Raw genomic sequence first — 57,356 nt, forward strand, 5'->3', positions numbered from 1 at the left:
ACCGCCGCCTCCGGCCGGTGCGCGCGCACCGCCTCCAGGAACGCCTCCGGCTCGGAGGCCTTCGCGGCGACCTCGAAGCCCGACGCCCGCAGCAGTAGGTCCAGCCCCTCCATCAGCACCGCGTTGTCCTCGACGATCACGACCCGCACGGCAGTACCGCCTCCACCCGCGTCGGCCCGCCCTCGGGGCTGGAGACCGCGATGGACCCGTCCAGGGCCGCCACCCGGCGCCGCATCCCGGCCACCCCGGTCCCGCGCCTCTCGTCCACGCCGCCGCGCCCGTCGTCGCGCACCCGCACCACCAGGGCCGCCCCGTCCCGGGCCAGCTCCACCTGCGCCCCGGCGGCGCCGGAGTGGCGCGCCACGTTGGTCAGCGCCTCGGCCACCACGAAGTAGGCCGTGGACTCCACCGCCGCCGGGAGGTCGCCCAGGGAGGAGGCCTCCACCCCCACGGGCACCGGCGCGCCCGCGGCCAGCGCCGACACCGCGCCGGAGAGCCCGCGGTCGGCCAGCACCGGCGGATAGATGGAGCGCACCACCGTCCTGAGCTCGGTCATCGCCTCCTCGGCGCCGCTCTGCGCCTCGGACAGCAGGCGGGCCGCCGCCTGCGGGTCGTCCCCGATGACCTTCTGCGCCAGACCCAGGCGCATCGCCAGGGCCACCAGGCGCGCCTGCGTCCCGTCGTGCAGGTCGCGCTCGATGCGCCTCAGCTCGGAGGCGTGCGCGTCCAGCGCGCCCTCCCGCGTCCGGCTCAGGGTCTCGACGCGTTCGGCCAGACGAGCTTCCCGCGAGGGCGCCAGCATCCGCGCCGACAGGCGGGCGTGCAGACGCGCCGCCGGGGACGCGGCCAAGAGCAGCAGCACGACCAGGGCGAGCTGTGCCGGACCCAGGGTCAGCGCGAGCGGCCAGGACGTCACCGCGGTCCCGAGCATGGTCAGCGACGCCGTTGGCAGTGCCCACCACAGCAGCGTCTCCACCGCGGTCGCCGGAAGCCCCACCAGGCCGATGAGGCCGAGCAGGCCGAAGGGCAGTCCGGGAAGGATCATCGTCGCGACCCAGCGCAGGTCCCGGATCGTCTGAGGGTCGGAGAGGACCGTCTTGAAGGCCGCGAGCCTTCCTCGGGGGAGCGCGCGGTAGCGGACCTCGATCTCCTCGCCGAGGAAGCGCCCGACCCGCCGCCTTTCCAGCTCGGCCCATCGGCGCAGCCCGAGGAGTAGCGCGGGGACCAGCAGCAGTCCCAGGCCGGCGATGGGAACGGTGACGAATCCTACGAGGAGTAGCGCGGGCACCAGGAGCGCCGCCATGGCCCACGGAAGGGCGACGACCAGGAAGAGCAGCGAGCGCATGCCGGTGGCCAGACGGCCGGCCGGTCGCTCTTCGTCGGGCCTCTCCGCGGAGGAGGCCTCGGTGGGAGGGGACAGAGGGGGAGTGGCGTTCATGGCGACGATTCTTTCGGACGCGAGGGGCCGTGTCGGTGTCGTGCGCTCCACTTCCGCCGCTCGCTTCAGGACCCCTGAGGCGGCCGCCCGCCGCCGCCCAGCAGCCCTCAGCCGCCGCCCACCGGTTCCGATGCAGGCCCGTGACGGCGGCGATGCGCACGCGGCCCCCGGAGGCAGGCGCCTTGGGGCCCACATCCTAATGTGGGTGACCATGAGCGTTTCCACGGGCAATGAGGCCTCTGAAAAGCTGACCGTCGGGCGCCGCTTCAACGGCCCGCCCGGCTCCGCCAACGGCGGCTACCTCGCCGGGCTGCTCGCCCGCCGCGTGGGCAGCCCCGCCGTGCAGGTCACCCTGCGCACACCCCCGCCGCTGGAGACGCCCATGGAGGTCGTCCCCGCAGGAGCCGGTACTCCGCTGCGGCTCATGGACGGCGAGACCCTGGTGGCCGAGGCCCGGCCCGCCGAGGCGCCCGCCACCGACCTGCTCCCGGTCGCCCCCGAGACCGCCGAGGAGGCGCGGCAGGCCTTCCGCGGCTTCGGCGGCCACCCGTTCTCCGCCTGCTTCGTCTGCGGCCCCGACCGTGCCGACGGCGACGGCCTGCGGGTGCTGGCCGGCCCGGTCCCCGGCTCCGACGGCTCGCTCGTCGCCGCCCCCTGGACGCCCGACGCCTCCCTGGCGGGGACCGACCCGCGCACCACGGGCCCCGAAGCGGCCTGGGCGGCCCTCGACTGCCCCGGCGGCTGGGCCAGTGACGTCGACCAGCGCCCCATGGTGCTGGGGCGGATGACCGCCGCCGTGGACCGCGTGCCCGAGGTCGGCAGCCCGCACGTCGTCGTGGGGCGCTTCCTGCGCTCCGAGGGGCGGAAGGTCTTCACCGCCACCGCGCTCTTCGACCACGAGGGCGCGCGCATCGCGAGCGCCGAGGCGACATGGATCGTCATCGACCCCAAGGACTTCGGCGCGGCCTGAGCACAGCGCGGCCTGAGCACAGCAGAGCACCGCGCCCGCGCGCTTTACACTCGTGCGGTGTGGCCCTACGACCCGCACAGCAGACCCGGCCCGCGCGCGGGCGCGACCCGGAGCGGCGGCGCGCGATCCTCGACGCCGCCGACCGGGTGATCCAGCGCGACGGCCCCGACGCGCCCATGTCCGCCATCGCCGCCGAGGCCGGCATCAGCAAGCCGATCCTGTACCGGCACTTCGGCGACAAGGGCGGGCTCTACCGGTCGCTGGCCGAGCGGCACGTCGACCCGCTTATCGAGCGCATCCGGGCCGAGCTGCACGGCGGGGAGACCCTGCGGCTCCGGGCGCGCGCCACGGTCGGGGCCTACCTGCAGATGATCCGCAGGAACCTGAACCTGTACCGCTTCCTGATGGACCGTGCCACCTCCGAGGACCCGAAGACCCGCGGCGACGTCGGGATGATGGTGCGGCGCCTGGGCGAGGAGCTGGCCGGAATGCTGGTCTCCGAGGGGCACGTCCTCGAACCGCTGAGGGCGCAGATCGTGGCCCACTCGGTGGTCGGAATGGTCCAGGCGGCAGGGGAGTGGCTGCTGGAGAACCCGGAGGTCGCCGACGAGGTGGTGATCGACGACCTCACCGACGCGGTGGTGGGGGCGCTGACCTCCTCCTCTCCATGAACGGGGAGGAGGCGACCTCCTCCGTCAGGGCGGTGGCGCCGGGCACTTCGCGGCGCGCGCCGGTTCCTGCCTCAGCGGCATGGCTTCTCTGAGAACCGGGCAGGTCGGCACACGGCTCTGGCCCGGAGGGCCCGTGGCTCGGGCCGCTTGAGCCGGCCGGTCCCTTCGCGCGGGGACTCACTCCGTGGCGGCCTCGAACCGCTTCTGGTAGCGCTCCCTGCGCTTGCGCGCCTCTTCCTCGCGTGAACGCGGCGGCGCGGAGGTGGTGAGCCCCTCCAAGAGCTCTGCGGTGGCTGCGGCGACCGCCTCCACCGCCGCCTCGAACACCTCCTCGTTCCGGGCCGAGGGCGCGGTCGAGCCGCTCACCTTGCGTACGTACTGCACAGCGGCGGCTCTGATCTCTTCGTCGGTGACCGGCGGCTCCATGTTGTGCAGCCGGCGAATGTTGCGGCACATACCGTGACGCTACGCCTCACCTGTGACGGAATTCCATGAGCGCCGAGCCGATGCCCTCTGAGTGCCGGAATCTGAGGGGCGCGAGAGGTGGTGGGGCCTTCTCCCGGCGCGTACCGGATCGATTTCCTGATCAGTGTCCGTCCGTCCCCCGGAGGCCTTAGCGTCGGTCCTCTGAGCGTGCCGAGTCGCCGACGACCCAGGAGGCGTTGATGCCCGAACCGGAGGACGTGCGCAATCACGCGGGAAATCACGTGGGCGCGAACGAGGGGCAGTCATTCCAGATCGGAAGCGTTTCCGGAGGGATGCACTTCTACGGCGGCGAGCGTTTCGGCACCTTGGGGCCGGACGGAGGGCTTCCGTACATCGACGTCTCGCCGCCTGTCTCCGAACGAGGCCTCGTCCATCGCGACGGGCTCATCGAGCGCGTCGTCCAGGCCCTCAGGGAGGAACCGGGGGCGCACCTGCTGCACGGGCCCGCGGGGGCGGGGGCCTCCGCCGCGGCCGCCTCCGTGGCCGGCAGGGTCCGCCGGGAACTCGGATGGCAGGTGTACTGGATCAGGCCCCGGCAGCGGCTGCACGGGTTGCTCGGAGTCGCGTGCCGCCTGCGTGGCCACACGGGCGAGAAGGCGGCGAAGCTCCTGCGGGGGGCGCCTGCCGACGGGATCGCCTGGGCCCGGGAGGTGATCGGGGACCACGGGGCCCCTGTGCTCATCGTCATCGACGACGCCGACGGCGGCCCGCAGGGCAACGGGGCGGAAGAGGCGGCGGCGAGAGGCTGGGAGCACCTGGGCGGCGCCTGCCGTGTGCTCCTGACGGGGCGCTCCGGGGCGGCCAGGGCCGTGGAGGGCGCCCGGCGGCACACCGTCGACCCCCTCGCCCCGGGGGCGGCCTATGCCTTCCTGCACGAGCGCGTACCGCCGCGCGACGCCGCCGAGGGCCGGGCCCTGGAGGCCGCCGTCCGCGCGTGCCGCGGGCTTCCCAAGCGCCTGCACGCGGTCGCCTCGGGGCTCGCGGAGGGGGAGCACCGGCCGGAGGGGCCGGCCCAATGGTGGAGGCGCCTGGACGGCCTCACCGGTGAGCCTGCGGCAGGCAGGCACCAGGAGGTCCTGCAGCTGCTGGCCGCGGTGGAGGCGGACCGGGTGAAGGGGGGAGTTCCCCGGCGCTGGTGCGCCGTGGTGCACAGGCCGGACCGCGATTCCCCGTCGGTGGCCGGGCGGCTCGATTTCTCGCCGGCCGAATTCCTGGAGGAGCGCGGCCTCGTCACCGTGCTCGGCACCGGTCCCGACGCCCGCGTGGCGATCAGCCCCGGGCTGGGGGCGGCGTTGCGGTGCGACATGCGCGACGGGCAGGCGTCCGCCCTCGCGCTGGAGGCGCTCGACTTCTGGTCCGGGCATGAGGTGGAGCAGGAATGGGAGGCGTTCACGAGGATCGCCGACCGCTACGCGGGGGTTCCCGGTGTCCTGCTGCGCGCGGACGTCGGCAGAGGGCTCGTGGCGCTGGAGACGCCGGGGCGGCGCAGGGCGCGGCAGGCGGAGGACACGGTCGACCGGGTCCTCCGGCGGATGAAGCGGACCGAGGCGATCGATCCCGCTCCACCTTCGGAGCGGTCCGTGAGCGACGACCACCTCCGCGTGTGGTACCGCGCGTGGACGGCCCTGGCGTGGGTGACCGTCCGCAGGGGCAGGTGGCCCGAGGCCGTCGGGACCATCAAGGCCGTGGCGGCCGACCAGGGGGAGGACCTCGGACCCGACCACCCGGACACCCTGCGCAGCGAGGCGCTGCTGGGCGGCATCCTGAAGGCGGCCTACCAGGACGAGGAAGCGGAGGACGTGTACCGCCGTATCCGGGAGCGGCAGGTGCGGGGCTTCGGAGAGGAGCACTACCTGGTCCTCGCTGCCCGGTTCGACCTGGCGCTCGCCCGCGCGATGAGGGGGGAATTCTCCGGCGCGAGGGCCGACCTGGGCCGGCTGGCCGAGCGGTGCGAGGGGTCCCTCGGGGCAGACCAGCCGTTCACGCGGCATGTGCGGGGCGCCGAGAAGTGGGTCGCCAAGATGGGAACGGCCCGCTACCCGGCGAAGGTCGCGATCACGTTCGCGGGGTGGACCATGAAGAAGGCCTCGCGCTACGTGAGGATCTAGCCGCCGGAGCCGCGATGGCCGCCGCTTTCGCCGGCCCGTACATCCCATCGTGGCCGCCCCCTCAGAGCTGGCGGCCGCCCCTGCCAGGTCCGGCCACCGAATGTCCGACGGGGCCCCTTGTCGCTCACCGGCCTCCGACAGAGGATCGACGCGAGGCTGCATTGCACTCGGGCCCGTGCGCCGTTTCAACCGGGCGTCGCTTGACCCTTCCGGTGCGAGAGGCGGAACACTCGCGACCCGGCCGGAGTCCGAGGCAGAGCCCGAGGCGGAAGGGAACGGCGGTATGCGGCGATGGGCGCGCGCGGCGGCGGCAGCGGCACCCGGCGCACTCCTCCTGACAGCGTGCACGACGGGCCAGGGCCCCGAACCGGACGTGCGCACCGGGCCGGAGGGGGCGCTGATCGATGCGCCGGCCGAATTCCTCGTCGAGGACCTGCCGCCCGGGGAAGAGGCCGTCCTCTGGCTCCACGCCACCGACCCTCAGGGGAGGGACTGGGCCTCATGGGCCTCTTTCACCAGCGACGAGGAAGGGCGTGTCGATCCGGCGTCCCAGGCCCCCGAGGCGGGGACCTACGACGACGCCGACGCTGAAGGCCTTCTGCGCTCGCTGCGCCTGCCCGACGGCGAGCCCGTCCGTTCTCCGGTCCCGGTGCCGGGGGAGGAACCCGAGCTCGCCTACACCTTCGGGGTGGACGTGGGCGGCCGGACGGTGGCCGAGGAAGAATTCGTGCGGCTGCTCCACGCCCCCGGAGTGCGCACCGAACGCACCGACGACCAAGGCGTCGTAGGAGACCTCTACCTCCCGCCGCGCCCCGGCCCGCACCCGGGCGTCCTCCTCCTCGGAGGCTCGGAGGGCGGACGGGCGAGTCCGCCCCTCGCCGCTCTCATGGCGAGCCACGGCCTTGCGGTCCTGAGCATCGCCTACTTCGGTGAGGAAGGCGTCCCCGAGACCCTCGAGTCCATCCCTCTGGAGTACACGTTCGACGCGGTCGACCTGCTGAGCGGACACCCCGACGTCTCCGGGGAGGGAATCGGTGTCATGGGGGCCTCCAAAGGGGGCGAGCTGGCCCTCCTCGTCGGGGCGCACGACCGGCGCGTGAATGCGGCGGTGTCCGTGGTCGGTTCCAGCTACGTCTTCCACGCGCCCCCGGGGCCGACCGGAGCGGGGGCGGCGAGCGGTTCCTGGTCGCTCGACGGGAACGACCTCCCCTACCTTGCGCCGACGCAGGCGATGTCGCTGCAGGACACCGCGCCCGGGTTCCTCGGTCGTCCGTGGAGGCTGGACTGGAGCGCGGAGAATGCGGTGGAGCAGGCCACGCCTCAGGAGCGGGAGGCGGCCACCATTCCCACCGAGCGCATCGACGGCCCGGTGCTGATCATCTCCGGCGCCCAGGACGCGTTGTGGCCGCACTGGCTGGCCGACGAAGGGGAGGAACGCCGGGACGCCGCCGGACTCCCCAGCGAGCGGGTCGTCCACCCCGAGGCCGGCCACCTCATCATGGGCGTCCCGAACCTGCCCTCCACCTACTCCACCGCCGCCCCCCTCATCCCCGACATCGCCCTGATGGACCTCGGCGGCGACCCGGCCGCCAATGCCGAGGCCGTGGAAGACACTTTCACCAGGTCGGTCGCCTTCTTCAAAGAGGCGCTGAAGGAGGGATCGGGGGAGGCGCCGGAGGGAGGACCGGAGCCGGAGCCAGATGAACAGGCGGAGGAGCCGACCGGAGACGGGACGCCCGGACAGGAAGGGGAGGGAACGTGACGGCGACGGACCCGCGCCCCGCGCGCACAGCCGTCGGCCCGCGTGCAGGGGCCGTCCTCGCCTCCGCGCTGTACGGATCCGCCTTCGTCGCGGCAGTCGGGGGAACCGCGCTCGTCCTCGGCTACCCGCCCCCGCGCGACGGTCTCGAAGCCGCGCTCGGGCTGGTTCCCGCAGCGATCGGTCTGGCGGCCGCCTGTGGCCTGGCGGCGCACGCGCTCCGCTCTCAGAGGCGACTGCCCGCTGCCCTCATCGGGGTGACCGGTGCGGCGGCGCTGGCCGCCGAACTGGTGTGGCCCCCGCGCCAGGTGGTGGTCGCAGGGGAGCGCTACACCGACGGCACGCCGTGGCTGGCCCTGCTCGTCGCGACATGGCCGGTCCTGCTGCTCGGCGTCGTGATCGTGTGGGCCGCCCAGGCCCGCCTGGGCCGGGAGGGCGATCGTCCGCGCTGGGGGCGCGCCCTGCTGCTCTCCCTCGGCCTTGGGGCCGGTGCCGCGGCGGCGGTGGCCACCGCCCTCCTCCCCGCCGAGCCTCCCGTCTGGCTGCTGGTCTGGGGGCTCCCCGGGTACGGGTTCGCGTACGCTCTGGCGGGCCTGTTGCTGGCGCGGCCCGGTCGTGTCCTGCCGGTCCTCGTCCTGCTGGCGGGGACCGCGGTGGCCGCCGTGGACACGCTCACCGTGATCCCCGGGACGCCCGCACAGATCGCGCTGCAGATGTGGCCCGCCTACCTCGCCGCCGCCCTGCTGGCCGGACTCCTGGAGTGGCCGGTGGTCGCCGTGGCCCGGCGCGCGCAGCGCGCGCGGGGAGCCGGTCCCTCCTCCGTCGGGGGAGCTGAGGAGACGGGGGAGGGACCGGCGGGCGGGAACAAAGGCCGGTGACTCAGGGGAGGCGGCTCGCAGTGAGGCTGCTCAGGCCTTCGCCGGGACCCGCCATTCGCGGATCTCGCCGTTGCGCATCCCCGGGTGCCCGAGGCGCCCGAAGAACTCCGCATGGCCCACGACCAGGACGGAGCGCACCGACCGCACGGACCGCTCGGTCCTGTGCGCCAGCCACTCCGTGAAGGCCGCGACGCGCTCCTGGAGGACCGCCTCGGGCTCGACGGCGACGCCGCGTTCATCGGTGCGGCCCGTGTACCACCACGTCTCGGGAAGGTGGCCGAAGTCCAGGGACGGGAATTCCTCGGCCAGGGTCCGGGGCGGGCGGCCGATGTCGCAGGTGTTGCCCAGGTGCTCGCGGTGCAGCGCCTCCACGACGATGGGCACGCCCAGACCGCCCGCCGCCCCGAGGGCCGTCTGGAGCGCCCGGGTGAGGGGGGAGGTGACCACCAGGTCGGGGGCGAGGCGCCGGACACCGGCCGCCGCCTCGGCCGCCTGGGAGACGCCCAAGGGGGTCAGCTCCGGATCGACGATGAGCGGGTCGCGGCCGGTCCGGTCGTAGATCGCGTTGAAGGCGCTCTGCCCGTGCCGGAGCAGGTGAACGGTGGTGCTGTCGGTCACGTGGTTCCCCGTCGGTTCGTTCCTGCCGCCGCTGTGCCCCTCCGCCCGGCCGGGGAGCGGCGCTGGACCACGCATGCTGCCCGACCGGGGTTACGCCCCGTCGACCGGCGCCGCACCCCGGGCCGAACGCCCGCGATCCGCCCGTCGACCGGCGCCCGCGCCCGCTCCGGCCGTCCGCATCCGGAGCCTCAGGCCCCGTCCAGCCCCGCGAGCATTGTCGGCAGGCCGGCCTCGTGGAGCACGGTCAGCCGCCGCGTGGCGCGCGTGATCGCCACGTACAGGTCGCGCCCGCCCTGCGGCGACTGGTCCAGGATCTCGTCCGGCGCGGCCACCACCACCGAGTCGAACTCCAGCCCCTTGGCCTGGGCACAGGTGAGCACCGCCACCGGGGCGTCCAGAACCTCGGGCGAGGCCTGGGACTCGGCTTCGGGCAGCAGTGCCGCGACGGCGCCGTGGCGGGCGTCGGGGACGATCACCGCCACGCGGCCGGCCACCCCTTCGGGGTCGCCGTGCTCGCCGCCCTCGGCGGTCTGCACGGTCCGCACCTCCTGGCGTGCGAGGGAGGGCAGCCGCTCCTCCCACTCCCCGGGGGCGACCCGCACCGCCCGCGGCGGCTCGTCGCCCTCGCGCACCGACTCCGGCGGCTCCTGGTCCGGCGCCACCTCCTTGAGGACCGCGGCGGCCACCTCCATGATCGCCGCGGGGGTCCGGTAGTTGACCAGCAGCCGCTCCTCGTGGAGGCCGCCGCCGACGTGCCGCTCCAGCATCGACGACCACGAGGACGCCCCGGCCGCGCTTCCGGTCTGGGCCACGTCGCCCACGACGGTGAGCGAGCGCGTGGGGATGCGCCGCATGACGGTCCGCCAGGCCATCTCCGACAGCTCCTGGGCCTCGTCCACGATCACGTGTCCATAAGCCCAGGTGCGATCCTCCGCAGCGCGCTCTGCGGTGGTGCGCTCGGGGCCGTCGTACCTGTTGCGCTCGAAGAGCGTGTTCGCGTCCACGACCAGGTCGCCGTCGGCCGTCCTCTGCTCGGACAGGCCGGTGACCTCCAGGACCCCCTGGGCGTAGCGCTCCGCCTCGGCCCGGCGCCGGGCCTCCTCCCGCTGCCGGGCGCGGCGGACCGAGCCGTCGTCGCCCAGAAGCTCGGCCGCCTCGTCCAGGAGTGGGACATCGCCCACGGTCCACGGGCTCCCCTCAGGGCGCAGTAACGCGTCGAGGTCCTCGCCGGACAGGGCGTCGGCGGGGGAGAGGCGTTCGGCCTCGCGGGCCGCCGCGGCCAGTCTGTCCCCGTCGCTCAAGAGCTCACCGATCAGCGCCTCAGGGGACAGGTCCGGCCACAGTGCGCCGAGCGCTCTGTGCACCTCGGGCTCCTCCCACAGGGTCTCCCTTGCCGACTGCAGGTCCTCGTCCGTCCACAGCGGGGCGTCGGGGTCCTCCATCTCGGGGACGCCGGCGAAGGCGCCGTCCCAGGCGGCCGCCTCCTCGGCCTCGCGGATCGAGTGCTCCAGCACGTCGTGCTGGTCCTGGGCGAGGGCCGTGAGCATCTCGCTGACGAAGAAGGTCCGCGCCGCGTTGTGCTTCACCCCCAGCTCGCGCGCCCGGTCCCGCACGGAACGGCAGGTGTCCTCGGAGACGAACAGATCCGTGCCCGAGGCGGTGATGTACAGGCCGCCCTCGGGCACGCGCTGGCGCTCGCGCACCGCGGCCTCGACGAGCGTCGCCATTCTCAGCGAACCTTTGACGGCGGCGGTGCGGTGCCCCTCGGCCCCTTCGGCCCGCACTCCCGGGTACAGCCCGCCGAGCGTCGTCATCACCACGTCGGTCTCGCCCAGCGAGGGGAGCACCTGGCCGATGTAGCGCAGGAAGACCGGGTTGGGGCCCACCACCAGCACGCCGCGCCGCTCCAGTAGGTCGCGATGGGTGTACAGCAGGAACGCGGCCCGGTGCAGGGCGGCCACGGTCTTACCGGTGCCCGGGCCGCCCTGGACCACCAGGGCGCCCTGCAGGGACGAGCGGATCACCCGGTCCTGCTCGCTCTGGATGGTGGCGACGATGTCGTGCATGCGGCCCGTCCGGCCGGCCCGCAGCGAGGCCATCAGCGCGGCCTCGCCCACCAGGCCCTGCCGGTCGTCCTCGCTCAGCCCCTCCAGATCGAAGACCTCGTCGTCGAGGCCGACCACCGTCCGGCGCCGGGTGTACAGGTGCCGCCTGCGGGCCAGGCCGTCGGGGGCGCTCGGGGTCGCGGAGTAGAAGGGGCGCGCCGCCGGGGCGCGCCAGTCCACCAGGGCGACCTCGCGGTCGCCGTCGCGCAGCCCGATGCGCCCGATGTACAGCCGCTCGCCGGGGGAGCGGCCGTCCCCGCGCAGGTCGACGCGGCCGAAGCACAGCCCTTCCTCGACCGCCTCGAGCCGGGTGAGCCGGCGCGCCTGCTCGTCGACGCTCGCCTCCCGGTCCATGAGCGCGCCGTGGCCGCCCGCGCCGTTGCGCTGGGCGCGCAGGAAGGCGTCCCGCACGTGTGCGCGCTCGGCGTCGAGGTGGCCGTAGAGCGCCGAGACGTACTCCTGCTCGCCGTGGATTGACACGGCGAGGGGGTTGTGGCCCGCGCTTTGACTCTGCTCCATTGCCTTGGTACTCTCCATATTGAGTGGACGAGTCTGGCCCATCTTCGTCATCACGAGTGGGTCACTGTACCATGCCGCACCGGCGTGCGCATCGCCCCGGTGCTTTTTTCTTCTCCTCCTGCGCCCGCGTCACTGTCGCGCGCCCCCGCACCCGCGCTACACTTCGGCACATGCAGAACCCGGAGACCACCCGCACACGCGGGCAGTGGTGGCGCCGCTCCTAGGCGGCGCTCCGAGTTCAGCCCTTCCCACAGGCCACGGCGACCGCCCCGGACGGCGGTCGCATCGCGTGCACGGCGCGGCCCCGGCCAGGCGGCGCGGCGGCCCGAAGCCCAGACCGCCCAGCGCGATGAAGGACCGCCCGTGGAACCCAGCAACGACGCCCGACCCGCCGCCTATACCACCGCGGGCGGGATCGCCGTCCGCCGCACCGCATCCCCCTGCGACCCCGCCGCTCTCACCGCCCTCGTCACGGCCGTGCAGGAGCGGCGCGGCGGCGTTCTCTCCTCCGGCATGGAATACCCGGGGCGCTACAGCCGGTGGCACCTGGGCTACGTCGACCCCTGCCTGGAAGTGGCCGCGCGCGGCAGGCGGGTGAGCGCCACCGCCCTCAACGCGCGGGGGCGCGTGCTGCTGCCGGCGGTGGCGGCGGCCCTGGCCGAGCACGGCCCCACGGCCGTCGAGGGGGCGGACGGCGCCACGGTCTCGGTCGCCGTGCCCGAGCCCGACCCCGGGGCCTTCTTCACCGAGGAGGAGCGCAGCCGCCGCCCCGGCGTCTTCACCGTGCTGCGCTCCCTGGTCGCGGTCTTCTCCTCCGGGGAGGACCCCAACCTGGGGCTGTACGGCGCGTTCGGCTACGACCTGGCCTTCCAGTTCGAGCCGGTGGAGCGGGTGCAGGAGCGCGACCCCGGCGACCGGGACCTGGTCCTTCAGCTCCCGGACGAGGTCATCGTCCACGACCGCAAGCGCGAGACGTGCAACCGCTACACCTACGAGTTCATCGTCCCGGGCTCCGACGGGGGCGAGCCGGTCTCCACCGACGGCCTCCCGCGCACCACCGACCCCACCCCCGAGGTCGTCCCCGCGCAGGTCCCCGAGCAGCCCGAGCCGGGGTCCTACGCCAAGGTCGTGGCCGAGGCCAAGGAGCGCTTCCGCAGGGGGGACCTGTTCGAGGTCGTCCCCGGCCACCGCACCTACGGTGCCTGCACGTCCCCCGCGCGCTTCTATGAGCGCCTGCGCGAGCGCAACCCGGCCCCCTACGAGTTCTTCTTCAACCTCGGCGAGGGCGAGTACCTGGTCGGCGCCTCACCCGAGATGTTCGTGCGCGTGGGCGCCGGGGCCGACGGCCGGCGCAGGGTGGAGACCTGCCCCATCTCCGGGACCATTCAGCGCGGGGCGGACCCCCTGGGCGACGCCGACAACATCCGCGCGCTCCTCTCCTCCCTCAAGGAGGAGTCGGAGCTGACCATGTGCACCGACGTGGACCGCAACGACAAGTCGCGGGTGTGCGAGCCCGGGAGCGTGCGGGTGATCGGGCGCCGGCAGATCGAGATGTACAGCAGGCTCATCCACACCGTCGACCACATCGAGGGCGTGCTGCGCCCGGAGTTCGACGCCCTGGACGCCTTCCTCACCCACATGTGGGCCGTCACCGTCACCGGCGCCCCCAAGACCTGGGCGATGCGGTTCATCGAGCGCCACGAGACCTCCCCGCGCCGCTGGTACGGCGGCGCCGTGGGCGTCATCGGCTTCGACGGCTCGATGAACACGGGGCTGACCCTGCGCACCGCACAGATCCGCGACGGTGTGGCGACGATCCGGGCCGGAGCGACGCTGCTGTACGACTCCGACCCCGAGGCCGAGGAGCGGGAGACCTTCCTCAAGGCGCGCGCGCTGCTGGAAACGCTCAAGGAGGTCGAGGAGGAGGTCCGGGAAGAGGGCCGGCAGAGCAGCGAGGAGGCGGCCCCCGATGCCGGTCCGGACGCCGCCGAGCCCGCGACCCTCGCCGGCGCGGGGATGAGGGTCCTGCTCGTCGACCACGAGGACTCCTTCGTCAACACCCTCGCCGACTACTTCCGCCGCCAGGGCGCCGAGGTCACCACGGTCCGGTACGGATTCGACCCGGTGCTGCTCGACGAGATGGCGCCCGACCTCGTGGTGTTGTCGCCCGGCCCGGGCCTGCCCTCCGACTTCGGCACCGACGCCCTCCTCGACGCGGTGGGCGAGCGCTCCCTGCCGGTCTTCGGGGTGTGCCTGGGGCTGCAGGCCATGGTCGAGCACGCGGGAGGGGAGCTTCTCACCCTCAAGGAGCCGGTGCACGGCAAGCCGGGGCAGGTGCGCGTCATGGGCGGCCGGCTCCTCAGCGATCTGGGGAAGGGGAACTTCTTCCAGGCGGCTCGGTACCACTCGGTCTACTCCACGCCCGAGCGGGTGAAGGGGTACAGGGTGACCGCGGTGACGGAGGACGGCCCCGAGCCGGTCGTCATGGCGATCGAGGACCCGGACCGGCGCAGGTGGGCGGTGCAGTTCCACCCTGAGTCCATTCTCACGGCCGAGGTCGGTGAGCAGATCGTGCAGCGCGCGCTGCGCATGGCCGCCGGGGCGGCCTGAGCCGGGCGCGCGGGGCCCTCCTGAGGCCGGGCCGGGCCGCCGCCCGCGCTCGTACGCTCGTGCAGGAGCCCTCCGGTCCCGTGGTGCGAAGGCGGAGAACCCGCCTTCGCACCACGGTCCGGGGCGCCTTGGGCCGCGTCCGCGATGCTGAAAGCGCGCGGCGCTCGTAGGCTTCTACATATGGATTCACAACTCGGACGAGTGGCCGTCACCGGAGCGGCGGGACGGATCGGCCGCACCGTGCGCGACGGACTCGGCGACGCGGAGCACCTGGTGCTCATCGACCGGTCCCCGCTGCCCGAGCCCGCCGACCCTGACCGGGAGACGGCCGTCGAGGCCGACATCACCGATGTCGAGGCGCTGGTGAAGGCGTTCGAGGGGGCCGAGGCGGTCGTGCACCTGGCCGCGCTCGCCGAGGAGGCGCCGCTGCCCGACCTCCTCACGGTCAACGTCGAGGGCGCCCTGGCGGTCCTGGAGGCGGCGCGCCGCGCCTCGGTGGCGCGCGTGGTGCTGGCCTCCAGCAACAGGGTGACCGGCAACTACCCCATCCACCACCACGTGTTCCCGGACGAGCCGCCCCGCCCGGACGGCTTCTACGGGGTCACCAAGGTGGCGGCCGAGGCGCTGGGGCAGCTCTACGCCGACACCTACGGCATGCAGGTGGTCGCGCTGAGGATCGGCTCCTTCGAGGAGAAGCCCACCGAGACGCGGCACCTGGCCACGTGGCTGAGCCCGCGCGACTGCGTCGGCTTCGTGAAGGCGGCGCTGACCACGGCCAACGTGAACTTCGTCGCCGCCTACGCGGTGTCGGCCAACGCGCGCCGCTTCTGGGACCTCACGGTGGGGGAGAGCGAGCTGGGGTACAAGCCGGTGGACGACGCGGCGGTGTACTCCGGGGAGTTCCCGGACGACGACCCGTTCTGGCACGGAGGTCCCCAGGGAGGCGACTTCGCCGGCCCCGAGGCCCTGGCGCCGTACCTGCCCGGCGGCTCCGGTGGTGCCGACGGCTCCTGACGGCCGTTCCCCGGGGCGCCCCCGCTCGGCGCCCTGGCACCGCTCCGCCTCCGCTCGGCACCGGGACCGTGTCGCGCCGCCCTGCGCCGTCCCGGGCCGTCCCCGTGGGCCGGTAAGGTCGACTCGGCCCGGGGGCAGGCGGTCCTCCGCGGCCGACAGCGTTTGTCGAGGGGGAGCACGATGAAGCAGGTCGAGCCAGAGGTCCACCTGGTCGCCAAGCCGCAGCTGGACTACGGCGAGGTGGCGCGGTACCTCGCCGACGTCGGCGGGGACACGTGGTTGGAGCGGTTCGACCGGGGCGACCTGGACGCCCACCTCAACGACCCGCAGAACCTCGCCGAGTTCGCCGGGCGCCTGTGCTACCGCTCCTGGGAGCCGGGCCTGAACCCGAACGTCACGCGGGTGCGGACCGACCAGGACGCCTACCTGACCAACATCCTGCGCAGCCTGCACGGGTCGGTCCTGGAGCACGTCAGTTTCAGCTTCGTCCTGCACAACGTCAGCCGCGTCCTCACGCACGAGCTGATCCGGCACCGGCCCGGCGTGGCGGTCTCCCAGGAGTCGCTGCGCTTCGTGCGCCTGACCGACCTGCCGTTCTGGTTCCCCGAGTGGGCCCAGGAGGACCCGGAGCTGATGGAGCGGGCCGCCGACATGCTGCAGCGCATGGAGGAGTTCCAGCTCTGGATGGCCGACCACTTCGAGCTCGACGAAGAGGGCAAGAAGTTCGCCGACAAGAAGCACAAGACCTCGTTCATGCGCCGCTTCGCCCCTGAGGGCGTGGCCACCGGCCTGGTGTGGACCGCCAACGTCCGCACCCTGCGCCACACCATCGAGGCCCGCACCGCCCCCGGCGCCGAAGAGGAGATCCGCCTGCTGTTCGGCAAGGTCGGCGAGCTCCTCAAGCAGGAGGCCCCGGCCCTCTTCGGCGACTACACCGTCGACGAAGACGGCTCCTGGGTCCCCGAATGGCGCAAGGTCTGACCTGACCCTCCCACGGACCCCGCGGGGCGAGAGGCACCGGCCTCTCGCCCCTTTCGCTATCGTCGACGACGCTCAGGCGGCCGTCACCTTCTCCACCGCCCACCTCGGCTTCACCCTGGGCATGAGCGCGGCGCCCGCCTTCGCCGAGGTCACCCGTGGGCGCCTGCGGCTGCTGCTGTCCGTCCCGGCCGGCTCGGGGGCCCGGGCCACGCCCGAGGACGCCGCCACCGGCGGCCGCAACCGTGTCCACCTCATCGTCGCCGACCCGGTCGGCAACCTCGTCGAACTCTTCGAACCGGTCCGGCCCCCGCCTCATCAGGCACGGGCTGACCGGCCCTGCGGGAGAGGCCCCGCGGCGAGACCGGTGCGCACCGCCCGCCCGATGCCCCGTTCCCGCCCCGGGACCTTCGGCGCCCAGGGGCCCGGGGCCGCCACGCCGCACTGCGGCGGCCCCGGGCGGGAGTGCGAATCGATGGCCTCTTTCTGTGGTGGTGAGCGCATCGATTCGCTGCTCTTTACCGCCGTCGGCGGTGTGCACCGCCGGGGACGCCAGTGGGGAAACCTTCGACCTGTCCTCGGGGTGAGGAGGAACGCGTGGCGGTCCTCCCGTGCTGCTCAGCAAACGTGTCCCGGCGGTCCTCGAAGGCGTCGGCGAGACGCCGGCGTGCGGCCCGTCCGGATCGGGCCGAAGTCGGCCTCGGCCCGATCCGGACGGGCCGGAATTCGCTCCGCAGGAAGCCGGGTTCGATTCAGTCGGACGTACTGGTCCGAGTTCCCTGAAAGGCGCTTATTCAAGCTGGAGCCGCCTGGCCGGAGCCGGTCGACCGATCGTCGGTCGGCCCATTGCCGGACATCGCAAGATAAACGAGCATTCGTTGCATGGCTCGTAGGCGTGTGAGCAGGCCTTGGAAGTACTGGGGGTACTTCGCCCTGGTGGGTATGGGCTTGTTCTGGTTCAATCCTGCGGCGAGTCCGATCGTGTGGTTGCTGCTGTCGTTGGCCGCCGTTTATTATTTCGCCCTTCAGGTTCCGATCGTCTGTGGCGCGGAAAATCGCAGTGGACAGGGGCGGTGCCGGAACAATGCCTATGGAATCCTGAAGGGGTGCCATCTTCAAGCGCATAAATGGCAGAAGGTGAAGACGCGCAAAGGCGTCAAGGGGGTGGGGCGGGCTCTGGTCCAGGTCACGGCCTTCTGGCAGGGGGCCGTCGCGGTTCTCGCGGAAGTGGCCGCTGTGGTGTCGGCCATTGCCGCGGTCCTGGTCTACTTCGTTCCGCAGGCCTCGTAGCGCCTGCCTCGGTTCGAAGGTGTGCGTTCGCAGGCAGGGTGCGGCCGGTGGCGGGGCTGCGGGTCGCCGGCCCCGGGGCTTCGGCGGGTCCTTGCGAGTGTCCCCGTGTGACCTGGGATCCGGTGGAGGACGGGCCCTATCTGTGACGTGGGGCACATGCTAACTTCGTGGGCGCACGCGTCCGGTGGCATCCCGTACTCCCGGAGGGCCGGCCATGCCCGCTGTCGTCGTTCTCGTCGCCTCTCTGGCCGTCTTCGCGCTCGGTTACCGCTACTACTCCGCCTACCTCGCCAAACGCGTCTACGCCCTGGACCCCGCGTTCACCACCCCGGCGCACGCCTACAGGGACGGGATCGACTTCGTCCCGACCAACCGGCACATCGTCTTCGCCCACCACTTCATCTCCGTGGCGGGCGCCGCGCCCATCGTCGGACCGGCGATCGCCGTGTTCTGGGGGTGGGGGCCCGCGCTCGTGTGGGTGGTGCTGGGGACGGTCTTCGCCTCCGGGGCCCACGACTTCGGGTCCATCGTGGTCTCGGTCCGCCACCAGGGGCGCAGCATCGGCAACGTCGCCAAGGACGTCATCGGCCCGCGCGCCCGCGTGCTCTTCCTGTTCATCATCTTCTTCCTGGTGACGATGGTGAACGCGGTCTTCGCCGTGGTGATCGGCAACCTGTTCATCGGCACCCCCGAGGCGGTGCTTCCGGTCCTGGTCACCATTCCGCTGGCGGTCGTCGTCGGGCAGGTCGTCTACCGCCGCCGCACCGCCGCCCTGGTGCCGTCGCTGATCGCGCTGGTGGTCGTCTACGCCTGCATCCCGCTCGGCTCCTTCGTCCCCATCACCGTCGACCCCCTCGCGAACCTCCTGGGCCTGGAACCGCTGCCGGTGTGGATCGTGCTGGTCTTCGCCTACACCTTCTTCGCCTCGCGCCTGCCGGTGTGGCTGCTGCTCCAGCCCCGCGACTACATCAACCAGCAGCAGATGGTCCTGGCCCTGGCGATCATCGTGCTCGGCATCGTCGTCGGCATGGACACCATCGCCGCCCCGGTCGTCAACGACGTTCCCGCCGGCTCCCCGCCCTGGTTCCCGCTGCTGTTCATCACCATCGCCTGCGGCGCGGTCTCGGGGTTCCACAGCCTCGTCGGTTCCGGGACCACCTCCAAGCAGCTGGACAGGGAGACCGACGCGCGCTTCGTCGGCTACATGAGTTCGCTGGGCGAAGGCACCCTGGCGGTGTGCTCGATCCTCGCCTGTACCGCCGGGGTGCTGGTGCTCTCCGGGAACGAGGGGCTGAGCTGGAACCAGATGTACGCCGACTGGGCCTCCGCGCAGGACAACCCGGCCGGGAGGTTCACCGAGGGCGTCGCGGGGTTCGCCGAGAACCTGCTGATCCCCCAGCAGATCGGCATCGTCTTCGCCGCCATCGTCGTCATCAGCTTCGCCGCGACCAGCCTGGACACCGCGGTGCGCCTGCAGCGCTACATCGTCCAGGAGATCGCCGACATCGCCGGGGTCCGCCCGCTCGCCCGGAACCTCACCCTGGCGACGCTGCTCGCCGTGGCCGTCCCGCTGGCGCTGGCCCTGGTCCCCGGCGACTTCGCGCTGGGCACCCTGTGGCTGCTGTTCGGCACCACCAACCAGCTCACGGCCGGGCTCGCGCTCTCGGTCATCGCGGTGTGGGTCACCCGGAGGGGGCGCAACCCCGTCATGGTGCTCATCCCGCTGGTGTTCCTGGTCGTGATGACCGCCTGGGCACTGGTCATCCAGGCGATGGGGTTCCTCGCCTCGCCCGAGCCGCTGCAGAGGTTCCTGCTGGCCCCCCTCGACCTGGCCATCCTGGCCCTGGCCGTGTGGATGGTGGTCGAGGCCGCCTTCGCCCTGCGCCGCGCGTTCGCCGGGCGGCGCGGGCGGCCGAGCCCGGGGGCGGAGAGCGGCGGCGACTCCGCGTCCTCGGTGGGCGGGGCAGACGAGGGGTGAACCGCGCCCCCCAGGGGGTCGGGCGCCGTTCCCGGCCCCCTGGGGGGCGACTCAGCGGCTGCGGTCGGTCTCCGAGACGCTGAAGGCGTGCTCGCCGTCGAGGTCCACCAGGGCGATATGACTGTAGGGCCGCTCCCTGTACCCGACGTAGCCGGACCAGTACTCCGTGGTGGCCGAGTCCTCGCCCTGGGCGACGACCGCCTCTCCGATGATCCGACCCCGATGGCCCTCGCGCAGCGTGACCGTGTCTCCAGGGGAGAGGTCCTCGCCGCCGGCGCGGACCTTGTACGGGTCGCACACCTCGATCCACAGCCGTGCCCCCGTGGAGTCGCGGGCGGAGGCGACCGTCTCGCAGTCGGCCTCCTGTGCCTGCGCGCCCTGCAACGGCGCCAGCGCCACCGCCGCGGCCCCCAGTACCGTCCCCGCCCGTATGAGCATCCGCATTCACGTACCCCCAGTGATCGCATGGCGACTGAACGCGGTAATACGTGCCCCCGGTGCAGTGCGAGGAAACGCGCAGGTCAGAGGAGAGATTCGGGGAGGGGCAGGGGGTCAGCCGCCCGCTGCCCGCCGCGCCTCCAGGGCGGCCACGCCCTCCTTGCAGGCCTTGACCACCTCGCGGTGGTTGCGCAGCCGGTCCAGCATGCCGAAGGGCGCCACCTCGGCCACCGGGTCGCCCTCGGAGCCCTCCACGGACAGGCGGTTCCCCGTCACCGTCCCCGAGCGGTCCCAGCGCTCCCACCGCTCGAAGTCGGGGCTGTGCCGGTGCCCGAAGACGAACGCCCGCTCCCCGCGCCCGTGCAGGGGAGCCCCGTCCAGGCGGCGGACCAGCGCCGGGTCCCCGCCCTCCCGCGGCCACGCGTCGGCGGTGACCACGTCGACCCGCGGGTCCTCCGCGGGCCCGGCCGGGCTCTCCCCGATCGCCGGGCGGACCAGCAGCGCGTCCCCGGGGCGCGAGCGCACCGGGAGCTCCCGCTCGGTCTCGGCGCGGGCGAGCACGACCACCACCCGCGGCAGCCACCACCAGTTCTCCCGGCGGGCCATCAGGCTGTCGGCGCGCAGCCGCGTGGGCGGGTGCTTGACCAGTTCCTGGGGGAGCAGGTGCTCGGTGAACAGCTCGCCCTCGGCGTCGGCGACCACCTCGATGGGCCCGGCGGCCACCCGGCCGGGCCCGCCGTCGGCGCGCTCGCCCGACAGGGCGAACGCCGCCCGGCCGCCGGTCAGCGTGTCGGCCGCGGCCAGGTGGGCGGCGGGCAGGGCGGCGCAGGGGCGGCCCTCCAGCAGCAGCGGCACCACCGGGATGCCGGTCGGCCCGGCGGGGCCGACCCAGCACAGCTCTCCGGTGACCGCCCGCCGCCAGGCCTCAGCGTGGTCGTCGTGGTCGTCGGGAGCCGTCATACAAGGTCACGCCTTTGTGGTGATCGGGATCTCATGTTAGCTTCTGGTGACTTTAGTCGATCTTGACACGGTTTGTGATCATTCGGCGCGTCCGCGCCCAGCCACCTCCCCTGCGACGGCCTCACCGGCGCCCCGGCGACCGCCGGGTCAAGGGGAACGAACCGCGGATAGTAAGGATCCCTCAATGCCGGCAGTCGTCGTGCTGGTCGCCGCACTGGCGATCTTCGCGCTGGGCTACAGGTACTACTCTGCCTACCTCTCCAAGCGCGTCTTCGCGCTTGACCCGGCCTTCACCACCCCCGCCCACGCCTACAAGGACGGCGTGGACTTCCTGCCCACCAACAAGCACATCGTCTTCAGCCACCACTTCATCTCCGTGGCCGGCGCGGCGCCCATCGTGGGCCCGGCCGTGGCGGTGTTCTGGGGCTGGGGGCCGGCGCTGGTCTGGGTGGTGCTGGGCACCGTCTTCGCGGCGGGGGTGCACGACTTCGGCGCCCTGGCCGTCTCGGTGCGCCACAAGGCCAAGAGCATCGGCACCCTGGCCAGCGAGGTCATCGGCAAGCGCGCCCGCGCGCTCTTCCTGGTGATCATCTTCTTCCTGCTGACCCTGGTGAACGCGGTCTTCTCGGTGGTCATCACCAACCTGTTCATCGGCACCCCCGAGGCGGTCCTGCCGGTCCTGGTCACCATCCCGCTGGCGGTCGTCGTCGGCCAGTTCGTCTACCGCCGCCGCACCGCCGCCCTGCTGCCGTCGGTGGTGGCCCTGGTGCTCATCTACGCCTGCATCCCGCTGGGGCAGAGCTTCCCGGTCACCGTCGACCCGCTGGCCGGCCTGCTCGGCGTGGAGCCGCGGATGGTGTGGATCGTGCTGATCTTCGCCTACGCCTTCCTGGCCTCGCGGCTGCCGGTGTGGCTGCTGCTGCAGCCGCGCGACTACGTCAACCAGCAGCAGATGCTGGTCGCGCTGCTGGTGATCCTGCTCGGCGTCGCGGTGGGCATGGACACCATCGCCGCCCCGGTGGTCAACGACGTCCCCGCCGGCTCCCCGTCCTGGTTCCCGCTGCTGTTCATCACCGTGGCCTGCGGCGCCATCTCCGGCTTCCACAGCCTGGTCGCCTCGGGGACCACCGCCAAGCAGCTCGACAAGGAGACCGACGCGCGCTACGTGGGCTACATGGGCGCTGTGGGCGAGGGCAGCCTGGCGCTGTGCTCCATCCTGGCCTGCACGGCCGGCGTGGTCATCGTCTCCGACCAGAGCTGGGACGCGATCTACGCCGACTTCGACACCGCCTCGGCCGGCGCCACCGGAAACTTCGTCAACGGCGTCGCCGGGTTCGCCTCCAACCTGGGCATCCCCGCCGCCACCGCCACGGTCTTCGCCGCCGTGGTCGTCATCAGCTTCGCCGCCACCACCATGGACACCGGCGTGCGGCTGCAGCGCTACATCGTCCAGGAGATCGGCGAGATCGCCCGCGTCCGGCCGCTGGCGCGCAACCTGACCCTGGCCACCGTGGTGGCGACCCTGGTGCCGCTGGCGCTGGCGATGATCCCGGGCGACTTCGCCTTCGGCACCCTGTGGCAGCTGTTCGGCACCACCAACCAGCTCACCGCCGGCCTGGCCCTGGCCGTCGTCGCGGTCTGGGTGACCAAGAAGTCCCGCAACCCGGTCGCGGTCCTCGTCCCACTGGTCTTCCTGATGGTCATGACCTCCTGGGCGCTGGTGACCAACCTGTGGAAGTTCGCCACCTCCGACGAGCTGGTCGACGTGGTGCTGCTGGCGCCGCTGGACGCGGTCATCTTCGTCGTCGCGCTGTGGCTGATGGTCGAGGCCGCCCTGGCCCTGCGCAAGGCGTGGGCCGAGCGCGGCGCCCTGCAGGAGGGTTCGCCGGCCGCACAGGACGGGCAGGACGACGCCGTCGAGACGACCGCGGACACGGAGGCCTGACGGCGATGGGTGCGCGCCTTGAGCGACTGCGCGAGGCCTGGCGCAAGGTGGAGGAGTTCCACACCGCCTGGTTCGAGACGCGGTGGCGCCACGTCATGCGCCGCGAGGCGCGCACCCAGCAGGACACCCTCCGGGCCCTGCTGCTCCTGGAGACCCTGGGGGTGGAGGGTCCGGTGGCCTATGAGACGCTCGACCTCATCCCCTACATGGTCGCCGACCTGCACGAATGGCACCAGCGCATGGGGCGGGAGGACTTCGGCGATCCAGGGGTGTGCTGTTGAGCAGGGGCAAGGGCCGGGGAAAAGGCCCGAGTAGGGACGCGGAAGGCGGGGGAGGCGCACCGCCCATCGTGTTCTTCGGTGGGAAGGGCGGCGTCGGCAAGACCACCATGGCCGCCGCTTGCGCCCTCAAGTGCGCCGACGAAGGGCTGCGCACGCTCGTCGTGTCCACCGACCCCGCCCACTCCCTGGGCGACGCGCTCGAAGCCCGCCTGGGGGACAAGCCCGTCAAGGTCGCGGAGTCGCTCTGGGCGCGCGAGCCGGACGCCGACGCTGCGGTCGAACGCCGGGTCCAGGAGGTGACCGACGACGCCTACCGCGCCCTTCCGCGCGACATCATGCCCGCCGTCTCCCGCCACCTCGAACACGCCGCCTCCAGCCCCGGAATGGCCGAGTCGGCCCTGGCCGACCTGCTCATGGACGCCATGGAGGAGGTCCCCGACACCTGGGACCGGCTGGTCGTCGACAGCGCGCCCACCGGGCACCTGCTGCGCCTGCTGGCCCTGCCCGAACTACTGACGCCGTGGGTACGCGGTCTCGCCCGCCAGCGGGAGCGCGTCCTCGACGCCGACCGCCTCGCCGCCGGGATCGTCGGCGGCCCCAGCGAGGCACCGGACGACCCCTTGCTGGAGAAGCTGCACGCCCGCAGGCGCAAGCTGGAGCGGGCCGCCGACCGGCTGCGCGGTGATGCATGGGTGCGGCTGGTGCTCATCCCCAGGCGGATGGTCCTCGCCGAGACCGAGCGCGCCGCAGAGCAGCTCACCGAGGCCGGCTTCCGCCTCGGCCCCGCGGTCATCAACCAGGTCCCTGAGGACGCCGACACCGGGCCCCTTGAGGCGGCCAGGCGGCGCTTCGCCGAGACCGGGGCGGTCGAGCTCGGCCTGACCCCGAGTGAGCCGACAGGGCAGCCGGCCCTGCGCGCGCTGGCCGCGCACCTGTAGCCGCGCCCCGCCCTGTCCGGCCTCCTGAACTCCGCCTCCCGGACGCCGCCGGGAAAGCGGGGGAAGGTGGGCCGGTCAGCCGGGGCCGCCGGGGGGAAGGACCACACGAAAGGGTTTCGGACGCCGAGATTCCGCCACAGGCAGGACCGGTAGGCTCGGAACGGGGAACTCTGGAGGTGGGGTGGCGAACCGTACGAACACGCCGGGCGACCGGGTGTGGACGATTCCGAACATGCTCAGCATGCTGAGGCTGCTCGGCGTGCCGCTGTTCCTGTGGCTGATCCTGGTCCCCGAGGCCGACTGGTGGGCGCTGGGCGTCCTGGCGTTCGCGGGCCTGTCGGACTGGCTCGACGGCAAGATCGCGCGCGCATGGAACCAGGCCAGCCGGCTCGGCGCCCTGCTGGACCCCATGGCCGACCGGCTCTACATCTTCGCGGCCGTGCTGGGCCTGGTCGTGCGCGGGGTCGTGCCCTGGTGGCTGATGGCCGTGCTCGTGCTGCGCGACGTGCTCATGATCGGGTCGCTCCCGGTGCTGCGGCACTTCGGCTACGGCCCGCTTCCGGTCAACTTCGCGGGCAAGGCGGCGACGCTGTGCCTTCTCTACTCCTTCCCGCTGCTGTTCGTGGCCGGATACGGCGGCGTGGTGGGCGATGTCGCACGGATTACGGGTTGGGCGTTCGCCCTGTGGGGAACTGCTATCTACTGGTGGGCCGGACTGCTGTACGCGGTCCAGGGCCAGAGTCTGATCCGACAGGCCCGGCGCGCCGACCGCGCGACCGCTCCGGGACGGGGTACCGGTGCGGATGCGGCGGGCGCGCCCGGCGGATCCGGGGCATGCGAGGGCGAGGAGCAGAAGGCCGTCGGGCCGGACGCCCCGTCCACCGGCGACCCCGGGCCGCCCCACAGTGACAGGAAGGGAGCGACTTCCTCGCCATGAGAGAACGCCCGAGGGCGTATCAGCGACCGACCGGGGGCAGGACCAGCGACGAGAGACTCAGACCGGCGGCGGGCAGGCGCACCGCCCCGGCGGACCGGAGGTGCCCCAGATGAAGGCCGTCGTCATGGCGGGCGGTGAGGGGACCCGCCTGCGCCCCATGACCGCCAACCAGCCCAAGCCGCTGCTGCCCGTGGTCAACAAGCCGATCATGGAGCACGTGCTGCGGCTGCTCAAGAAGCACGGCATCGACGAGACCGTGGTCACCGTGCAGTTCCTGGCCACGCTCATCCGCAACTACTTCGGCGACGGCGAAGAGCTGGGGATGAAGCTGCACTACGTGGCCGAAGAGGTGCCGCTGGGCACCGCCGGCAGCGTGAAGAACGCCGAGGAGCACCTGCACGGCGAGCCCTTCATCGTCATCTCCGGCGACGCGCTCACCGACATCGACCTCAGCGACATGCTGCGCTTCCACCGCGAGAACGGGGCCATGGTCACCATCGGCCTCAAGCGCGTGGCCAACCCCTTGGAATTCGGCATCATCATCGTCGACGACGAGGGGCGCGTGCAGCGCTTCCTGGAGAAGCCCACCTGGGGGCAGGTCTTCTCGGACACGGTGAACACCGGCATCTACATCATGGAGCCGGAGGTGCTGGAGCGCGTGGCCGCCGGAGAGGTGGTGGACTGGTCCGGCGACGTCTTCCCCGAGCTGCTCAAGGAGGGCGAACCCCTCTACGGCTATATCGCCGACGGCTACTGGGAGGACGTGGGGACCCACGAGTCCTACCTGAGCGCCCAGGCCGACGTGCTCAAGGGGCTCGTGGACGTCGAGATCGACGGCTTCGAGGTCTCCCCCGGGGTGTGGGTCGGTGAAGGCGCCGAGATCGACCCGGAGGCCGTGCTCAAGGGCCCCCTCTACATCGGGGACTACGCCAAGGTGGAGGCCGGCGCCGAGCTGCGCGAGTACAGCGTTCTGGGCAGCAATGCGGTGGTGCGCTCGGAGGCCTTCCTCCATCGCACGGTGGTGCACGACAACGTCTATATCGGCGCCTCGACCAACCTGCGCGGCTGTGTCGTCGGAAAGAACACCGATGTGATGTCCGGGGCCCGGATCGAAGAGGGCGCCATCATCGGCGAGGAATGCGTCATCGAGTCCGAGGCGTACCTCTCCAACGACATCAAGGTCTACCCCTTCAAGACCATCGAGGCCGGGGCGGTCGTCAACACCAACGTCATCTGGGAGTCGCGCGGCCAGCGCTCGCTGTTCGGCCCCAGAGGCGTCTCCGGGCTGATCAACGTCGAGATCACGCCCGAACTCGCCGTGCGCCTGGCGAGCGCCTATGCCACCACCCTGAAGAAGGGATCGGTCGTCACCACATCGCGGGACGCCTCACGCGGCGCGCGCACGCTCAAGCGCGCGGTCGTCAGCGCCCTGACGGCGGGCGCGATCGACGTGCGGGACCTGGAGGCGGTCCCCATGCCGGTGGCCCGCTACAACACCTCGCACAGCGGTGTCAGCGGGGGGATCGCCCTCCGCACGACGCCGGGCGATCCGCAGTCGGTGGACCTGGTCTTCCTCGACTCCAGCGGGGCCGACCTGTCGCCGGCCGCCCAGCGCAAGCTGGAGCGCGTCTACTCGCGCGCCGAGTTCCGCCGCGCCTTCCCCGGGGAGATCGCCGAGCTGTCCTTCCCCTCGCGGGGGGTCGAGGGCTACACCCAGGAGCTGCTCCGGCGCATCGACACCTCGGGCGTGGCCGAGGCGGAGATGAAGGTCGTCATCGACTGCGCGGGCGGGACCGGGTCGCTGGTGCTGCCCTCCCTGCTCGGCAGGGTCGGCGCCGACGTCCTCACCCTCAACAACCGGCTGGACGAGGCCTCGCCGACCGACACCCTCGCCAAGCAGATGCGCGACCTGCAGCACCTGGGCGAGCTGGTGTCCTCCTCCAGGGCCGACTTCGGGGTGCGTTTCGACCCGGTGGCCGAGCGGCTGTCGATCGTCGACGAGAACGGCGAGCTCATCGACAACGAGCGCGCGCTCCTGGTCGTCCTGGACCTGGTGGCCGCCGAGCGCGGCGGGGGACGGGTGGCGCTGCCGGTGACCACCACCCGCGTCGCCGAGAGGGTCGCCCGGTTCCACGGCGCCGAGGTGCAGTGGACGCCCACCGCCACCGACGAGCTCACGAAGGCGGCCAAGGCCGACGACATCGTCTTCGCGGGCGACGGGCGCGGCGGGTACATCATGCCGGAGTTCACCCGGACCACCGACGGCATCGCCGCGTTCGTGCGGCTGCTCGGGCTGGTGGCGCGGACCCGGCTGTCGGTCAGCCAGATCGACCGGCGCATCCCCCAGGCGCACCAGCTGCGCCGCTCGGTGCCCACGCCCTGGGCGGTCAAGGGCAGTGTCATGCGGGCCGTCGTGGAGGCCGCGGGGGAGCGCGAGATCGACACCACCGACGGGGTGCGGGTGGTCGAGCCCGACGGATCCTGGGCGCTGGTGCTGCCCGACACCTCCGAGGCGGTCACCCGCATCTGGGCCGAGGGCGCCGACTCCGACACCGCGCAGCGCCTGCTGGACGAGTGGGCGGCGGTCGTGGAGCGCGCCGAGGGATGACCCTGGCGGGGGCGGTGCGGACGGCTTGCGGGCCGTCCGTACCGCTCGGCCGGAGTCGGCCGAAATCCGTTGCGGCTCAGGGGCCGCGGGCGCTCCGGCAGGGGCTGGATATGGTTTAGAGTCGAGTGTTCCCGCAACACTGGCCACGCGGACGGGGGACGCGCCGGACGGATGCCGGAGGTAAGGAGGACGACCGCCGAGGGCGATCCGGGAACACCGACGAGCACCCCCTTCGTTGCCAGGAGGGAGAGCCTGGGAGGTGAGCGGCTTCGGCCGCCAGGCAGGACCAGACCAGCAGCCGATACGTATCTGAGCACCGCCCCCGTGCGGTAGGAGGCCGAGCCGACCTATGTCGAGCGTTAACTGCACGCAGTGCGGTCACGCCGTTGCGGATGATGCCCGTTTCTGCTCCAACTGTGGGACCCCCGTGCGCAGGGGCGGACAAGAGCCCGCCCGGGCCGGTGAGCGCCGCGACTCCGTCGGCGAGACCACGTCCACGATCTCCATCGCCGGCATCCAGGCCCTCGAGGCCGAGACGGACGCCGCCGAGGAGCTCCCGGCCGATTCGGCCAACGTGGAGGCCCTGCCGCCCGGCACCGCCCTGCTGGTGGTCAAGCGGGGGCCCAACGCGGGCAGCCGGTTCCTGCTCGACTCCGACATCACCACCGTCGGGCGCCACCCCAACAGCGACATCTTCCTCGACGACGTCACGGTCTCCCGGCGCCACGTCGAGTTCTTCCGCCGCGGCGACGGGTTCGGGGTGCGCGACGTGGGCAGCCTCAACGGCACCTACGTCAACCGCGAGCGCATAGACGAGGCGGAGCTCGGCGCCGGTGACGAGGTGCAGATCGGCAAGTTCCGCCTGGTGCTGCTCACCAAGCCGCGCCGCTGACCAGGATCGCGCACAGGGGCCGGGCGCGGAAGGTTTGCGCCCGCCCCCGACCGGACAGCCTTGTAATCGAAGACCGTCGGCAGCGGCGCGGAGCGGCCTCCGGCCCCAGGGCGCCCCGTCCGGAGGCGGCGGCCTAGCCTTGTACGAGGACGGGAACGACAGCACAGCCGGGCCGGTGCCCATCCGGTACACCAGTCGTGGGGACGGAGCCGCAGTGAAGCACATGGAGGTCGTCGGCGTCCGGGTCGAGATGCCCTCGAACCAGCCGATCGTCTTGCTGAAGGAGACCGGCGGCGAACGCTACCTGCCCATCTGGATCGGGGCGGTGGAGGCCACCGCGATCGCGCTGGCCCAGCAAGGGGTGACCCCTGCGCGCCCGCTGACCCACGACCTCTTCCGCGACGTCCTCGAAGCCTTGGACGCCACCCTCGACACGGTCAACATCACCGCCCTCGACGACGGGATCTTCTACGCCGAACTGGTGTTCTCCAACGGCGTCGAGGTGAGCGCGCGCCCCTCGGACTCCATCGCCCTGGCCCTGAGGACCGGAGCGACGATCTACGCCAAGGAGGACGTCATCGACGAGGCCGGCGTCCCCATCCCGGACGAGCAGGAGGACGAGGTGGAGAAGTTCCGCGAGTTCCTCGACACCATCACTCCTGAGGACTTCGGCCGCACCACCTGAGGACCCCGTCGGGGAGCATTCCCCCTTCGTCCTCATCAGCCTTGTAGGCGCAGTCCTTTTTCGCGGACGTCCTCAGCGGACGCCGCCTTTCGAGCGCGCGTCGCGAACGGTCACGAAGAGCCAGACGGCGAACAGCCCGAGGAGCGCTGCCGTCGCTGCGGTCGGATAGTAGGCGACATCGAACGCGAGCACGGAAGACGCCAGCGCGGCGGCGGCAAGCCCGAACGAGACGTGTTTCATGCGCCATTCCCTCCGATTCGACAATGCCCCGGAGCGTAGCAGCATCACACCGCACACGAGCCGCCCGGCCGTCGTCCGGCGGCGCGGGCCCGGGCACGAGTTCAGGGGGCGGCCGAAGCGGGTGCCCACAGCTCTGAGCTGGACAACTCCTCCCAGAGGCGGGGAGGCGCTTGGCCAAGGCGGGATATCGGTGATCGATCCACCGGAGGTTTCACTGGCGACTCCGGAGTCGTTGCGTCCCGTCAGACGAGCTTGAACGCAGCCACTTCGGTTCCGCCTTCGAGCGCCGCGTCCTCATCCTGAATGGTGATCCATTCCAGCTCCGTGCCCTCAGGGACCTCGAAATGGTAGGTGAGCGGTACCGACAGGCCGGGCCCCAATCCGTAGGCGACACCTTCGCCTGAGGACATGGACGAGGTGTACCGGGCTCCGTCGGAGTCGTAGGCGAACACTTCTTCATAGCCCGGGATCGTCTCGGCGGCGGTGATGTTCTCGGCAGTGACCGTCACCGGCACGAAGACGGCTCCGTCTTGGGCCTCGTAAGTGACATCCATAGAGCTGTCGGTGAAGGATGATTCTCCTTCGCCCAGAGATACGTCGCTGTATTCATGCACCCCATCGGTCGTGGACTCGTCCGTCGGGACGGAAGGCCCCCGTTCTTCGGTGCCTTCTTCTTCGACCGCCTCCCCGTCCTCGGCAGGGGGGTCCTCATCCGCGACCTCGGGCGGGGCCTCTTCGCTCAGCGCGTCACCCATGTCGCCGAACGCCTGCTCAATGGTGTGGACGAGATACGCCTGGTGTCCGAACCAGCCGGCGCCGAACCCCACGATCAGTGCCGCAGCGCCGATACCGGTGGGAAGTAGCCAGCGCGGGACGCGGCCGAGGCTTTTGGGAGCGGGATCCGGTGGGGGTGTCGGGCGAGGGGCGTCGGTGGTCATGTCGTCTCCTGACTACGGCCCCTGTCCGCCGTTCGGTAATGGACGAAACCGATGCGGTGCCGGGGTCCGAGGTGTACCCATGCGGAGGAGGAGCTGCACGGCGGCAGGAGCAAAAAAGCAGTGGCCCGCCCGGGTGCTTCCCGGGCGGGCCTGCCGACGCCCCGCGCACACGGTGCGCCGACCCGCGCACCGCTCCCCGGGCTTTAGCCGGGCCCCTGCCGGTGCGCGTCCCACCACGTGGGTGGGTGCTGGTGCAGAGCCGCTCAGTGTTTCGGCACGTGCTCTCTCCGGTGCGCAGTAGACGGGAGGCACGGGGACTGCTCATGGTGCCCCTCGCAGTCTCGGTTCTCAGATTACGGGGCAGGAAGGGGCGCGGACCAGAAGGTTCGTCGTCCGGCGGTAGTCATCGGCCCGTTCGCGAAGTAGGCCGCCCCCTTGCGCTTGGGGACTGGTGCTCCGGGTAGCCGGCGGGGAGTGCAGTCGCCGTGCGGAGGGAGTCGGGCCATGGCGCGCCGTCGCGGGGTCGCCGTCGTGACCGGGGCGAGTGCGGGTGTCGGGCGGGAGACCGCCCGGCGGCTGGCCGCCGAGGGGTGGGACGTGGGGCTGATCGCCCGCGGCAACGCCGGTCTCGACGGGGCCGCCGCAGAGGTCGGCTCGATCGGGCGCCGGGCCGCGGTGGCCGTGGCCGACGTCGCCGACGAACAGGCGGTGGAGCAGGCGGCCGGCCTCGTCACCGAAGAGCTCGGCCCGATCGACCTGTGGGTCAACAACGCCATGGCCTCGCTGCTGTCCCCGGTCATGGACGCCGGTGCGGACGAGTTCCGACGGGTCACCGAGGTCGGCTACCTCGGGTCCGTGCACGGCACCCGGGCCGCGCTGCGCCGCATGATCCCGCGCGACCGCGGGGTGGTGGTCCAGGTCGGCTCGGCTCTGGCCTTCCGCGGGATCCCCCTGCAGGCGGCGTACTGCGCCGCCAAGCACGCGGTGCGCGGGTTCACCGACTCCGTGCGCGCCGAACTGGCGCACGAGGGCTCCAAGGTGCGCGTGACCGAGGTGCACCTGCCCGCGGTGAACACGCCCCAGTTCGGCTGGGTGCGCGCGCACATCAAGGGGCGGCCGCGGCCGGTCGCGCCGGTCTTCGACCCGGCGGTGGCGGCGCGGGCCGTCGCCCATGCGGCCCGGCACCCGCGCCCCCGCGGCTTCCTGGTCGGCTCCTCCACCGTGGGCACGGTCGCCGCCTCCCGGCTCGCGCCCCACCTGCTCGACCGGCGGCTGGGGCGCACCGCCTACGCCGCCCAGGAGCGTCGGCGCCGGGTCCTGCCCGACCGCGACGACGACCTGTTCTCCCCGCTGGACACCGGCGGCCCGGAGGCCGACCGGGGAGCGCGGGGCATGTTCGGCCGGGAGGCGCGCCGCTTCAGCCCGCAGGCCGTCGTCGACCGGCACCGGACCGCGACCGCCTCCGCCCTGCTGCTCGCCGCGGGCGCCGCCGCCCTGGCCGTCCGTTGGCGCCGCGCTTAGACGGAGACGGAGAGCAGGAGGTTGCGACCCGTCGGCCAGGCGTGTCGGCGGGGGCGGTAGCCCAGGGTCCTGCGGGTCGGCCCAGGCGCTCGGCGCTCTCCTCACGCTTGGTGACCGTCAGCCGCTTGCCCGGTACGTTGGGCCCCTTCCACCTCGAACGACAGCGTTGCGACACGAACGGGACCCCACCGCCTGGCCGCCCGCGGTGGTTCCCTTGTCGGCGACGGGTCTTCCGTGCCGCCCCATCCTCCAGATCGATGGCGGAGGCCACCGGGTCGGCCGTGGCGGTGGACGGAGGAGGGAGATCGTTCACCCCGGGGATGCGCCCCTCGGTACGCCGGCCGGTCGTGTGATGTGCCGATTCGGCGCGGCGCGGGCTCTATCAGGGGCGGCGGGTCCGGAGCACCGAGGCCGCCGCCAGGGGGACCAGCGCCGCGGAGGCGACGGTGATCCAGGTGGTGGCGGTGTCCAGCGGTGTCCCGAGCGTGCTCAGGCCGATCGCGACCGCGGGCAGCCCCGACCCCAGGTAGAAGGCGAGGTAGAGGGCCCCGGTGAGGCCGCCGCGCCCCTCGGCGGGGGCGGCCTCCTCCACGGCCGCCGCAGCGCCGCCGTAGGCCAGGCCGTGCCCGGCACCGGTCACCGCCGCGGCCGCCAGGGCCGGCCACGTCGGCCCGCCGATCGAGCAGGCCAGCAGCGCCAGGCCGGTGAAGACCGCCGCGAGCCCGGTGAGCTGGGCCGTGCGCGCCCCCAGCGCCGGGACGCACCGCTGGGCCGGGACCGAGCAGAGCAGGACCGTGCCCAGCACCGCTCCCACCACGGCCAGGTCGTCCTGCCCGGCCCGGTCGAGCAGCGCCGGGATGACCGACAGGAACAGGCCGGCCGCCGTCCAGGCCAGGAACCCGGTGAGCGCGGCCGCGGTGAAGACCTGCCGCAGCTCGGCGGGCACCCGCGGGCAGGTCGGACGCCACCGCCGCACGCCGGGGCCGACGGGCACGAGCGCGCCGACCAGGTGCCACCCGGCCGCCAGCAGCGCCAGGTGCAGGCCGAACGGCAGGACGCCCGGGGCCGGGGCGTACTCGGCGAGCAGCCCGGCGGCGATCGGTCCGGCGGCGGTCCCCGCGACGAAGGCGGTGCTCGCCAGGACGGTGGCCCGCCCGCGCCGCGAGCCCCGGCCGCCGATCAGCGCGGTGGCCGCCCCGGTGGCCGCGCCCAGCGCCAGGCCGTGGGCCGCCCGGCCCGCGAACAGCCAGCCGGGGCCGGTCGCCAGCGCGAAGCAGACCGACCCGGCGGCGGCGACCGCCAGGGCGGTGCGCAGCACCGGCCGGGGCCCCAGGGCGTCGGAGGCGGGGCCGAACAGCAGCAGCGCCGGAGCGCTGACCAGGGCGAACGTGGCGTAGGTCAGCGTCATCGGCAGATCGCCGACGCCGAAGGCCTGCTGGTAGGCGGGGTAGAGGGGGCTCGGCAGGTAGGCGCCGGCGGTGAGCACGACCAGCACGTAGACGCCGGTGCGCACGCCCCGGGCGGGGGCGCCGCGGAAGCGGTCCGCGGGGCGGCGGTCCCTGCGCACGGGGTGGCGGTCGTGCGCCCTCCAGGTCCTCGTCGTCATCACGCCGACAGTCTGACCCGCGACCACCCGAGAAGAGAAGCAAACGTTTTGCGTCGAGACCGTGCAAAATATTCGCATGATCGATCCGAAGCTGAAGGTGCTGCAGATGGTCGCCCGCCACGGCACGGTGACGGCCGCGGCCCAGGCGATGAACTACACCCCCTCGGCCGTCTCCTACCAGCTGCGCCAGCTCGCCGAGGAGCTCGGCGTCGAGCTGCTGGCCCCGTCGGGGCGGGGCATCGCGCTGACCGCGGCCGCCCGCATCGTGCTGCGCCACACCGAGGCGCTCAGCGCCCAGGCCGAGCGCGCCCGCGCCGAACTCGCCTCGGTGACCGGGGAGCCCGCCGGTCCGTTCACCCTGTGCGGCTTCTCCACCGCCGCCACCCACCTGCTGCCCCCGGCCGCGGCCGCGCTGCGCGAGCGCTACCCGCAGGTGCGCGTGCGGGTGATGGAGGCCGAGCCCACCCCCTGCTTCGACCTGCTGCTGTCCGGCGACGCCGATCTCGCGCTGGTGGTCAGCACCGCCGACACCCCCTCCGGCGGCGACGAGCGCTTCGACCAGCGCCCCCTGCTGGACGACCCGCTGGACCTGGTGGTGCCGGCCGGGCACCGGCTGACGGAAACGGCCCGGGTGACGCTGGCCGACGCGGCCGGGGAGCCGTGGATCGTCGGCAACGCCGGCGGCACCTACCACCAGCTGGTGATGAGCGCCTGCACGAGCGCCGGGTTCACCCCCGACATCGCCCACGTCGCCGACGAGTGGGACACCGGGACGGCCCTGGTCGCCCTGGGGTTCGGCATCATCCTGGTGCCCCGGCTGGCCCGGATCAACGACTGGGCGGTGGTGCGGATCCCGCTGCAGGGCGAACCCGCCCCGGCCCGGCGCATCCTGGCGGCGACCCGCAAGGGGCGCCGCGACCACCCGGTGGTCGCCTCGGCGCTGGAGGCCATCGGATCGACCGCGCAGACGCTCCAGGCCACCCGCCCGAGGGATGAGGGCGCGGCGTGATGCCGTGACCGTTCGCGTCCGCGGGCACGGTGACGCTCCCGGCGGAGGCCACCGTCCCGTCAGGACACGCCGGTGAGGGCGTCCGAGGGCGTCCGACCATCGTTCCGTTCCAGGACCAGAGGCGCGGACCGCCATCGACACCATCTCCATCTCTGCGACCGGCCGGCCGGGGAGCGGAACCGGCGATCGGGAGTGGTGGAATCGCCGCCTCGTGCGCGGTTGATCACCGCCCCCCCGGCGGCCGACCCGCGCCCTGGCCCACCGTCATCTTGAATCGATTCATGGTAGGACATGGATCACGTCGGCTTGGACATGGGTGTGGCGTCGGGTCGGCGGACGGGTGGCCGACCGCGGCGGCGCGGGGGTGGGGAGGCGTGGGGGTTCGAGGTGACGCATCGTCACTGCGTGTTCGCAGATGAGGGGCTTGACGTGTGCGGGGGCACGTGCAAGTGTTGCGCCCATCACTTTGAATCGTTTTAGAGTGTTTTCCGTTCCGTTCGCGCGGCACCCCACGCCACCGGCGGCGGCTCTCCCCTACGAGCAGGAGCGAACCATGACGACCCACCACGCCATCAGCGGGCGCCCCCCGGCACCCCGCCGGCGGGCCGACCGGGCGTGACACCGGCGGGCCCCGGACCGGCACCGTCCGCCGCGGCGCCGGGGCCCGCCCGTCCCTCTTCCCGCACCCCCGCACCACCCCCTCCAGCGCAGGCGCGCCCGGCCCCACGGCCGCACCGACCGCCTCCGCTGCGGCGCGGACGCCACGCCCGCGCCGACGACGAGATGGAGAACCCCGCAGATGAAGGCTGCGACGACCTCAGCGTCGAAATGGAAGGCCACCACCGCCGTGGCCATGTCCAACTACATCGAGGCCGGGTCGATCATCGCGATCGCCACCAGCCTCAGCCTCTGGCAGGACGAGTTCGGCCTGGACAGCTTGGCGGTGGGCCTGCTCAGCGCCCTGAGCGCCAACGCCTTCGGCGCGGCGATCGGCGCCGCGGTCGGCGGCCCGCTGTGCGACCGCTACGGCCGCAAGTTCATCTACACCTACGACCTGCTGCTGTACATGCTCGGCACGCTCTTCGCGGTCTTCGCGATGAACTTCGGCATGCTGCTCACCGGGTTCGTGCTCACCGGCATCGCCGTCGGCGCCGGGGTCACGGCCGCCTGGACCTACATCGCCGAGGAGGCCCCGGACGACCGCAGGGCCGGGCACGTCGGGGTCGCCCAGCTCGCCTGGTCGATCGGCCCGGCCATCGGGTTCCTGCTCGCCGTCCTCGTCGAACCGCTCGGCCTGCTCGGCGCCCGGCTGGTCTTCGCCCATCTGTTCGTCGTCGCCGCCGTCACCTGGTGGGTGCGGCGCGGGCTCGACGAGTCGCAGCGGTGGAAGGAGCAGCGGTCCAACCCCGAACGGGTCGGCACCTACCGCGGCTTCCTTCAGCTGCTGACGCACCGCAAGAACCTCACCGCGCTGCTGTTCCTGGTCGGCGTGTACGGCCTGTGGAACACCGTCGCCGGCCAGGCCGGCATCTTCCAGCCGCGCATCTACGAGGCGACCGGCCTGACCGACGCCTCCTCCCAGTACCTCCTGCAGGTGCTGGTGTGGACCCTGACGTCGGCCGCGACGTTCTGGGGCTTCATGAAGCACGGCGACAGCTTCTCCCGCCGCCGGCTCTACTTCATCGGCGCCGCCCTGGGGGTGGCCGCCTGGGCCGTGCTCATCTACGGCCCGGCCGGCTGGTTCTCCCTGCTGTTCTTCGCGATCGGCTGGGGCGTCTCGGCCGGCATCGGCGCCCAGGCCTTCTACGGCCTGTGGGCGGCCGAGCTGTTCGCGACCCGCTACCGCGCCTCCGCCCAGGGCGTCATGTTCATGCTGGTGCGCGTCATGGTCGGCGTCCTGAGCCTGTGGTTCCCGCTGATGCTGGAGCAGACCGGCATCCACGGGGTGGGCGTGCTCATCCTCGGCCTGCTGGTCGCCGCCCTGGTCATCGGCACCGTCTGGGCGCCCAAGACCCAGGGCAAGAGCCTGGAGCAGATCGAGGTCGAGCGGTACGGCAGGGTCCTCGACCCGGGCCCCCGCGGGCGGACCCCGGCCGCGGCCGGTGAGTGAGCACGTGAGGAAGGAGGAACCGGTGGAGCGCGTGTGCTTCCGCATGCAGGTGCGGCCCGACCGGATGGAGGAGTACATCGAGCGGCACCGGGCGGTGTGGCCGCCGATGCTCCGGGCCCTGCGGGAGGCCGGATGGACGAACTACTCGCTGTTCGCCCAGGACGACGGCACCGTCATCGGCTACCTGGAGACCCCCGACTACGAGGCGGCCCAGGCCCGGATGGACACCACCGAGATCAACGCGCGGTGGCAGGCCTCGATGCGCCCCTTCTTCGCCGAGGGCGGCTCCTTCGAGGCCGGCCCCGTCCGCCTGCGGGAGGTCTTCCACCTGGAGGACCAGCTCGCCGCCGCCGGCGCCACCACGGAAGGGAGGGCGCAGTGACCGCCTTCGACCAGATCACCGAGGACCTCGCCGCCCAGGCCATCGAGCTGCCCTCGTGGGCCTTCGGCAACTCCGGGACCCGCTTCAAGGTGTTCGGCACCCCGGGGACCCCGCGCGACGCGTTCGAGAAGGTCTCCGACGCCGCCCAGGTGCACCGCCACACCGGCCTGGCCCCCACCGTGGCCCTGCACATCCCCTGGGACCGGTGCGACTTCGCGGCCCTGGACGAGCACGCCCGGGAGAACGGCGTGCGCCTGGGCACCGTCAACTCCAACACCTTCCAGGACGACGACTACAAGTTCGGCGCCCTGACCCACGAGGACCCGCGCATCCGGCAGAAGGCGATCGACCACCACTTCGCGTGCATCGACATCATGCACCGGACCGGGTCGCGCGACCTGAAGATCTGGCTGGCCGAGGGCTCCAACTACCCGGGCCAGGCCGACATGCGCGGCCGCCAGGACCGCCTGCACGCGTCGCTGCGGGCCATCTACGACCGCCTCGGCCCCGACCAGCGCCTGGTCCTGGAGTACAAGTTCTTCGAGCCGGCCTTCTACCACACCGACGTCCCGGACTGGGGGACCAGCTACGCCCAGGTCGCCGCGCTCGGCGAGCGGGCGGTGGTCTGCCTGGACACCGGCCACCACGCGCCCGGCACCAACATCGAGTTCATCGTCATGCAGCTGCTGCGGCTGGGAAAGCTGGGCTCGTTCGACTTCAACTCGCGCTTCTACGCCGACGACGACCTCATCGTCGGCGCCGCCGACCCCTTCCAGCTCTTCCGGATCCTGGTGGAGGTCGTGCGCGGCGGGGGGCTGAACGACCCGGACGTGGCCTTCATGCTCGACCAGTGCCACAACGTGGAGAACAAGATCGCCGGACAGATCCGCTCGGTGCTCAACGTCCAGGAGATGACCGCCCGCGCGCTCCTCCTCGACACCGCGGCGCTGCGCGACGCCCAGGTCGCCGGCGACGTGCTGCGCGCCAACGAGGTCTTCATGGACGCCTTCCAGACCGACGTCCGCCCGATGCTGGCCCGGTGGCGCGCCTCGCGCGGGCTGCCGGCCGACCCCATGCGCGCCTACCTCGACTCCGGCTACCAGGAGGCGATCGAGGCCGAGCGCGTCGGCGGCACCCAGGCGGGCTGGGGCGCCTGAGCCCGACGACCCCCCACGTGCACGGAACAGCGAAAGAGAGAGGCACGAAGAAGCGATGCCCGACCTCCACCCCACGGTGGCCGAGCTGATCGCGCGGTCGAACGCGCTGGGCTCGGACCCCCGCAACACCAACTTCGCCGGCGGCAACACCTCGGCCAAGGGCACCGGGACCGACCCCGTGACCGGTGAGGACGTCGAACTCCTCTGGGTCAAGGGGTCCGGCGGCGACCTGGGCACCCTCACACCGGAGGGCCTGGCGGTGCTGCGCCTGGACCGCATGCGGGCCCTGGCCGGCGTCTACCCCGGCGTCGAGCGCGAGGACGAGATGGTCGCCGCGTTCGACTACTGCCTGCACGGCAAGGGCGGCGCCGCACCGTCCATCGACACCGCCATGCACGGCCTGGTCGAGGCCGCGCACGTCGACCACCTCCACCCCGACTCGGGCATCGCGATCGCCACCGCCGCCGACGGCGAGGAGCTGACCCGCACCGTCTTCGGCGGCAAGGTCGTGTGGGTGCCCTGGCGCCGGCCCGGGTTCCAGCTCGGGCTGGACATCGCCGAGGTCAAGCGGGCCAACCCGCAGGCCGTGGGCACCATCCTGGGCGGGCACGGCATCACCGCCTGGGGGGAGACCTCCGAGGAGGCCGAGGCCAACTCGCGCTGGATCATCGCGACCGCCGAGCGCTACATCGCGGAGAAGGGCGCCGCCGAGCCGTTCGGCGCCGTGCGGCCGGGGTACGCCCCGCTGCCCGAGGAGGAGCGCCGGGCCAAGGCGGCCGCCCTCGCCCCGCACCTGCGCCGGATCGCCTCGGCCGACACGCCGGCGGTCGGGCACTTCACCGACTCCGCCGCCGTGCTCGACTTCCTGTCCCGGGAGAAGATGCCGGCGCTGGCGGAGCTGGGCACCAGCTGCCCCGACCACTTCCTGCGCACCAAGGTCAAACCGCTCGTCGTCGACCTGCCCGCCGACACCCCCGTGGAGGAGGTCGTCGCGGCGCTGCCCGCGCTCCACCAGGCCTACCGCGCCGACTACCGGGCCTACTACGAGCGCTACGCCACCGAGGACTCCCCGGCGATGCGGGGCGCCGACCCGGCCGTCGTCCTGGTCCCGGGCGTGGGCATGTTCACCTACGGCGCCGACAAGCAGACCGCGCGCGTGGCCGGCGAGTTCTACGTCAACGCCGTCAACGTGATGCGCGGCGCCGAGGCGCTGTCCTCCTACAGCCCGATCGGCGAGGAGGAGAAGTTCCGCATCGAGTACTGGGCGCTGGAGGAGGCCAAGCTCAAGCGCCGGCCCGCGCCCAAGCCGCTGGCCACGCGGGTGGCGTTCGTGACCGGTGCGGCCTCGGGGATCGGCCGGGCGGTCGCCGGGCGGCTGGCCGCCGAAGGCGCCTGCGTCGTGGTCGCCGACCTCGACGCGGACCGGGCGCGCGCCGCGGCCGAGGAGATCGGCGGCCCCGACACCGCGGTCGGCGTGGCCGCCGACGTCGCGGACGAGACCGCGGTCCGCGCCGCCCTGCGCGAGGCCGTCCTGGCCTTCGGCGGCGTGGACCTGGTGGTCAACAACGCCGGGCTGTCGCTGTCCAAGCCGCTGCTGGAGACCACCGAGGAGGACTGGGACCTGCAGCACGACGTCATGGCCAAGGGGTCGTTCCTGGTGGCCAAGAACGCCTCGGCGATCCTGGCCGACCAGGGCCTCGGCGGGGACATCGTCTACATCGCCTCCAAGAACTCGGTGTTCGCCGGCCCCAACAACGTGGCCTACTCGGCGGCCAAGGCCGACCAGGCCCACCAGGTGCGCCTGCTGGCCGCCGAGCTCGGCGAGCACGGCATCCGGGTCAACGGCGTCAACCCCGACGGCGTGGTGCGCGGCTCGGGCATCTTCGCCGGCGGGTGGGGCGCCCAGCGGGCCAAGACCTACGGCATCGAGGAGAAGGACCTGGGCCGGTTCTACGCCCAGCGCACCATCCTCAAGCGCGAGGTCCTGCCCGAGAACGTGGCCAACGCGGTCTTCGCCCTGTGCACCGGCGACTTCTCGCACACGACGGGCCTGCACGTCCCGGTCGACGCCGGTGTGGCGGCGGCCTTCCTGCGGTGAGGGGGGCGAGCGCGCAGGCCCCGGCGCTGGCCGCGGTCGACCTCGGGGCCACCAGCGGGCGCGTCGTCCTGGGCCGCCTGGAGGAGGGGCGGCTCACCATGGAGCAGGTCGCCCGTTTCCCCAACACGCCCGTGCGGTTCACCGAGGGGCGGGGCGAGGGCCTGCACTGGAACATCCAGGCGCTCTACGGTGCCGTGGAGGAGGGGCTGGGCCGGGCGGCGGCCGCGGCCCCCGGGCTGTGCAGCATCGGCATCGACTCCTGGGCGGTGGACTACGGGCTGCTGCGGGGCGGCCGGATGCTCGGCGTCCCCTACCACTACCGGGACGGGCGCTCCGCCCGGGGCGTGGAGCTGGTGCACGCCGTGGCCGACGGCGCCGAGCTGTACGCCCGCAACGGCCTGCAGCACCTGGACTTCACCACGCTGTTCCAGCTGGCGGCCGAGCGCGAGTCCGGCTTCCTGGGCCTGGCGGACCGCCTCCTGCTGCTCCCGGACCTGGTGGCCTACTGGCTCACCGGGCGGGCCCGCGCCGAGGCCACGAACGCCTCGACCACGGGGCTGCTCTCGGTGGCCGACCGGTCCTGGGACACCGGGCTGATGGCGCGGCTGGGGTTCGATCCGGGGCTCTTCGCGGACCTGGTCCGGCCCGGGGAGCGGATCGGGCCGCTCACTTCGGAGGCGGCCGGGCGCCTGGGGACCGACCGGGACGGCGTGCAGGTGACGGCGGTCGGATCGCACGACACGGCCTCGGCCGTGGCGGCGGTGCCGTTCGAGGACCCCGACGCGGCCTACATCTCCTCCGGGACCTGGTCGCTGGTGGGCCTCGAACTCGACCGGCCGGTGCTCACAGCGCAGGCGCGGGAGGCGAACTTCACCAACGAGGGCGGCGTCGACGGGCGGGTGCGCTTCCTGCGCAACGTCTCGGGGCTGTGGCTGCTCAGCGAGTCCATCCGGACCTGGCGGGGCGGCACCGAGGGCGCCGGGGGCACGGACGGGGCCGCCCTGGAGGACCTGCTGGCGGCCGCGGCGGCGGTGGAGGGGCAGGTCCCCGTCTTCGACGCCGCGGACCCCCGGTTCGTCCCGCCGGGCGACATGCCTGCGCGCATCCGGGGGTGGTTCGAGGAGCGCGGGGTCCGGCCGCCCGGGTCCCGGGCGGAGGTGGTCCGCAGCATCCTGGAGTCGCTCGCCGCGGCCTATGCCCGCACGATCGACACGGCCGAGGAGCTGTCCGGCCGCAAGGCCGGGACGGTGCACGTGGTCGGGGGCGGTTCGCAGAACGCGCTGCTGTGCCGGCTCACCGCCCGCCGCACGGGCAGGCGCGTGGTGGCCGGGCCGGTGGAGGCGACGGCCATCGGCAACCTGCTGGTCCAGGCCAGGGCGGCGGGGCTCGTCGACCCGGACACCGCCCTGGAGGACCTGCGCGCCATCGTGCGCGCGTCCTTCCCGGTCACCGTCTACGAGCCCTGACCCGCCGGGGCGGGGAGCGCCGCCGCCGGGGCGGGCCCGACGGGCCGGCCCCGGCTCCGCGATCACGCCACCAGTTCGAGGAGGGCGTCGACGCCGCGTTCGAGGAGCTGGTCGTGGGTGAGGAGCACCTGACCGTCCTCGTCGGCGCGCGAGGCGGGGGAGACCTTGAGGCGTCCGTCGCCGTCGCGACGGACCGAGCTCCCGGGTCCGGCGTAGAGCAGCGCGAGGACGAGGCCTTCACGGTTCATGGGGGTACGTCTCCGACCTGTGTGGAGTGGGGGGAGCCCGAGTATCGCAGCGGGCGCGGCGGCCGTCGCCCCCCGGAGAGGTGGGTTTCCGCTCACAGGGCGGGCACGACTGCGACACACGGGGGAGTGGCGCGGCCCACCATGGTAGTGCAGGCGACGGCGGCCGCATCCGCCTCTCGGCCGGCGGGGTCAGGCGACCAGTTCGAGGAGGGCGTCGACGCCGCGTTCGAGGAGCTGGTCGTGGGTGAGGAGCACCTGGCCGCCGTCGTCGGGGCGGGAGGCGGGGGCCACCTCCAGGCGTCCGTCGCCGTTGCGCCGCACCGAGCTTCCGGGCCCGGCGTAGAGCAGCGCGAGGACGATGCCTGAACGGTTCATGGAAATGCGTCTCCGGCCTGTGTGAGCGAGGGGAGTTCTGAGTATTCCAGCAGGCAGTGACGTTCGTCGGCCTCCGTGGCGATAGGGGTGCAGCTCACATCGCAGGGTGCCCGCCGAAGGGCGGCGTGCTGCGCCTGCGGGGCGCGGTGCGCGTCACGGGAGCGTCGCCGTGCTTGACGGGCGGCGACCGAATCCGCGGCCGTTCCCTGCCGGGCGGTGGGCGTTCCGGTCGTCGCCTTCGGCTGACGGCGACCACCGCACCATCCGAGGCGGCGGGCGGCGGGCCTCGTCACGGCTTTCTGGGGGCGTGGAAAACGGAATGTCCCACTGCTTCAGCGGACACGACCGAATACGCCGTTCGGGTCCGGCCGCTGGATCGCTGATCTGTGGCCTCCGGGGCGGGCCGTGCAGGCGCACGCGACACGATGACCTCTCCGTGCAACGGGTGCCCGGACCCGAGGGTGCGGCGCGTCGTGCGGGGAGCCCCCGTCCGGGTCAGGCGACCTCGTCGGGGACGCGGGCGGGCGGGGCGGCCGTCGCGGCCTCGGCGGTGATGCGCCCGTTGCGCAGGTGCAGGCGGTGGTGGGCCCGCAGCGCCGAATCGGCGTCGTGGGTGGCGTACACCACGGTGACCCCCTCCCCGGCGACCTCCTCCAGGACCCGCTGGATCACCTCCTGCGCGCCGGTGTCCAGGCCGGTCGACGGCTCGTCCAGGAGGAGCAGGTCGGATTCCTGGGCGAGCCCCTGGGCCAGCAGCGCCCGCTGCCGCTGCCCGCCGGAGAGCCCCCCGAGCGGGCGGTCGGCCAGGTCGGTGATGCCCAGCCGGTCGATGCAGGCGGCCACCACGGCCCGGTCCCGGGCGCGCGGGCGCCGCCACGGGCCCAGATGCGCCCAGCGCCCCATGGCGACGGTCTCCCGGACGGTGATCGGCAGGGCGTCGGGCACGGAGCTGCGCTGGACCACCAGCGCCGGGCGCTCGCGGTGGTGCCGCTTGAGGAGCCCCGCGGCCGGCGCGTGCACCCCCGCCAGCACCCCCAGCAGCGTGGACTTGCCCGACCCGTTCGGGCCGACCAGCGCCGTCGCGCGCCCGCGGGGCAGGACGGCGGCCACCCCCTCCAGCACCGTCGTGCGGCCGTAGCCGGCGGTCACGCCGTGCAGCTCCACGGCGTTCGGTGTGCGGTGGGCCACGTCGCCTCCTCGATTGACAACGAAAATCATTTTCAGTGTACGGTCTCCCCATGGACTGGCTGACCGCCCCCTTCGAGGTGGCCTTCGTCGCACGGGCCCTGGTGGCCGGCGTGCTCGTCTCGACCGTGTGCGCCCTGGCCGGGACCTGGGTCGTGCTGCGCGGCATGGCCTTCCTCGGCGATGCGATGGCGCACGGCATGCTGCCCGGGGTCGCCCTGGCCTCGCTGCTGGGCGGCAGCCTGTTCCTCGGCGCCGCCCTCAGCGCGGTCGCCATGGCGCTCGGCGTGGGCGCGGTGACCCGCTGGTCCCGGATCTCCCAGGACACCGGGATCGGGCTGCTGTTCGTCGGCATGCTCTCGCTCGGCGTGATCATCGTGTCCCGGTCGCAGTCCTTCGCCGTGGACCTGACCGGGTTCCTCTTCGGCGACGTGCTGGCCGTGCGCCCGGCCGACCTGGCGGTCCTGGCCGCCGCGGCCGCCGCCGCGGCGGCCGTCGCCCTGCCGGGCCACCGCGCCTTCGTCGCGCTGGCCTTCGACCCGCGCAAGGCCCAGACGCTGGGGCTGCGCCCGCGCCCGGCCCACCTGGCCCTGCTGGGCCTGGTGACCCTGGCGATCGTCGCCTCCTTCCACGTGGTGGGCACCCTGCTGGTCTTCGGCCTGCTCATCGCGCCCCCGGCCGCGATGGCGCCGTGGGCCCGGCGGATCCCGGTGATCATGCTCGGCGCGGCCCTGCTGGGATCGGCCGCGACCTTCGCCGGCCTGGTCCTGTCCTGGCACCTGGGCACCGCGGCCGGGGCGACCATCGCCGCCGTCGCGGTGGCCTTCTTCTTCGCCTCCGCCCTGGCGGCGGCCGCGCGGGACCGCCGGCCGGCCGCCGCCCCCGCGCGGCCCGCACCCCGTACCCCCGTCCCCGAACAGGAGCACGCGTTCCCACCATGACGAACGGATGGAGAACCGGTCCGGCACTGGCCTGCTGGGCGGTGAGCGCCCTGGTGCTCGCCGGGTGCGCGGCCGAGGGCGGGACCGCAGAGGAGCCCGAGGCCGCGCCGCACGGGTACGTCGAAGGGGCCGAGGAGACCGCCGAGCCCCAGTGGCGCCTGGTCATGGCCGACACCGAGGACGGATCGGTGTCCGTGCTCGACCCCGCGACCGAGGAGGTGACCGGGCTCGACCCGGTCCCGGGCGCCGAGACGGCCGCGACCGACGGCCGCCACGTCTACCTGGGCACCGGTGACGCGGTGAGCGTGCTGGACAGCGGGGCCTGGACGGTCGACCACGGGGACCACGTGCACTACTACCGCGCCGAGCCCGGAACGGTCGGCGAGGCCGGGGGCACGGGCGCGGGCGCGCTGCGGGCCTCCGGGGACGCCGGAGCCACGGTGCTGGCCTCCGACGGCGGCCCGCTGGTGCTCGACCGCGCCGCCCTCGACGAGGGGGAGGTCGAGGTGACGGCCGAGCCCGACGCCGCCGCCGTGCTGCCCTACGCCGGGAGGCTGCTGGCCGCCGGGGGCGGTGAGGACGCCGTGCGGGTCCTGGAGCGCGACGGCTCCTCCACCGACCGGGCCCTCGACGAGCCGTGCCCCGACGCCCGCGGCCAGGCCGTCACCCGTCGGGGCGCCGTCCTGGGCTGCGCCGACGGGGCCCTGCTGGTGACCGAGGAGGACGACGCCCTCGAAGCGCGGAAGGCCCCCTATCCGGAGGCCCCGGACGCCCCGCCGGTGGACGGCCTCCACCACCGCCCCGGCGCCCCCGTCCTGGCCGGGTCCGCCGGAGACGAGGGCGTGTGGGTCCTCGACGTCGGCGCGGCCGAATGGACCTTCATCGACGGCGGCCCCGCGCTCGCGGTCGCCGCCGCCGGGGAGGACCTGCCGGTGCTCGTCCTCGGCGAGGACGGGGCCCTGAGCTCCTACGACCCGGGGACCGGCGAGCGCACCGCCCGGACCGGGCTGCTCGACCCGCCCGACGGGGACGGCCCCGCGCCCGCCGTGCGGATCGACACCGACCGCGCCTACGTCAACGACCCTGCCGCCGACGCGGTCTACGAACTCGACTACAACGACGACCTGAGGCTCGCCCGCACCTTCGACCTCGGAACCAGCCCCGACCTCATGGTCGAGACCGGGTGGTGACCCCTCTCCCGCCCCGGGGCCCGCTTCCTCCCCTCCCTGACGCTCCGGGCCTCCTCGAAAGGACACACGTGACCGCGATGCCGACGACCAGCCCGCCCCGCGCCCGCGGCCGCGCCCTCCGCCGCGCCGCGGCCCCGGCCTTCGCCCTGACCGCCCTGGTCCTGCCCGCGGTGCTGTCCGGGTGCGCGGCCTTCGGCGACGACCGCTCCGGCGTCGTCGTCACCACCAACATCCTCGGCGACCTCACCCGGGCCGTCGTCGGCGACGAGGCCGAGGTCACCGTGCTCATGCCGCCCAACGCCGACCCGCACTCCTTCGGGGTCTCCGCCCGGCAGGCCGCGCGGATGGAGCAGGCCGAACTCCTCGTCTACAACGGCCTCGGCCTGGAGGAGGGCGTGCTGCGCAACGTCGAGGCGGCCGAGGAGGCCGGCGCCTCGGGACTGGAGGTCGGCGAGGCCGTCGACCCCATCGAGTACACCGAGGGCGAGACCGCCGGGCGGCCCGACCCGCACTTCTGGACCGACCCGGTGCGCGCCGCCGAGGCCGTCGACGCCATCGCCGACGCCGTCGTCGCGCAGGTCGACGGCGCCGACGAGGACCGCGTGCGCGCCAACGCCGAGCGGTACCGGGGGCAGGTGGAGGAGCTGCACGAGGAGGCCGCCGAGCGCTTCGCGGCCCTGCCCGGGGAGCGGCGCCGGCTCGTCACCAACCACCACGTCTTCGGCTACCTCGCCCAGCGCTACGACTTCGAGGTCGTCGGGGCGGTCGTGCCCAGCGGCTCCACCCTGGCCTCGCCGAGCAGCTCGGACCTGAAGTCCCTGGCCGACGCCGTCCGCGACGCGGACGTCCCCGCGGTCTTCGCCGACTCCTCCCGGCCCGACCGGCTGGCCCGGGTGATGGCCGACGAGGCCGGCCTGGAGATCGAGGTCGTCCCGCTCTTCAGCGAGTCCCTGACCGCCGAGGACGGCGAGGCCCCGACCTACCTGGAGATGACCCGCCACAACACCGGGGCCATCGCGGACGCCCTGGCCCGGTGAGCCCCTGATCCGGCCTACCCCCCTCGTCCAGAACACCCCCGCACGGAAACGGAACCCCCACCATGCAGAACCCAGCCCTGACGGCGCGCCGCCCCCGCCGCGGGCCGCGGGCCACCGCGCCCGCCGCCCTTGCCGCACTGGCGGCGCTCGGCCTGACCGCCGCCTCCTGCGGGACCGGCGGCGGGGACGGCGGAGGCGGCCAGGCCGCCTCCGAGGCCGCCGACGCGCTCGTGGCCACCTACGACGGCGGGATCTTCGTCCTCGACGGGCAGACCCTCGAGGTCGTCGAGGACATCCCGCTGGAGGGCTTCAACCGCCTCAACCCGGCCGGCGACGGGCGCCACGTGCTGGTGTCGACCTCGACCGGCTTCCGCGTGCTCGACGCCGCCGGCGCCGAGCTCACCGACGCGGAGTTCGAGGCGCCCGAGCCCGGCCACGTCGTCCGCCACGCCGGCAGCACCGTGCTGTTCTCCGACGGCGCCGGCGAGGTGACCGTGTTCGACCCCGCCGACCTGGGCGACGGGCTCCCCGAGGCCGAGACCCACACCACCGACCACCCGCACCACGGCGTCGCCGTGGTGCTGGAGAACAGCGAGATGGTGGTGACGCTCGGGGACGAGGAGGAGCGCACCGGCGTCCAGGTGCTCGACGCCGACCGGGAGGAGATCGAGCGCAACGAGGAGTGCCCCGGGGTGCACGGCGAGGCCACCGCCCGCGACGAGGCGGTCGTCATCGGCTGCGAGGACGGCGTGCTCGTCTACCGCGACGGAGCGCTCACCAAGATCGACAGCCCCGACGACTACGGCCGCATCGGCAACCAGGCCGGGCACGAGGGGTCCCGGTACGTGCTGGGCGACTACAAGACCGACCCGGATGCCGAGCTGGAGCGCCCCGAGCGCGTCACGGTCCTCGACACCGCCGAGGGCGGCCTGGAGCTCGTGGACCTGGGCACGAGCTACAGTTTCCGCTCCCTGGGGCGCGGCCCGGACGGTGAGGGCCTGATCCTGGGGACCGACGGCGCGCTGCACGTCATCGACCCGGAGTCGGCCGAGGTCACCGACTCCCACCCGGTCATCGGGGAGTGGAGTGAGCCGCTGGAGTGGCAGGAGCCGCGTCCCACGCTCTTCGTCCGCGGCGGGACCGCCTACGTGACCGACCCCGGGGAGAAGAGGCTGTACGCCGTGGACATCGCCTCCGGTGAGGTCCAGGAGGAGACCGAGCTGCCCGAGGCCTCCAACGAGATCACGGGCATCGAGGGCTGACCGGCGGGAACGGGGGCGGCCGCGGCGGGTGCCGCGGTCGCCCCTGTGACCCTCGGTATTCCCGCCGTCCGAAGAGAATTCATGGACGCACGGGTTCCGAGCGCCCTTCCGGGGTGGCACGATGAGCGACCGTACGGTTGCCCATCGTGCCCTCCGGGCGCCCGATCCCCCCGACCCCGTCCCGGATCCCCGCTCGCGCGTGTGCGCCGCCCCCCGCCCTTCCCGCAGGCGGCCCGCGCATCCCCCCGAGGAGGCCCCCGTGCCCCGTCCGGCCGCCACCGCGCGCATGCTCGGCCCCGCCGCCGCTGCCGCCCTCGTCCTGGCCCTCGCCCCGCCCGCCCACGCCGACACCGGCTCCCTCGCCGCCACCACGGCGGTGGGGGTGCACAACGCCTACGAGAAGTCCGCCTTCCCCTACTTCGCCGACGCCCTGGACAGCGGGGCCGGGCTGCTGGAGATCGACGTCTGGACCGACGAGCACACGGGCGACTGGCGGGTCAACCACGACCTGTTCGGCCAGAGCAACAACTGTGTCGGAGCGAGGGACCCCGACGGCCTGCGCGACGGCGGCACCGGCAACGACTTCCGCGCCTGCCTCACCGACATCCGCACCTGGCACGAGGCCAACGCCGGGCACCGGCCCCTCACGCTGAAGATCGAGATGAAGGACGGCTTCCACGCCGCGAGCGGGATGGGGCCCGCCGAGTTCGACGCGCTGCTCGGCGAGGTGCTCGGCGACGCGCTCTACCGCCCCGCGGACCTGAAGGGCGGCCACGCCACGCTGGACGAGGCCGCCCGCGCCGGGGCCTGGGCCGACCGGGACGCCCTCGCCGGCAGGATCCTCGTCGAGCTCATCCCGGGCACCGTCGAGCGCGGCAACCCCTTCGACGACCTGTGGACCGACGAGGAGTACGGCCGCCACCTGCGCGACCTCGCCGAGGCCGGGGACATCGGCCGGGCGGCGGCGTTCCCGGCGGTGCTGGACGCCGAGTCCGGCGACCCCCGCGGGCGCTACGACGAGGGCATCCGGCCGTGGTTCGTGGTGTTCGACGGGAGCGCGACGGCCTACGTCGGGGGCGGTGGCATCGACACCTCCTGGTACACCGACAACGGCTACCTGCTGATCATGACCGGGGCGCACGCGGTCTCGCCGGCCATCGACCCCGTCTCCCCGGGCGAGGAGGAGGCCGCCGAGCGCGTCGCCGAGCTCGCCGAGGCCGGTGCGACGACGGTGACCAGCGACTGGACGGGGCTGCCGTCGGTGCTGGGCATGGTCCTGCCCCGGGGGTGATGCGCGGGGTGATGCGCGACGGCCGGGGCGGGCACGGGGATCAGGCGGGCACACCCCAGTGGCCCGCCAGGTCCCGGTAGAGCGGCGATCCGCGCATCAGCTCCGCGTGGGTGCCGTAGGCCGTGCCCGCCCCGTCCAGCAGCAGGATCCGGTCGGCGCGCAGCGCCGACGACAGCCGGTGCGCGATCACGACCAGCGTCGTCCCCGGGCGCTGCGCCAGCGCCGCCTCCGCGCGGGCCTCGGCCCCCGGATCGAGGTGGCAGGTCGCCTCGTCCAGGATCAGCAGGGGCGCGGGGGAGGCGTAGGCCCGCCCCAGGCAGAGCATCTGGCGCTCTCCGGAGGAGAGCGCCGCCGGGTCCACCTCGGCGTCCAGTCCGCCCAGGCGGTCCACGAGCGGGCCGAGCCGCAGCGCCGCCACGGCCTCGCCGAGGCGGTCGTCCCCGGTCTCGGGGGCGAGCTGGGCGAGGTTCTCGCGGACCGTTCCGGCGAACACGTACCCCTGCTGCGGCAGGAGCACCCTCCGCCGCGCCAGCGACCGCGCGCCGCCCCCGCCCGGCGGCAGGCCGCTCAGCCGGACGGTGCCCCGGTCGGGGGTGTGCAGGCCGGTGAGGACGTGTGCGAGCGTGGACTTGCCGATGCCGCTGGGCCCCACCACCGCGAGGTGCGCCCCGGCCGGCACGTCGAGGTCGAACCCGTCCACCAGCGGGCGGGTGCCGGCCCCGTAGGAGATCCGCAGGTCCCGGCAGTACACGGCCGGTTCGGCACGGCCGTCCGGGGGTTCGGCGCCGCCGTCCCGGGGCTCCTCGGCGGGCTCGTCCTCCTGCCCCTCGGGGACGAACCGGTCCAGGACCACCACCAGGCGGCTCCCCGCCGCCGCGACCGCCGTCATCATGGTCCGCAGCGCGGGCAGCAGCGACTGGACCAGGTAGGTGAGCGCCCCCATCAGCGCCCCGGCGCTCACGCCCTGGTCGAGCAGCCACGGGGTCGCGGCCAGGAGCAGGACGACCGGGAGCTGCCCGGCCGCCCCCAGGGCCAGGGTCCGAACCGCCGTCCACCGCGCGAGGGCCCTGGCCGCCGAAGCCGCCTCGTCGGTCAGGCGGAGCAGTTCGTCCCGGGCGGGGCGGGTGGTCCCGCAGGCGACGAGGTCGCGCAGGCCGACGCGCAGGGCCGCCGCCCGGTCGGTGCAGGCCTCGTCCGCGTCGAGGAAGCGGCGCTGCGCTGCGGCCATGGGCGGCAGGGTGAGCAGGAACAGCAGCAGGCCCAGGGCCAGCGGCGGCAGGACGACCGGCAGCAGCTCGGGGGCCAGGGCGGCCATCCCGGCGACGGCGCCCACGGCGGTGAACGCGAACGAGCGCACCGTCAGCACCAGGCCGGCGAAGCCGTCCCGGGCGATCTCGGTCTGCTGGGTGAGGCGGGAGACCGCCGCCCGCTCGGCCTCGGCCGCCCGGGCGGGGTCGGCGACGGCCCGGCGCAGGGCCTGGTCGGCGGCGCGCTGGACCAGGCCGTCGCGGAAGGGCTCGACCATCCCGGAGAGCCGGTGGAAGACCCCGCGCAGGACCGGCCCGGCGAGCAGCACCGAGGCGGCGGCGACGCCGAGCCAGGCCAGGCCTTCGGCGGGCCGCCCGGCGAGGAACCCGCGGTCCAGGGAGCAGGCGATGGAGAAGCCGACCAGGAACGTCTGGACCGACTCCAGCAGGGACCACGCGGCCAGCCCGAGGAGCCCGCCCCTGTGGCGGCGGAAGAAGCGCAGCCCATGGGGGAGGAGCCTGCGGAGGATCCCCCGATGCCACCGGCGCGGGGCCGTCACCGGGTCCTGCCCTGCCGCGGGCTCTCGAGAAGCGTGGGGTGCTGTGGCCGCCGGCTTCATGGGCCTCCGTCGTTTCGGCAGCGGGTCGAGAGGCGGCGTGGTGCGGTCGGTGGTCTCATAGGGCGCCGTCCCTGTGGGCTGCGGCGCCCGGTGCGTCTGAAGTGCCCGTTCTGCCCGGTGTCGAGTCCTCCGCCGGATCCGCGTGCCCGCCCTCGCCGAACACCGCCCGGTACTCCGGGTCGTGCCACAGCTCCTCGTGGGAGCCGACCGCTCGGACGCGGCCCCCGTCCAGCCACACCACCATGTCCGCCCGGGCCGCCGACGACAGCCGGTGCGCGATGACGAGCCGCGTGCCGGGGCGGACCTGCCGTGCCAGCGCCCGGTCCACCTTCCGCTCGGTCGCCGTGTCCAGGCTGGAGGTGGCGTCGTCCAGGATCAGCAGCCGCCCCGCGTGCGCGAACGCCCGCGCCAGCCCCAGACGCTGGAGCTCGCCGCCCGAGAGCGGCGCCTCCTCCAGCGGGGTCGCATACCCCTGGGGAAGCATCCGGACGAAGTCGTCCGCCCCCGCCGCCCGGGCCGCCGCCCGCACGTCCCGCTCCGAGGCCGTCTCCGCGCCCGCGGCGATCGCCTCCGCGACGGTGGCCCCCGTCAGCCACGGCCGCTCGAACGCGTAGCCGACCTCCCGGCGCAGCTCCTCCTCGGCCACGTCCGCAAGCGGGACGCCGTCCAGCAGCACCGTGCCCCCGTCCGGGTCGGTCAGCCGGCCCGCCACCTCCGCCAGCGTCGACTTGCCCGCCCCCGAGCGCCCGACCACGGCCGCCGTCCGTCCGCCCGGAACGTGCAGGTCCACCCCGCGTAGTGCCCGGTCGGTGCCGCGCCGCACCTCCACCCCGCGCAGTTCCAGCGCACCGGGGCCCTGCGCAGGAAGCGCCGAGCGCCCGTAGGGCAGTTCCGGCACGCCCATCAGCGCGTCCACGCGGCGCGCGGCCGTCCGCCCCCGCACCAGCGCCCCGAGCGGTTCGGCGACCGCCCCCAGGCCGGCCGCCAGTGCCGCGTAGCGGGACACCGCCAGCAGGTCGCCGACGCTCAGCCGCCCGGCCGCCAGCCCCAGGCCGCCCACCGCCAGGACGGCCGTGATCAGCAGGGGCATCAGCACGCCGCTGCGCGCCATCGCCGAGCCGTGCACCGCCCACATGCGCCGCCCCTCGGCGCCGAGCGCGTCCAGCGGGCGCAGGACGCGGCTCCGCTCGGCGTCGAGCGTCCCGGCGGCGGCGATGGCGCGGGCACCGGAGAGCGCGTCGGTCAGCCGGGCGGCGATGCCCGACTGCACCTGCAGGTACCGCCCCACGGTGTCCCCGGAGCTGCGGGCGAACGAGCGCAGCAGAAGCGCCAGCAGGGGAAGGCCTGCCGTGAAGGCCAGGGCCGTCCACGGGTCGATGAGCACCAGCGCGACCAGGGCCCCGGTCGGCGCCAGTGCCGCGGCGGCGATCTGTGCGGCCGCGGCGGGGGCGGTCCCGGCCTCGGTGGCGTTCGCCGACAGGCGGGTCGCCAGGTCGCCGGGGGAGAAGCGGGCGACCTCGGAGGGGGAGGCTGAGGCCAGCCGGGCGACGGCCCCGCGGCGCAGCCGTGCGGTGGAGCGGGCGCCCACCGTGCCCGCCAGCAGCGCGGCGCAGGAGGTCAGGACCACCTCGGCGGTGATGAGCGCGATCGCCGCGGCGAGCGTGCGCCCGGCGTCGGGGGCGCGGGCCAGGAGCAGGTCCAGGGCGGAGCCCATGACCGCGGGGACGGCGAGGGAGGCGCCTGCCGCGGCGGCCGAGCACAGCAGGACTCCTCCGGTGCGCCCGGCCTCGGCGCGGGCCACCCGGGTGAGCAGCGCGTCGGCGGACCGGACGTCCGGGGCCCGGCCGGTACCGCGGCGCCGGCGAGTGAACACCATCCTTGGCCCTTCCTGGAACGGGGAGAGCGGAGCCGGGCGCCGGCCGTCCGGTCGGCGCCCGGCCGCTGGGGGAGCTGCGTTACCGACGCTCGCCCCTGCGGGGGAGCGGTGGTCACCGACTCATACTCGCCGCCCTTTCTGGGGGCGCCCGTGCGCCTTGGGGATGAAAGTACTGCGGGCGTTCGGAGGGTCACGGAACCGCGTGTCCGGTCCTCCGCCGAGAACATCCGCGGATTCGGCGCGGTCGTCATGGGGACACGGCCGGTCGAAAGCGGTGAAGCGTCACGCCGGATCAGTGCTCGCGCCCCTCTCGTGCCTCTGCTCTCGTTGCTCTGACCGTTTCTCCGTGCATCGGACCTGTGAACAGACGCCCCCCGAAGGCGCGGGCAGTGGAACAGTGGTGAGCGGAGAGGAACGGAACGGCGCCCCGGAGGTGCCTTTCCGTTTCGGGTGTCCATGCCCGCGCTCACAGCCGTTTCGGGGGGCGCCCTTAGAAACGCCGGTATTCGGGTACGAGTCCTTCATGAGGCGCCGCCTCACCGGGATGCCGGAGAGCGGCCGTGCCCGAGCACTCTGGGAAAAGGGACCGTATTCCCAGAACCGGGCACGCAGCGGCCGCACCGGCCGTAGAGCGCCCGTCCGCGCACCGCGCGGACGGGGCTCGGAGGTCGGCGTGTCCCCTTTGCAGGGGACTATCGACGTCCCACCGGCTCAGGGCCTCAGTGGCAGGTGGTGAGGCTCAGGCTGCTGTCGCCGCAAAGCAGGAGGCTGGCCTCACTGCCGCCACCGCCACCGGCGGCCTCGTCCTTGGCGGGCTCCAGGGTCTGCAGGTCGAGCAGGCTCATGGTTCTTCCTTTCGTCGCTCTTCGTGTCGTCGTCATTCGGTTGTCCCGGCCGCCTCGGCGGCCGGCTCCTTCCGCCGGAGCGGAGGGAGGAACGGGAGCCCTGTGGGCGTGCCGCCGCGTGCGGCGGCCAGTGCGAGCAGGCATCCTGCGGTCCCCGTGGAGAGGTCCATGGAGAGCCGCATCATCTGCTCGCCGGGGAAGGCGAGGTGCCCGCGGTAGCGCATGGCGTGCAGGGAGAGGCCGTCGATCTGCCGGCCGACCCCGTGCGGGTCGGAGGACGGGCGGGCGCCCGCGCCCGCCGGCGCGGTGGTGCGGCTCAGGTACAGCACCATCCCCGCCTGCCCGCGGAAGAGGCCCGGCTGGGCGTAGAACCGGCCCTGCGCGGCCCGCACGATCTGCGGCCGGGCGCGTTCCAGGGCCGCGTCCCGGCGGTGCTCCAAGTAGTCGTCGATCACCATGCCCACGCCGACGCTGCCCTCGCCCAGGTAGGGCAGGGTCCGCCACCCCTCGTCGATGTGCAGGGCGCCGGAGGCCCCGGTCACGCACATGTCGAGGTCCGCCTGGAGCGTCCGCCGGGCCAGGTCGAGCAGGACGGTGTCGCCGGTGCGCTCGTACAGCCGGATGCACAGGAGCGCGGTGCCGGAGCCCCCGTGCAGGAGCCCCGCGCGGCGCCGCTCGTCCGGGGCGGCCAGCACCCGCTGTGCCGACAGCTCCGCACAGCGCAGGGCCGCGGCCGACGCCTCGGTCTCACCGGTGCCGGCCGCTATGGCGTCCAGCGCCAGGCCGATCCCGGCGGTGCCCCCGTGCAGCCCGGGGCCGGCGGCCTCCCACGGCTGGGAGAGCAGGAGCCCGGTCAGCTCCAGGGCTGGCCCCTGGTGGCCGAGGCGGTCGAGCGTCCAGGCCAGGCCCGCCAGGCCGTCGTAGAAGCCCAGCGGGGCGCCCGAGCCTGGGTCCTTGGCGCGCCGCAGCAGCCACTCCTCGGCCTCGGGCGCCGGACCGGCGCCGCTCTCGGCGAGGGCGTACAGCACCCCGGCGGCGCCGAAGCCCACGGACAGGCCGCCGCAGGCGGAGCCGAACTGGGCGATGTCGCCGGGGAAGAACCGGTCGTCGCGGCCGGGGGTCGCCGAGGCCAGGACCGCGGCGGCCATCGAGTCGCGGCTGCGCGGCCAGTCGCCCGGGGCGACCGGGGGGAATGCGGGCGGTCCGTCCGCCTCGGCCGGGGCGGCGCCGGTGCCGGGCGTCCCGGACTCGGGGGTGACCGGGCGCGCGGCGCTCTCGCCGTCGGCGTCGCGCAGGATCTCCTCCACCGCGCGCCGCAGGAACCACCGCGCCTCGGGGAAGGTCCGCGCCGCCTCGGCGGCCAGGTGCTCGGCCTTGCCGCGGTCGATCGCCAGCAGGCTGGTCAGCGGCAGGAACAGGGCCAGGCGCAGGCAGGCCAGCGCGTAGCGGTCCACATCGAAGCCGCGCCGGTCGCCGGGGGCGACGAACCCCGGATTGGCGACCGTCTGGCGGGCCCGGTCCTCGGCCGGCCGGGCCGCCTCGAAGTCCAGCAGCACGACGGCCGACTCGTCCTCGGAGACCATGATGTTGAACAGGTGCAGGTCGTTGAAGACCAGCCCGCGCCCGTGCACGGCCGCCACGGCCTCCTCGATCCGGGTGTACAGCCGCACGGCCCACCTGCGGTACTCCGCCAGCCGCTCCGGGGAGGCCTCCGGCCCGATCAGCGGGTGCCGCTGGGCGAAGAAGGAGTTGAGCGGCCTGCCGCCGACGTGCTCCAGCACCAGGAAGCGGTGGTCGTCCAGCTGGAAGCGGCCCAGCACGCGGGGCACGCAGTCCAGCCCGGCCAGGCGCTCCAGCGCCTCGCGCTCGCGTTCGAGGCGCTCCACGGCGTCCGCCCCGTCGGCGGCGAGCCCGGCGTGCGGCCGGGCCTCCTTCAGCACCACGGGCTCGCCGGTGGCCTTGACCCGCCCCGCGTAGACGCCGCCGCCGTTGGAGAAGTGCAGGGCGCGCTCGATGGCGTACGGCAGCCCGGTGACGTCCACCGCCGAGCGCGCCTCCAGGTGGGGCCGGAGGAAGTCGGGCACGGGCGCCCACCCGGGGGCGTGGAACCCCGGGCCGCGCCGGTCGGGCACGAGGGCGCCCGCGGGTCCCTCCAGCGCGGGCACGGCGTCGCCGTTCTCGTCGTAGCAGTACCGCTTGGTGAAGGACCCGTAGCGCAGGTGCACCGGTCCGCGGTTCCAGCGCACGTCGCTGAGGATGTAGGGCCCGGGCTCGCCGCCGACCAGCCCGTCCAGTGCGGCGGCCGCCGCACCGCACTCCTCGTCGCCGCCGGGGTAGACGGTGATGAACTTGCCGCTGGCGCCCCGGTCGGCGTACTTGGCGTTGCGGTTGTGCAGCAGGTACCGGGTGGGCACGAACTTGAAGGCCAGCGACCGCTCCACGCAGAAGTCCCAGACCCGCTCCAGCACCGACTCGGCGTTGTCCGGCCGGGCGGAGACGTGGATCTTCCAGCCCTGCTCCGGCAGCCGGTGGTCCAGCGGGCGCAGCGCCAGCCAGTCGCCCTCGCGGTGGCTCCGCCAGCCCTCGGGCGCCGGCCGCCGGGCCGCCGCGAAGAGCCGGTCGCCTCCGCCGCCCGCGTCCGGGGCGTCCGCCGCTCGTCGCCGGGGGGTGTCGTAGAAATGGCGATCTGCGTCGCAGAAAACTCCGTACCCCTTGCTCAACGAGAACTCCCTTGCCGGGGCGGCGGGTCGATGCCGCCACCAAACGTTGCACGGACCTCCCGGTGATGTCGACATCGGCAGGGGCCCATTCTTTCTGGAATAGCCGCAGGGGGGCGCTATTCCAGGTCGCAAGCCTGGCCGGTGAAGGGAAAAGTTCCCATGGTGGGCGGGAGGAGACAGGCGGTGCTCGCGTCAACGGAAGGGCGGTCTTCCTTTTGATGAGGGGCGATGGTCCGGGAATGGACAATTCGGATTCCTTTGAGGGAGGGTGAAATGAAAGGGTTCGTCCGATATTAGTGTGGTCGTCGCATGTGTGGACGCGGTCGTGATCGGTGCGCCCGAACTGCGGGGGACGCCGGGTTCCGCTCCTGAGGTGTGAAATCGCGCCCACCGAACTCCCGGCGGCGGGAGTGTTCATCGGAGTGAACTTCCCTTATCGGCCTGCGGCCGTCGGCCCACGCCTTCCGGCCGATGAATGCCTGGAGAATTCATTCGCAAAAGAGGAGGGCGGTGGCGGTTTCCCCGAGCGCGCTCCGCGAAGGGCGCCGCCGCCCCGCACTACGATGGGGGGCGGGCCCACGAGCGGAGGGAGGGGCGCGTGCGCACGCTGGACCATCCGGAGCGCGAGGACATCGACCTGGACGCCGTCCTCGCCGCCCTCGCGGATCCGATCCGCAGGAGGATCGCCTGCGAGCTGGCCGAAGGCCACACCGACATGGCGTGCATCGCCTTCGAGCTCCCCGTGAGCAAGTCGACCTCGACCCACCACTTCCGCGTGCTGCGCGAGGCGGGGGTGATCCGCCAGCGCTACCAGGGGACCGCGATCCTCAACAGCCTGCGCGCCGACGACCTCCAAGCGCGCTTCCCCGGGCTGCTCGGAGCGGTC

47 protein-coding genes (2 of these 47 only partly in view) are annotated in these 57,356 nt (G+C 73.6%); 30 read left to right on the plus strand and 17 right to left on the minus strand.

From position 1 onward, the window contains the following. Positions 1 to 149, minus strand: the beginning of a protein-coding gene (locus C892_RS0122240; protein WP_017539254.1) for a LuxR C-terminal-related transcriptional regulator. 490 nt of this gene lie to the left of the window's left edge; only the first 149 of its 639 coding nucleotides appear in the window; it begins with the start codon at positions 147 to 149; its stop codon lies beyond the left edge, outside the window. Beyond that, on the minus strand, positions 137 to 1,345 hold the full coding sequence (locus tag C892_RS0122245; RefSeq protein ID WP_040685550.1) for a sensor histidine kinase: 1,209 nt from the start codon (positions 1,343 to 1,345) through the stop codon (positions 137 to 139). The genes C892_RS0122240 and C892_RS0122245 overlap by 13 nt, the downstream gene beginning before the upstream one ends. 292 nt (positions 1,346 to 1,637) lie before the next feature. Here C892_RS0122245 and C892_RS0122250 point away from each other — a divergent pair, with 292 nt between their 5' ends. Together C892_RS0122250 and C892_RS0122255 are read left to right on the plus strand one after the other, a co-directional pair. Continuing rightward, on the plus strand, positions 1,638 to 2,408 hold the full coding sequence (locus C892_RS0122250) for a hypothetical protein (RefSeq protein ID WP_017558983.1): 771 nt from the start codon (positions 1,638 to 1,640) through the stop codon (positions 2,406 to 2,408). 59 nt (positions 2,409 to 2,467) lie between these two features. After that, on the plus strand, positions 2,468 to 3,079 hold the full coding sequence (locus C892_RS0122255; RefSeq protein WP_017558984.1) for a TetR/AcrR family transcriptional regulator: 612 nt from the start codon (positions 2,468 to 2,470) through the stop codon (positions 3,077 to 3,079). 177 nt (positions 3,080 to 3,256) lie between these two features. Here the strand turns inward: C892_RS0122255 and C892_RS0122260 are convergent, their stop codons facing one another. After that, on the minus strand, positions 3,257 to 3,535 hold the full coding sequence (locus C892_RS0122260; protein WP_017539250.1) for a DUF2277 domain-containing protein: 279 nt from the start codon (positions 3,533 to 3,535) through the stop codon (positions 3,257 to 3,259). A gap of 209 nt (positions 3,536 to 3,744) precedes the next feature. Between C892_RS0122260 and C892_RS0122265 the strand changes: the two genes are divergently transcribed. The 3 genes from C892_RS0122265 to C892_RS0122275 all read left to right on the plus strand — a co-directional run bounded on the left by C892_RS0122265 (position 3,745) and on the right by C892_RS0122275 (position 8,310). Then, the gene (locus tag C892_RS0122265; protein ID WP_161631997.1) at positions 3,745 to 5,673 is read left to right on the plus strand and encodes a tetratricopeptide repeat protein; all 1,929 of its coding nucleotides are present in this window, start codon (positions 3,745 to 3,747) and stop codon (positions 5,671 to 5,673) included. A gap of 283 nt (positions 5,674 to 5,956) precedes the next feature. Next, the gene (locus tag C892_RS0122270) at positions 5,957 to 7,435 is read left to right on the plus strand and encodes an acyl-CoA thioester hydrolase/BAAT C-terminal domain-containing protein (RefSeq protein ID WP_239647483.1); all 1,479 of its coding nucleotides are present in this window, start codon (positions 5,957 to 5,959) and stop codon (positions 7,433 to 7,435) included. Then, on the plus strand, positions 7,432 to 8,310 hold the full coding sequence (locus tag C892_RS0122275) for a hypothetical protein (protein WP_017558986.1): 879 nt from the start codon (positions 7,432 to 7,434) through the stop codon (positions 8,308 to 8,310). The genes C892_RS0122270 and C892_RS0122275 overlap by 4 nt, the downstream gene beginning before the upstream one ends. A gap of 30 nt (positions 8,311 to 8,340) precedes the next feature. Here the strand turns inward: C892_RS0122275 and C892_RS0122280 are convergent, their stop codons facing one another. Together C892_RS0122280 and C892_RS0122285 are read right to left on the minus strand one after the other, a co-directional pair. Next, entirely contained in the window at positions 8,341 to 8,928 is a 588-nt protein-coding gene (locus tag C892_RS0122280) for a histidine phosphatase family protein (RefSeq protein ID WP_017558987.1), read from the minus strand. A gap of 188 nt (positions 8,929 to 9,116) precedes the next feature. Further along, positions 9,117 to 11,552: a HelD family protein gene (locus C892_RS0122285; RefSeq protein WP_239647484.1), complete on the minus strand. Its 2,436-nt coding sequence runs from the start codon at positions 11,550 to 11,552 to the stop codon at positions 9,117 to 9,119. A gap of 363 nt (positions 11,553 to 11,915) precedes the next feature. Between C892_RS0122285 and C892_RS0122290 the strand changes: the two genes are divergently transcribed. The 5 genes from C892_RS0122290 (at position 11,916) to C892_RS0122315 (ending at position 19,422) form a co-directional block, all read left to right on the plus strand. Next, positions 11,916 to 14,162 carry an anthranilate synthase component I gene (locus tag C892_RS0122290; protein WP_017558989.1) on the plus strand — a complete coding sequence of 749 codons (2,247 nt, stop codon included), beginning with the start codon at positions 11,916 to 11,918 and terminating at the stop codon, positions 14,160 to 14,162. Positions 14,163 to 14,342: 180 nt separating this feature from the next. Beyond that, a complete protein-coding gene (locus C892_RS0122295) occupies positions 14,343 to 15,176 on the plus strand; it encodes an NAD-dependent epimerase/dehydratase family protein (protein WP_239647485.1) in 834 nt (277 codons plus the stop codon). Positions 15,177 to 15,356: 180 nt separating this feature from the next. Next, entirely contained in the window at positions 15,357 to 16,157 is an 801-nt protein-coding gene (gene thyX, locus C892_RS0122300; protein WP_017539243.1) for an FAD-dependent thymidylate synthase, read from the plus strand. 939 nt (positions 16,158 to 17,096) lie between these two features. Then, entirely contained in the window at positions 17,097 to 17,444 is a 348-nt protein-coding gene (locus C892_RS0122310; RefSeq protein ID WP_152513449.1) for a hypothetical protein, read from the plus strand. Between the two features lie 214 nt (positions 17,445 to 17,658). Next, entirely contained in the window at positions 17,659 to 19,422 is a 1,764-nt protein-coding gene (locus tag C892_RS0122315; RefSeq protein WP_017558993.1) for a carbon starvation CstA family protein, read from the plus strand. Between the two features lie 51 nt (positions 19,423 to 19,473). On the opposite strand, the gene C892_RS0122320 is transcribed toward C892_RS0122315, so the two are convergent. Together C892_RS0122320 and C892_RS0122325 are read right to left on the minus strand one after the other, a co-directional pair. Continuing rightward, positions 19,474 to 19,866 carry a hypothetical protein gene (locus tag C892_RS0122320; RefSeq protein ID WP_017558994.1) on the minus strand — a complete coding sequence of 131 codons (393 nt, stop codon included), beginning with the start codon at positions 19,864 to 19,866 and terminating at the stop codon, positions 19,474 to 19,476. 108 nt (positions 19,867 to 19,974) lie between these two features. Next, on the minus strand, positions 19,975 to 20,820 hold the full coding sequence (locus tag C892_RS0122325; RefSeq protein WP_017558995.1) for a hypothetical protein: 846 nt from the start codon (positions 20,818 to 20,820) through the stop codon (positions 19,975 to 19,977). 184 nt (positions 20,821 to 21,004) lie between these two features. Here C892_RS0122325 and C892_RS0122330 point away from each other — a divergent pair, with 184 nt between their 5' ends. From C892_RS0122330 to C892_RS0122360, 7 genes are all read left to right on the plus strand, one after another. After that, entirely contained in the window at positions 21,005 to 22,765 is a 1,761-nt protein-coding gene (locus C892_RS0122330; protein WP_017558996.1) for a carbon starvation CstA family protein, read from the plus strand. Positions 22,766 to 22,770: 5 nt separating this feature from the next. Further along, entirely contained in the window at positions 22,771 to 23,046 is a 276-nt protein-coding gene (locus C892_RS0122335) for a cory-CC-star protein (protein WP_017539233.1), read from the plus strand. A gap of 107 nt (positions 23,047 to 23,153) precedes the next feature. After that, a complete protein-coding gene (locus C892_RS0122340; RefSeq protein WP_394296685.1) occupies positions 23,154 to 23,984 on the plus strand; it encodes an ArsA family ATPase in 831 nt (276 codons plus the stop codon). Between the two features lie 232 nt (positions 23,985 to 24,216). Further along, the gene (locus tag C892_RS0122345; RefSeq protein WP_017558998.1) at positions 24,217 to 24,921 is read left to right on the plus strand and encodes a cardiolipin synthase ClsA; all 705 of its coding nucleotides are present in this window, start codon (positions 24,217 to 24,219) and stop codon (positions 24,919 to 24,921) included. A gap of 109 nt (positions 24,922 to 25,030) precedes the next feature. Next, a complete protein-coding gene (locus C892_RS0122350; RefSeq protein ID WP_017558999.1) occupies positions 25,031 to 27,529 on the plus strand; it encodes a mannose-1-phosphate guanyltransferase in 2,499 nt (832 codons plus the stop codon). A 349-nt stretch (positions 27,530 to 27,878) separates the two neighbouring features. Continuing rightward, positions 27,879 to 28,421 (plus strand): FHA domain-containing protein, encoded by a 543-nt coding sequence (locus C892_RS0122355; RefSeq protein ID WP_026124561.1) that lies wholly within the window; start codon positions 27,879 to 27,881, stop codon positions 28,419 to 28,421. A 214-nt stretch (positions 28,422 to 28,635) separates the two neighbouring features. Next, positions 28,636 to 29,106, plus strand: coding sequence for a bifunctional nuclease family protein (locus C892_RS0122360; RefSeq protein ID WP_017539228.1), 471 nt, complete (start codon positions 28,636 to 28,638; stop codon positions 29,104 to 29,106). A gap of 72 nt (positions 29,107 to 29,178) precedes the next feature. On the opposite strand, the gene C892_RS31915 is transcribed toward C892_RS0122360, so the two are convergent. Beyond that, complete coding sequence (locus C892_RS31915) at positions 29,179 to 29,346, minus strand: hypothetical protein (RefSeq protein WP_017559001.1); 168 nt, start codon at positions 29,344 to 29,346, stop codon at positions 29,179 to 29,181. A 242-nt stretch (positions 29,347 to 29,588) separates the two neighbouring features. Continuing rightward, positions 29,589 to 30,284 (minus strand): hypothetical protein, encoded by a 696-nt coding sequence (locus tag C892_RS0122370; RefSeq protein WP_152513450.1) that lies wholly within the window; start codon positions 30,282 to 30,284, stop codon positions 29,589 to 29,591. A 504-nt stretch (positions 30,285 to 30,788) separates the two neighbouring features. Here C892_RS0122370 and C892_RS0122375 point away from each other — a divergent pair. Next, positions 30,789 to 31,805 carry an SDR family oxidoreductase gene (locus C892_RS0122375; RefSeq protein WP_017559003.1) on the plus strand — a complete coding sequence of 339 codons (1,017 nt, stop codon included), beginning with the start codon at positions 30,789 to 30,791 and terminating at the stop codon, positions 31,803 to 31,805. 382 nt (positions 31,806 to 32,187) lie between these two features. Here C892_RS0122375 and C892_RS0122380 read toward each other — a convergent pair whose 3' ends face one another. Beyond that, positions 32,188 to 33,411, minus strand: coding sequence for an MFS transporter (locus C892_RS0122380; protein WP_152513451.1), 1,224 nt, complete (start codon positions 33,409 to 33,411; stop codon positions 32,188 to 32,190). A 76-nt stretch (positions 33,412 to 33,487) separates the two neighbouring features. Here C892_RS0122380 and C892_RS0122385 point away from each other — a divergent pair, with 76 nt between their 5' ends. From C892_RS0122385 to C892_RS0122410, 6 genes are all read left to right on the plus strand, one after another. Next, entirely contained in the window at positions 33,488 to 34,420 is a 933-nt protein-coding gene (locus C892_RS0122385; protein WP_017559005.1) for a LysR family transcriptional regulator, read from the plus strand. Between the two features lie 799 nt (positions 34,421 to 35,219). Next, positions 35,220 to 36,530 (plus strand): MFS transporter, encoded by a 1,311-nt coding sequence (locus C892_RS0122390; RefSeq protein WP_051060588.1) that lies wholly within the window; start codon positions 35,220 to 35,222, stop codon positions 36,528 to 36,530. 22 nt (positions 36,531 to 36,552) lie between these two features. Beyond that, a complete protein-coding gene (locus tag C892_RS0122395; RefSeq protein ID WP_017559007.1) occupies positions 36,553 to 36,912 on the plus strand; it encodes an L-rhamnose mutarotase in 360 nt (119 codons plus the stop codon). After that, positions 36,909 to 38,069, plus strand: coding sequence for an L-rhamnose isomerase (gene rhaI / locus C892_RS0122400; RefSeq protein WP_017559008.1), 1,161 nt, complete (start codon positions 36,909 to 36,911; stop codon positions 38,067 to 38,069). Before C892_RS0122395 ends, rhaI begins: the two co-directional genes overlap by 4 nt. A 55-nt stretch (positions 38,070 to 38,124) precedes the next feature. Beyond that, positions 38,125 to 40,167 (plus strand): bifunctional rhamnulose-1-phosphate aldolase/short-chain dehydrogenase, encoded by a 2,043-nt coding sequence (locus tag C892_RS0122405; protein WP_017559009.1) that lies wholly within the window; start codon positions 38,125 to 38,127, stop codon positions 40,165 to 40,167. Further along, entirely contained in the window at positions 40,164 to 41,633 is a 1,470-nt protein-coding gene (locus tag C892_RS0122410; RefSeq protein WP_017559010.1) for a rhamnulokinase, read from the plus strand. The genes C892_RS0122405 and C892_RS0122410 overlap by 4 nt, the downstream gene beginning before the upstream one ends. Before the next feature lie 62 nt (positions 41,634 to 41,695). Here C892_RS0122410 and C892_RS0122415 read toward each other — a convergent pair whose 3' ends face one another. The 3 genes from C892_RS0122415 to aztA form a co-directional block, all read right to left on the minus strand. Continuing rightward, positions 41,696 to 41,881, minus strand: a complete 186-nt coding sequence (locus tag C892_RS0122415; RefSeq protein ID WP_017539214.1) for a hypothetical protein — start codon at positions 41,879 to 41,881, stop codon at positions 41,696 to 41,698. A 189-nt stretch (positions 41,882 to 42,070) separates the two neighbouring features. Further along, positions 42,071 to 42,256 (minus strand): hypothetical protein, encoded by a 186-nt coding sequence (locus C892_RS0122420; RefSeq protein ID WP_017559011.1) that lies wholly within the window; start codon positions 42,254 to 42,256, stop codon positions 42,071 to 42,073. Positions 42,257 to 42,751: 495 nt separating this feature from the next. Continuing rightward, entirely contained in the window at positions 42,752 to 43,444 is a 693-nt protein-coding gene (gene aztA, locus C892_RS0122425; RefSeq protein WP_017559012.1) for a zinc ABC transporter ATP-binding protein AztA, read from the minus strand. A gap of 50 nt (positions 43,445 to 43,494) precedes the next feature. On the opposite strand from aztA, the gene aztB reads away from it, so the two are divergent. The 5 genes from aztB to C892_RS0122450 all read left to right on the plus strand — a co-directional run bounded on the left by aztB (position 43,495) and on the right by C892_RS0122450 (position 49,162). Beyond that, positions 43,495 to 44,382 carry a zinc ABC transporter permease AztB gene (gene aztB, locus C892_RS32015; protein ID WP_017559013.1) on the plus strand — a complete coding sequence of 296 codons (888 nt, stop codon included), beginning with the start codon at positions 43,495 to 43,497 and terminating at the stop codon, positions 44,380 to 44,382. Further along, complete coding sequence (locus tag C892_RS32020; RefSeq protein ID WP_026124563.1) at positions 44,379 to 45,572, plus strand: hypothetical protein; 1,194 nt, start codon at positions 44,379 to 44,381, stop codon at positions 45,570 to 45,572. The genes aztB and C892_RS32020 overlap by 4 nt, the downstream gene beginning before the upstream one ends. Positions 45,573 to 45,649: 77 nt before the next feature. Beyond that, positions 45,650 to 46,609, plus strand: coding sequence for a zinc ABC transporter substrate-binding protein AztC (aztC, locus tag C892_RS0122440; RefSeq protein WP_239647486.1), 960 nt, complete (start codon positions 45,650 to 45,652; stop codon positions 46,607 to 46,609). A 62-nt stretch (positions 46,610 to 46,671) separates the two neighbouring features. Further along, complete coding sequence (gene aztD, locus C892_RS0122445) at positions 46,672 to 47,871, plus strand: zinc metallochaperone AztD (protein ID WP_017559016.1); 1,200 nt, start codon at positions 46,672 to 46,674, stop codon at positions 47,869 to 47,871. Between the two features lie 259 nt (positions 47,872 to 48,130). Further along, a complete protein-coding gene (locus C892_RS0122450; RefSeq protein WP_017559017.1) occupies positions 48,131 to 49,162 on the plus strand; it encodes a phosphatidylinositol-specific phospholipase C domain-containing protein in 1,032 nt (343 codons plus the stop codon). A 40-nt stretch (positions 49,163 to 49,202) separates the two neighbouring features. Here C892_RS0122450 and C892_RS0122455 read toward each other — a convergent pair whose 3' ends face one another. The 4 genes from C892_RS0122455 to lanKC all read right to left on the minus strand — a co-directional run bounded on the left by C892_RS0122455 (position 49,203) and on the right by lanKC (position 56,470). Continuing rightward, positions 49,203 to 50,969: an ATP-binding cassette domain-containing protein gene (locus tag C892_RS0122455; protein WP_017559018.1), complete on the minus strand. Its 1,767-nt coding sequence runs from the start codon at positions 50,967 to 50,969 to the stop codon at positions 49,203 to 49,205. Between the two features lie 115 nt (positions 50,970 to 51,084). Next, complete coding sequence (locus C892_RS0122460; RefSeq protein ID WP_017559019.1) at positions 51,085 to 52,905, minus strand: ABC transporter ATP-binding protein; 1,821 nt, start codon at positions 52,903 to 52,905, stop codon at positions 51,085 to 51,087. 719 nt (positions 52,906 to 53,624) lie between these two features. After that, entirely contained in the window at positions 53,625 to 53,750 is a 126-nt protein-coding gene (locus tag C892_RS0122465; protein WP_017559020.1) for a SapB/AmfS family lanthipeptide, read from the minus strand. 32 nt (positions 53,751 to 53,782) lie between these two features. Further along, positions 53,783 to 56,470 (minus strand): class III lanthionine synthetase LanKC, encoded by a 2,688-nt coding sequence (lanKC, locus tag C892_RS0122470; protein ID WP_017559021.1) that lies wholly within the window; start codon positions 56,468 to 56,470, stop codon positions 53,783 to 53,785. A gap of 598 nt (positions 56,471 to 57,068) precedes the next feature. Between lanKC and C892_RS0122475 the strand changes: the two genes are divergently transcribed. Beyond that, on the plus strand, positions 57,069 to 57,356 hold the 5' portion of the coding sequence (locus C892_RS0122475; protein ID WP_017559022.1) for an ArsR/SmtB family transcription factor. Its footprint extends 63 nt past the window's final position; 288 of the gene's 351 nt are visible here — the first part of the coding sequence; the start codon lies at positions 57,069 to 57,071; its stop codon lies off the right edge, out of view.

Origin of the sequence: Nocardiopsis baichengensis YIM 90130 (assembly GCF_000341205.1) — a bacterium.
GTDB lineage: Bacteria > Actinomycetota > Actinomycetes > Streptosporangiales > Streptosporangiaceae > Nocardiopsis_A > Nocardiopsis_A halophila.

Bases quoted from the DNA above. Each gene is read 5' to 3' on its own strand.
- C892_RS0122245 (WP_040685550.1), bottom strand. From the start codon at position 1,345: ATGCGCTCGCTGCTCTTCCTGGTCGTCGCCCTTCCGTGGGCCATGGCG.
- C892_RS0122250 (WP_017558983.1), top strand. From the start codon at position 1,638: ATGTGGGTGACCATGAGCGTTTCCACGGGCAATGAGGCCTCTGAAAAG.
- C892_RS0122260 (WP_017539250.1), bottom strand. From the start codon at position 3,535: ATGTGCCGCAACATTCGCCGGCTGCACAACATGGAGCCGCCGGTCACC.
- C892_RS0122265 (WP_161631997.1), top strand. From the start codon at position 3,745: ATGCCCGAACCGGAGGACGTGCGCAATCACGCGGGAAATCACGTGGGC.
- C892_RS0122270 (WP_239647483.1), top strand. From the start codon at position 5,957: ATGCGGCGATGGGCGCGCGCGGCGGCGGCAGCGGCACCCGGCGCACTC.
- C892_RS0122285 (WP_239647484.1), bottom strand. From the start codon at position 11,552: ATGGAGCAGAGTCAAAGCGCGGGCCACAACCCCCTCGCCGTGTCAATC.
- C892_RS0122295 (WP_239647485.1), top strand. From the start codon at position 14,343: ATGGATTCACAACTCGGACGAGTGGCCGTCACCGGAGCGGCGGGACGG.
- thyX (WP_017539243.1), top strand. From the start codon at position 15,357: ATGAAGCAGGTCGAGCCAGAGGTCCACCTGGTCGCCAAGCCGCAGCTG.
- C892_RS0122310 (WP_152513449.1), top strand. From the start codon at position 17,097: ATGGGCTTGTTCTGGTTCAATCCTGCGGCGAGTCCGATCGTGTGGTTG.
- C892_RS0122315 (WP_017558993.1), top strand. From the start codon at position 17,659: ATGCCCGCTGTCGTCGTTCTCGTCGCCTCTCTGGCCGTCTTCGCGCTC.
- C892_RS0122320 (WP_017558994.1), bottom strand. From the start codon at position 19,866: ATGCGGATGCTCATACGGGCGGGGACGGTACTGGGGGCCGCGGCGGTG.
- C892_RS0122325 (WP_017558995.1), bottom strand. From the start codon at position 20,820: ATGACGGCTCCCGACGACCACGACGACCACGCTGAGGCCTGGCGGCGG.
- C892_RS0122330 (WP_017558996.1), top strand. From the start codon at position 21,005: ATGCCGGCAGTCGTCGTGCTGGTCGCCGCACTGGCGATCTTCGCGCTG.
- C892_RS0122335 (WP_017539233.1), top strand. From the start codon at position 22,771: ATGGGTGCGCGCCTTGAGCGACTGCGCGAGGCCTGGCGCAAGGTGGAG.
- C892_RS0122340 (WP_394296685.1), top strand. From the start codon at position 23,154: ATGGCCGCCGCTTGCGCCCTCAAGTGCGCCGACGAAGGGCTGCGCACG.
- C892_RS0122345 (WP_017558998.1), top strand. From the start codon at position 24,217: ATGCTCAGCATGCTGAGGCTGCTCGGCGTGCCGCTGTTCCTGTGGCTG.
- C892_RS0122350 (WP_017558999.1), top strand. From the start codon at position 25,031: ATGAAGGCCGTCGTCATGGCGGGCGGTGAGGGGACCCGCCTGCGCCCC.
- C892_RS0122355 (WP_026124561.1), top strand. From the start codon at position 27,879: ATGTCGAGCGTTAACTGCACGCAGTGCGGTCACGCCGTTGCGGATGAT.
- C892_RS31915 (WP_017559001.1), bottom strand. From the start codon at position 29,346: ATGAAACACGTCTCGTTCGGGCTTGCCGCCGCCGCGCTGGCGTCTTCC.
- C892_RS0122370 (WP_152513450.1), bottom strand. From the start codon at position 30,284: ATGACCACCGACGCCCCTCGCCCGACACCCCCACCGGATCCCGCTCCC.
- C892_RS0122375 (WP_017559003.1), top strand. From the start codon at position 30,789: ATGGCGCGCCGTCGCGGGGTCGCCGTCGTGACCGGGGCGAGTGCGGGT.
- C892_RS0122380 (WP_152513451.1), bottom strand. From the start codon at position 33,411: ATGACGACGAGGACCTGGAGGGCGCACGACCGCCACCCCGTGCGCAGG.
- C892_RS0122385 (WP_017559005.1), top strand. From the start codon at position 33,488: ATGATCGATCCGAAGCTGAAGGTGCTGCAGATGGTCGCCCGCCACGGC.
- C892_RS0122390 (WP_051060588.1), top strand. From the start codon at position 35,220: ATGAAGGCTGCGACGACCTCAGCGTCGAAATGGAAGGCCACCACCGCC.
- C892_RS0122405 (WP_017559009.1), top strand. From the start codon at position 38,125: ATGCCCGACCTCCACCCCACGGTGGCCGAGCTGATCGCGCGGTCGAAC.
- C892_RS0122415 (WP_017539214.1), bottom strand. From the start codon at position 41,881: ATGAACCGTGAAGGCCTCGTCCTCGCGCTGCTCTACGCCGGACCCGGG.
- C892_RS0122420 (WP_017559011.1), bottom strand. From the start codon at position 42,256: ATGAACCGTTCAGGCATCGTCCTCGCGCTGCTCTACGCCGGGCCCGGA.
- aztB (WP_017559013.1), top strand. From the start codon at position 43,495: ATGGACTGGCTGACCGCCCCCTTCGAGGTGGCCTTCGTCGCACGGGCC.
- C892_RS32020 (WP_026124563.1), top strand. From the start codon at position 44,379: ATGACGAACGGATGGAGAACCGGTCCGGCACTGGCCTGCTGGGCGGTG.
- aztC (WP_239647486.1), top strand. From the start codon at position 45,650: ATGCCGACGACCAGCCCGCCCCGCGCCCGCGGCCGCGCCCTCCGCCGC.
- aztD (WP_017559016.1), top strand. From the start codon at position 46,672: ATGCAGAACCCAGCCCTGACGGCGCGCCGCCCCCGCCGCGGGCCGCGG.
- C892_RS0122460 (WP_017559019.1), bottom strand. From the start codon at position 52,905: ATGGTGTTCACTCGCCGGCGCCGCGGTACCGGCCGGGCCCCGGACGTC.
- C892_RS0122465 (WP_017559020.1), bottom strand. From the start codon at position 53,750: ATGAGCCTGCTCGACCTGCAGACCCTGGAGCCCGCCAAGGACGAGGCC.